This window comes from Allobosea lupini, from assembly GCF_900109525.1.
GTDB classification, from domain to species: domain Bacteria; phylum Pseudomonadota; class Alphaproteobacteria; order Rhizobiales; family Beijerinckiaceae; genus Allobosea; species Allobosea lupini.
The window spans coordinates 1-52,813 of record NZ_FOAN01000011.1 but is presented as its reverse complement, the minus strand read 5'-3'; the positions used below and the strand labels follow the sequence as shown (position 1 = coordinate 52,813).

Genomic DNA, 52,813 nt, shown 5'->3' with positions numbered 1-52,813 from the left:
TTCTTCGCCATCGTCATCGGCGTGCCGCTCGGCTTCTTCGCCGCGCTCAGGCCGGGAAGCTGGGTCGACATGCTCTCCATGGTCTTCGCCGTCTCCGGACTGTCGCTGCCGATGTTCTGGCTCGGCCTGCTCCTGATGTATTTCTTCGCGCTGACGCTGAACTGGTTCCCGAGCTTCGGCTATGGCGACGGCGATCCCCGCTACATCGTGCTGCCGGCGATCGCGCTCGGCGTCTCGCCGCTCGCCCTGCTCGCGCGCACGACCCGCGCTGCGGTGCTCGAGATCATGCATGCCGACTTCGTCCGCACCGCCCGGGCCAAGGGCGCGAACGCCTATCGCGTCATGCGCTGGCATGTCGCCCGCAACGCGCTCGTCATCGTCCTGACCACGCTCGGCCTGCAGTTCGGCTCGGTGCTCGGCCAGGCCGTCGTCGTCGAGAAGCTCTTCGCCTGGCCGGGGCTCGGCTCGCTGCTGGTCGACAGCGTAACCTGGCGCGATATCCCGGCCGTACAGGGCTGCATCCTGACGATCGTGCTCTTCTTCCTCGTCGTGAACATCGCCGTCGACGTGCTCTGCGCCGTCGTCGATCCGCGCATCAAGTACAGCTAGGCTTCCCGATGAAGTTCCGTGCCAACCTCTGGATCGGCGCCACCTGCTTCGCGCTCGTTGTGGCAGGCGGCGTCTTCGCGCCCTGGCTCGCCCATACCGACCCGGTGATGGACGCCAATCTGATGAACGCCGAGGTGCCGCCCGGCTCCGAATTCTGGTTCGGCACCGACGCGCAGGGCCGCGACATCTACAGCCGCGTGCTGCATGGCGCCCGCATCTCGCTGACGGTCGGCATCGTCTCGCAACTGATCAACACCTGCATCGGCGTCGCGCTCGGCCTTTCCGCCGCCTATTGGGGCGGCTGGTGGGACGATTTCGTCAACGGCCTCACCAACATGATGCTGGCGATCCCCTCGCTGGTCTTCGCGCTGGCGATCATGGCGATCCTGCAGCCCGGCTTGACCAGCCTGCTGATCGCGCTCGGCCTGACCAACTGGTCCTTCACCTGCCGATTGACCAGGGCGGCGACGCTCTCGGTCAAGCAGCTCGGCTATATCGAGGCGGCGAGATCGCTGGGCTACGGCACCTTCCGGATCATGTTCACGCAGATCCTGCCGAACATCGCCGGCCCGATCATCGTGATCGGGACGCTCGGTATGGGCGGCGCCGTGCTGGCCGAAGCATCTCTCTCCTTCCTCGGCCTCGGCATCCGCCCGCCCTTCCCGAGCTGGGGCTCGATGCTGTCGGATGCGCGCGACCAGATCTCGACCGCACCCTGGATCTCGATCTTTCCCGGCCTTGCCATCTTCCTGACCGTGCTCGGCCTCAACCTGCTCGGCGACGGCCTGCGCGATATCCTCGATCCGCACTCGCAGACCCGCAAGGCCTGAACCTTCCTCTCGACGAAAGAGACCTGTACCTGTGACTGCCTCCGACCTCGACGACGGCCCGCTCGAAACCGTCAGCTTCATCGGCCTGAAGCCCGGCCCCAAGCTGATCGTGACCGGCGCCGTCCACGGCAACGAGCCCTGCGGACCGACCGCGATCCGCCGCGTCATCGAGGAGTGCCGGGCAGGCCAGATCAGGATCCTGCGCGGCGAGGTGACCTTCCTGCCCGTCACCAATCCCAAGGCTTTCCGCCTGAAGACCCGCGAGGGCGACCGCAACTTCAACCGCGACCTGCGCGAGCGGCCACTGGCCGGCGATTACGAGGACCGGATCGGCAATCCGGTCTGCGCCCTGCTGCGCCGGCACAACGCGCTGCTCGATATCCATTCCTTCCGGCAGGAGGGCGAGCCGTTCGTCTTCTTCGGCCCTGCGAACAATCGCGGCGCGCTCGAACCCTTCGCCCGCGCGGAAGAAGAGCTGGCGCTCGCCTCCTGCCTCGGCGTCCCGACCGCGATCCATGGCTGGCTCGACAACTACGCCCGCCTCCTCGACATCCGTGCCCGCCTGCCGGTGCCCAGGCTCAACGTCACCGAGGGCTATGGCACGACCGAGTTCATGCGCTTCGCGGGCGGCTATGCGGTGACGCTGGAATGCGGCACGCATGACGACCCTAAGGCAGCCGATATCGGCTACGCAGCAATCCGCAATACACTGGCGCAGTTGCAATTGGTCGAGGCGCCCCTGCCGAAGCCGGCGTTGCGCGATGTGATCGAGATGGTCGAGGTCCTGCTCTGCGAGACGGAGGGCGACCGTGCCGAGGCGGGCTGGCGCACCGGCGATGCCGTCGAGGCCGGCGCAATCCTCGCCCATCGCGCCGACGGCTCCAAGGTCACGGCGCCGCGCGACGGCTACATCATCTTCCCGAACACCGCGCCCAAGCTCGGCGAGGCGATCTGCCATTTCGGCATCGCCAGCCATCGCGCGATTGGACGCGCCTGACATAAGGCGAGAGTCAACGCCGGCCGGCGGCGACGAACCTGTCTCCATTCCAGACGAGCCGGCGCTGGCAGCCCATGTGGCCGGAGCGGCCGCAGGCGCTGCCGTGCAGGGACAGCACCAGCACGGACTTGCCGCCGGCTTGAGCGAGCGACCAGCCCTGGACATTGCTGCCATAGGCCTGGCGGTAGCCGCCCCCGCTCGACATCAGGATATCGAGCGTGCAGCCGGCCGAGCCGCAGAACGGATTGGTCGACATCCCGCCGACGCATGCGGACTCGCTATAGTCGAGCAGATAGTCGGGTTGGCCGTCGCCGTTGAAATCGGCCGTTCGCTGGAAGCCCGGCTTGAACGTCGCGCGCCCGCCGCAGGTCTCCCGGATTTCGGCGCGGACCTTGGCGATCTCGGCGGGAACCGATTGTTGCGCCAAGGCGCCGGCACCGAACTGAGCAGCAAAGGACAAACCCAAAGCAAGACTGCGCCACAAGTCCATCACCTCCCCCTCGGCAACACCGGCATGACGCTACGGCAAGGCACATCATGTTGCGTCCGGTCCGGATAAAAGCAACATGCCACGCGCATCGCTTCCGGAGTACCCATGCCCCGTCTCGTCTACGTTCTCAACGGCCCGAACCTGAACCTGCTCGGCAAGCGCCAGCCTCACATCTACGGCTCCGAGACCCTCGCCGATGTCGAGGATGCCTGCCGGGCGCTGGGCAAGGAACTCGACCTCGAGATCCGCTTCCACCAGTCGAACCGCGAATACGAGATCATCGACTGGATCCACGCGGCGCGCGAGCAGGCGACCGGCATCGTCATCAATCCCGGCGCCTTCACCCATACCTCGGTCGCGATCCTCGACGCGCTCAACACCTTCAATGGCACCGTGATCGAGTGCCATATCTCGAACGTGCACAAACGCGAGAGCTTCCGGCACCATTCCTACATGTCGCTGCGCGCCGACGGTGTCATCGCCGGCTTCGGCACGCAGGGCTATCTGCTGTCGCTGCGCAGGGTGGCGAAGCTCGCGGACGAGAAGACGGGCTGAGCCGACTGCGGCTCTCGCTCATCAATACGGCGCCGGCCGCACCGGCCGGCGCCAAGACCCGGGTTGGTCACATCAAGCGGGTGATCATGGCCGATCGGATCAAGCGATATCTGGCATTACCAGCGTAATCGATGCGGCATGCAAACCTCTTTTTAAAGTAAATAAAAACAAGACCAGAGCAACAACCCAGTTGCCCTGCCACGACAACTTGCGCATATCAGGCGAATGCTCTAATCGCACCTCGGCTGCAGCCGCTTGGCGCTGCAACGAGAACCCTGACGTGACCAAAGCAAATCTTCTTTTCGGTACCGCCTTGCTTGCCGGCTTGGTCAACCTCTCGGCAATCTCCGCCCTCGCGCAGACAGAGCCGCCGGCGACCGAGGAGCCGGCGCTGCGCGCGCCAGCCGTCCGCCCGGCTCCCGCGGCACGTCCTGCCCCTGCGGCGCGTCCGGCGACGGCGAATCCGCCCGCCCGTCCCGCGACCGCGCAGGCTCCGGCGACGCCGAGCGTGAGCCAGCCAGCCGCTGCGACGGCGCGACTGCCGAACGGCGCCTCGGCCGTCAACGAGGTCTATGGCGACTGGACCGTCGATTGCCGCATCAATGACGGCCAGAAGCTCTGCCTGCTGTCGCAATCGCAGGGCGACAGCCGCACCAACCAGCGTGTCTTCGCAATCGAGTTGCGCGCGCCGAAGGATGGCCGCGCCGAAGGCACGATCCTCATGCCCTTCGGGGTCAAGCTCGAAAACGGCGCCGTGCTCAAGCTCGACGAGAAGGATCTCGGCCAGGGCCTGCGCTTCTCGACCTGCGTCCCGGCCGGCTGCCTGCTGCCGATTTCCTTCCCGACCGTGGCGACCGACGCGATCAAGGGCGGCAAGACGCTGACCGCGGCGGCGCTCAACCTGTCCAGTAACGACGTGGTCTCGTTCAACATCGCGCTGAACGGCTTCGGCCCGGCCCTCGACCGGCTGGTGCAGTTGGCGAACTGAGGCTGCTATCTCGCCGAGCAGTTCATGAAGGCCATGTGTGCGCCCGTGCCGCGCTTCGCCGATTGCCAACGCTTGCGTCCCGGGCGCTGGGGATCGTCATAGACGTAGCCGCCATTATCGAGGGCGCAGGTGCAAGCGCGAGCGTCGCTCATGCTCCGGCATTCCGGCCGGATGCCACCGCCTTGCGCCGACGCAGGCCCCCACGAACCAAAAGCGATCAGCGCGGCACTGCCCAGCAGAACAACAAGACGCATAGAAAATCCCCCAAGCCGCAGCTCAGAGTTGCAGGGCCGGGGAGTGCACGTCCAGAGCCTGCGAGAGCCGCGCGCTGAGCGCGCGGCCTCGAAACCCGATCGATCCGCCGTGACCGCTCAGATCTTCGCCCGCGGATCGTGCTTGGCGAGGCGGCCGAGCAGATAGTCGACCTCGGCCTTGGCCGCGGCGGTCAGGCCGGGCCCCGGCTTGCGCTGCGCGTCATGGCTGAGGATGCCGCGCTTCATCATCACATATTTGCGCACGGCGAGGCCGACGCCCTGCTGCTGCTCATAGCGCAGCAGCGGCAGATGCGCGTCGAAGATGTCATGGGCCTCGTCGCGGCGGCCGGCCTTGCTGGCCTTGACGACGTCGATCAGCAGTTCCGGGAAGGCGTAGCCTGTATTGGCGCCGTCGGCGCCGCGCTCCATCTCGAAATCGAGGAAGAGCCCGCCATTGCCGGTGAGGATCGCGACGCGGCGCAGCGAGCCGTCGGCCTCGAACTTGCGCAGCGTCGAAATCTTCTCGAGGCCCGGCCAGTCCTCATGCTTCAGCATCACGCAGGACGGGTTGTCCTGGATGATCTTGCGGATCACCGCCGGCGTCATCACGACCGAGAGCGTCAGCGGATAGTCCTGGATGACGAAGGGGATGTCGGTGCCGATCGCCTCGACCGCCTGCGCGTAATAGCCGGTGATCTGGTCGTCGGTCCGCAGATTGGTCGGCGGAGCGATCATCACGCCGCCGGCGCCGAGATCCATGACCTGCCGCGCTAGGGAGCGCATCGCAGCGAAGCCTGGAGCGGAGACGCCGACGATGATCGGCTTGGCCCCCATCTTGGCGACGGCGCGCTTGACCAGCCCGATCGATTCCTCCGGCTCGAGCTTGGGCGCCTCGCCCATGATGCCGAGCACGGTGACGCCATCCGAGCCGATGCCGTGATAGAACTCGAACAGCCGGTCGGCCGAGGTCCAGTCGACGCTGCCGTCCGGATTGAACGGCGTCGGCGCGATCGGGAAGACGCCGGAGGCTTCGGGGGTCAGAGGCATGGCTCGATCCTAGCTATTGAAGACATTCAAGAAGCGGTCGTCCCGGGCGACCGAAGGGAGACCAGGGACCCATTCCGGAACCTTGATGGGTGAGGTTCAGGCATGGGTCCCGGCTCTGCGCGGCTTCGCCGCTTCGGCCGGGACGACCTGTCTCCTCTGGTATTCAAACAATCCGCGTCCGGACGGTGCCGACGCCGGCGATGACGCCTTCGAGCAGATCGCCCTTGACGACGGCCGCGACGCCTTCGGGCGTTCCGGTCATGATCAGGTCACCCGGCGCCAGCGTGACGAAGCCGGACAGATACGAGATCGTCTCCGGCACGTTCCAGATCATCTTGGCGAGATCGGAGCTCTGGCGCACCGTGCCGTTGACCTTGAGCTCGATCAGCCCCTTGTCGGGGTGACCGGCCTTGGCCGCCGGGACGAGTTCGCCGATCGGCGCCGAGAAATCGAAGCCCTTGCCCATGTCCCAGGGCTTGCCGGCCTTCTTGGCCGCGCCCTGCAGGTCGCGGCGGGTCATGTCGAAGCCGGCGGCATAGCCGAAGACGTGGGAGAGCGCATCGGCTTCGGCGATATCCTTGCCGCCCTTACCGATCGCGACGACGAGCTCCATCTCATGGTGCAGGTCGGCGGTCTTGGGCGGGTAGGGCATGTCGGCGCCGCCGGTCAGCACGGCATCGGACGGCTTGGTGAAGAAGAACGGCTCCTCGCGATCGGGATCGCCGCCCATCTCGCGGGTGTGCTCGGCATAATTGCGGCCGACGCAGAAGATGCGGCGCACCGGGAAGAGCCCGCCGCCGGCCACCGGGATGACGGCGACCTTCGGCTGATCGATGACATAGCTGGACATGGGCACGCCCCGTTCGAGAAATACGGCAGCGTTCATGCGGGAGCGCGCCCGCCGGGGCAAGTGCCGGGCATGCGATGGCGGGCCTGCGCTCCTCGCAATGACGCCTACGACGCCTTCGGCAGGTCGGGCACCTTGTAGGCTGTCGTCGCCTTGATCCGCTCCATGGCGAAGCGCGAGGTGACGTTCTTGAGCGGGATCGTTTCGATCAGCTTCTTGTAGAAGGTGTCGTAGGCGGCCATGTCGGCGACAACGACGCGCAGCATGTAATCGACGTCGCCGGCCATCCGGTAGAACTCGATCACCTCCGGCATCGCAGCGACGCTCTGGGCGAATTTCTCGAGCCAGGGGCCGGAATGGTCGGCCGTCTCGATCTGCACGAAGACGGTGAGCCCGAGCCCGATCTTTTCGGGCGCGACCAGCGCCACGCGCTTGATGATCACACCGGTCTGCTCAAGGCGCTGGATGCGCTTCCAGCAGGGGGTTTGCGACAGCCCGACCCGATCGGCGAGCTCCGCGATCGAGATATTGGAGTCGGCCTGCAGCACAGTCAGAATCTTGCGGTCGATGGCGTCCATCTCTCGATCCATGGTGGGAGAGAAAAAACTCATTGCCAGATTGTGACAATGGAGAATTTTCTTCTTTTTGAGGGGCGATACTTGTCTTTAGATAGAAAATCCTTTTATCAGACGTCAATAGGCTAGATATCACACACCGTCTGGGGAATTAAATCATGGACCGCCGCCAGTTCCTGCTCGTCGGCTCGTCACTCGCCGCAACGCTGCCCTTCGGCGGCGCTTTCGCCCAGGAAACGGTTCCAGCCCGCATCGGCTACATCCCGATCATCGGCACCGCGCCGATCTTCGTCGCCAATGGCGAGGGCTGGCTGAAGCAGGCCGGCATCACGCCGACGTTCACCGTATTCGAATCCGGCCCGAACATGATCCAGGCGCTCGCCTCGGGCACGATCGATTTCTACGTCGCTGGTGTCGCCCCGCTCGCCGTCGCCCGCTCGCGCGGCGTCGACATCCGCGTCGTCGCCTCGACTGCGACCGGCGAGAACGTCTTCGTCGCCGCCCCGGCCCTGGCGAAGTTCTTCACGACCGGCACGAGCGCAGCCGCCGCCTTCAAGGCGCACAAGGCCACGACCGGCAAGCCGGCACGCCTCGCCACCCAGCCCGCCGGCTCGGTGCCCAACACCGTGCTGCAATACTGGCTCTGGGAGGTCGCCAAGGCCGACAAGGGCGATGTCGAGATCGTGCCGATGGGCATCGACGCGACGCAGCAGGCCGTGCTCGCCGGCGCCGTCGAGGGCGCAATCGTGCGCGAGCCGGCCCTGACCATCGTCCAGACCCGCAACCCCGGCATCAAGCTGATCGCCGGCGGCGAAGACGTGTTCCCCGGCCAGCCCGGCACGGTCGTCGCCGTCTCCGGCGCCTTCGCCGCCAAGAACGGCGCCGCCGTGCAGGGGCTGGTCTCCGGCCTGGTCAAGGCGGCCGACATCCTGATCAAGACCCCGGCCAAGGCCGCGCCCCATGTCGGCGCCGCGCTCGGAAAGGGCATCGTCGACCCCGCTTTGATCGAGAAGGCACTGGTCTCGCCAGCGACCCGCTTCGAGATCGACCCGCGCAAGATCATCGAGCCCGCCCGCGCGATGCAGGCCTATCAGGTCAAGCTCGGCTCGCTCGAGAAGGAACTTCCGTTCGACGGCCTGTTCGAGACGCAGTATTACGAGCGCGCCATCAAGGGCTGACGGGGCTATCGATTTGCGTTCACTGCGGGCTCCGGCCCTTGCCCTGACGGGCCTCGTCGCCTTCCTGCTGCTCTGGGAGGCGATCCCTTATTTCGGCATCGTCAATCCGGCCTTCCTGCCGGGCCCGAGCGCCCTGCCGAGCGCCTTCCTGCGCGAGGTCAAGTCCGGCGCCTGGCTCTCGGCGATCATGGGCTCGCTCGGCCATTACTTCATCGGCCTGTTCACCGGCGCAGGGCTTGGCATCGCGCTCGGCGTCTTCACCGGCATGTCCAAGATCGCCGAGGAGACGACCGCCTGGGTGGTTCGCGTGCTGCGGCCGATCCCCGGCCTTGCCTGGGTGCCGTTCGCGATCATCTGGTTCGGCGTCAACCCGCAGGCGGCGGTATTCATCATCGCGATCGGCGTGTTCTGGATCGTCTTCTTCGCGGCGCAGGGCGCGATCCGCGGCGTCGACCGCGACCTGATCGAGGTCGCCGACGCTTTCGGCTTCCGCTCGCCGCTTCAGCGCCTCAGCAAGATCCTGCTGCCGGCGGCATTGCCCGGCATCCTGATCGGCGTGCGCACCGCGCTCGGCCAGGCCTGGATGGCGGTGGTCGCCGCGGAGATCTTCGGCGTCGCCGGCGTCGGCCAGCGCATGATGCAGGCCTCCAGCCTGCTCGCGACCGATATCGTGGTGATCTACATGCTGACCATGGCAGCGCTTTACGGCCTGCTCGACACATTGTTCGTCGCCTTCCAGGGATGGGTGCTGCGTTGGAAAGCGTGATCGACATCAAGGAGCTGTCGCTCACCTTCACCCGCGACGGCGAGGCGACGCAGGTGCTGCGCAAGCTCAACCTCTCTGTGGCCCCAGGCGAGTTCCTCGCCATCGTCGGCCCCTCCGGCGTCGGCAAGTCGACGTTGCTGCGCGTCATCGCCGGCCTCGCCAGGCCGAGCGGCGGCGAGGTCGTGATCAATGCGAAGGACAATACCCGCCGCCCGGTGGCGCTGGTCTTCCAGGATTCGCGGCTGCTGCCCTGGCGTAAGGTGATCGCCAATGTCGGCTTCGGCTTGGAAGGGCAGGCGCCCCGGGCAGAACGTCTCGCCAAGGCGCAGCAGACGCTCGACCTCGTCGGCCTCGGCCATCTCGCCCAGCGCTGGCCGCACCAGCTCTCCGGCGGCCAGCGCCAGCGCGTCTCGCTGGCGCGCGCGCTCGCGGTCGAACCCGAGATCCTACTGATGGACGAACCCTTCTCGGCACTCGACGCGCTGACGCGCGAGACCCTGCAGGACGAGCTGATCGAGGTCCGCCGCCGCACCGGCAAGACGGTGCTGTTCGTCACCCACGACATCGACGAAGCCGCCTATCTCGCCGACCGGGTCGTAGTGCTCTCCGGCGCGCCCGGCCAGATCATTGCCGAGCACAAGATCGTGGCCGCCCATCCGCGCCGGCGCGGGGCGGAAGCGGAAGCGCAGATCGTGCGGGCGGTGCGCGTCGATCTCGGCGCGGATATCGTGAGTGACGGGGCTGCGATCTGAACTGCCGGACGCGGCGCTCGCGCGAATTCACGCCGGACTTGTTACTCACAACCGCCCGAGGCATCCGGCTACCGTTCTCCCATCGCACCAGACGAGAGGAGAACGTCATGACCAACCGCGATTACACCCTCAGCTTCACCGTCGCCCAGTCACCGGACACCGTCTTCGCCGCCATCGCCAATGTGCGCGGCTGGTGGTCGCAGGAAATCAGCGGCGGCACCGAGCATGTCGGCGACATCTTCGCCTACCGCTACCAGGACCTGCATCGCTGCAGGATCGCGATCACGGAGGCGGCGCCCGGCAAGAGAATCGTCTGGCATGTGCTCGACAACTATTTCAGCTTCACCCGGGACGAGACCGAGTGGAAGGGCACGGACATCGTCTTCGACATCAGCGACAAGGACGGCGTCACCGAAGTCACCTTCACCCATCGCGGGCTGGTGCCGAGCTATGAATGCTTCGAGGCCTGCTCGCAGGGCTGGCGCATGTATGTCGAAGGCAGCCTGCGCGACCTGATCATGACCGGCAAGGGCCGCCCCAATGTCGGCGAGGCGATGACCGAGAGCGAGCGCATTCTCGCCGCCTGAGCGCATCCGCCATGGGATGGAGGGGCGCCGAACTCGCGCTTTGGCGCTCCCTACGCAGAAAGTTCGTTCGCCTTTACGAACGCGGGCGACGGTGATATTCCCTTCGTCCGTTATATCGAACAATACGGACGAGATATCATGGCGAACGACGCGACCGGCGCGCCTCCACTGCACCCCGAAACCCAGCTCGTCCATGCCGGCACGCTGCGTTCGCAGTTCGGCGAGACCTCGGAAGCGCTGTTCCTGACGCAGGGCCATGTCTACGACAGCGCCGAGCAGGCCGAAGGCCGCTTCCTCAACACCGACCCCGGCTTCCAGTACGGGCGCCTCTCCAACCCGACCGTCGCCATGCTGGAGCAGCGCATGGCTGCCTTCGAGGGCGCCGAGGCCTGCCGCGCTACCGCGACCGGGATGGCGGCCGTCACCGCGGCGGTGATGGCCCCGGTGCGGGCCGGTGACCACGTCGTCGCGGCACGCGCGCTGTTCGGCTCCTGTCGCTACGTCATCGAGGACCACCTGCCGCGCTATGGTGTCGAATCGACGCTGGTCGACGGCACCGACATTGCCGCCTGGCGCGCTGCGATCAGGCCGAACACCAAGCTGCTCTTCCTGGAGAGCCCGGCCAATCCGACGCTGGAGGTGATCGACATCGCCGCCGTCGCCGCGATCGCCAAGGAGGCCGGCGTCATCCTCGTGGTCGACAATGTCTTTGCAACGCCACTCTTCCAGCGCCCGCTCGAACTCGGCGCCGATCTCGTCGTCTATTCCGCCACCAAGCACATCGACGGCCAAGGCCGCTGCCTCGGCGGCCTTATCCTCGGCTCGAAGGCGCTGATCGAGGCCGATATTCAGACCTATCTACGCCAGACCGGCCCGGCCATGTCGCCCTTCAACGGTTGGGTGATGCTGAAATCGCTGGAGACGCTGCCCCTGCGCATTCGCCAGCAGGCACAGAACGCGACTGCGGTCGCGACCTGGCTCAAGGGCCGCAAGGACCTGCCGCATGTCGCCTTCATCGGCGATCCCGACCATCCCCAGGCCGACATCATCGCCAGGCAGATGACCGGCCCCTCGACGCTGATCGCCTTCGAGGTTACGGGCGGCAAGGACGCGGCCTACCGCTTCCTCAACCGGCTCAGGCTGATCCGCATCTCCAACAATCTCGGTGACGCCAAGAGCCTGATCGTCCATCCGGCGACGACGACGCATCAGCGTTTCACGGCGGAGGTGCGCGCCAGCATGGGCGTCGGCGACGGTCTGGTCCGCCTTTCGATCGGGCTGGAACATGCAGACGACCTCATCGCCGATCTCAAGCAGGCGCTCGACGGCTGATTCGAACCAGTGTCGCGGCCGCGCGTTGGACCTTCGGCAACAACCGAGGTTCAACCCATGATCCGCAAGCCCGCCTGCACGAAGACCGCCTGCACGACCGCGCTTCTCGCCCTGCTCGCCGCGCCGGCGTTCGCTCAGAACGCTGCGCCGGCCTCGCCGGCACCCGTCGAAAAGCCGTCCTCGCCGGAGCTCGTCGCCTGCAAGGCGACTGCGATGGCGGCACTGACGGCGCGCGAGCCCGAGATCAAGGACATCTATATCGACGAGGATGGGCTGACGATCGCGGTGTCCGAGACCAAGGTCGAGGATACGCCGATCAAGCGCATCATCATGGGCGAGGCCTATCTGAAGACCGACAAATCCGACAAGCCGCGCCGCTTCCTCTGCCTGGTCGGCGAGAAGGGCAAGGTGCTGCTGACCTTCTTCACGCAGCGATAGGCAACGCCTCAGCCGCCATCGACGATCTGCGTGGTCGGCCGGTCGCGGCCGTCGGCCAGCTCTTCGTGCCATTCGCCCTTGGCATCCTGGTAGACGATGCCGTCAGTGACACCAGGCCTCTTCTGGCGGGCAGCGGCTTTGTTCGCCGCCTTCAGCGCGGCGTCATGCGAGCGGAAGGTTTCCGAAAGAGCGTCGCCGACCTTGTAGGCCCAGCCGCCATCGTGCTGGACGATCTCGTACTTCACCATGACCATGAGCGTCCTCCATGGCTCACTGATCGAACCAATGGCGTGCGCCCCCGGTTCCACCGACGGCGAGGATAGCCCTGCCTCGCCCGCGGCGAAAGAGTGTCTCGACGTTCAGTCGCCGTTGCCGGTATCGGCGGCGCGCAGCCCGTCCAGCACCGGCATCGAGGTGATGTGGTAGCCGGCATCGATATGGTGGATGTCGCCGGTGACGCCCGCTGACAGGTCAGAGAGATAATACAGAGCCGAGCCGCCGATCTCGTCCAGCGTCACCGATTTGCGCAGGGGCGAGTTGGCGCGCTGCCAGGAATACATGGCGCGCGCGTCCGAAATACCGGCGCCGGCCAGCGTGCGCACCGGCCCGGGCGAGAGCGCATTCACGCGGATGCCTTTCGGCCCGTAATCGGCAGCGAGGTAGCGCATGCTGGCTTCGAGCGCCGCCTTGGCGACGCCCATGACATTGTAGTTCGGCATCACGCGGGTCGAGCCGCCATAGGTCAGCGTGATCATGCTGCCGCCTTGCGGCATGCGCTCGGCCGCGCGCTTCGCCGCTTCAGTGAACGAGAAACAGGAGATCACCATGGTGCGCGAGAAATTCTCGCGGGTGGTGTCGGCATAGAGCCCCTTGAGCTCGTTCTTGTCGGAGAAGCCGATGGCGTGGATCAGGAAATCGAGCGTGTTGCGCTCGGGATCGCCACCCCAGGCCTCGTCGATTGCGGCGAAGGCGGCATCGACCGTCGTGACGTCCTCGACATCGCAGGGAATCACCAGTGTCGAGCCGATGCTCTCGGCCAGCGGCTTGACGCGCTTGCCGAGCGCCTCGCCCTGATAGGTGAAGGCCATTTCGGCGCCATGCGCATGCAAGGTCCGGGCGATGCCCCAGGCGATCGAATTCTGGTTGGCGACGCCCATGACGAGGCCGCGCTTGTTGTGCATCAGGGGGAGCATGGGGGTCACTATTCGTGTTTACGGGCCGGAGCGGGCGGAGGGCAGATCTGTTTGGCTGAAATCCTGCCCCTTGAACAGGATGCGAGCATCATGAACGGCCGCGCAGGCATAGGCAAAACAATCGCCCATGTTGAGCGCCGCCGGATGACGCCCTTTGCCGAAACGGTCGAAAACGGATACCGCGACGTGACCCTGCCCCTCATCGATCGGTGCGACGGCAATCGACATCCGGCTCAAGGTGAGATGAACCTCGTCCCTGGCGATAGCCGCAGGAATGGCATTGACTCGCGCGATCGCGAGCGATGCCTCATAGATCGCCAAGGGCGAGGTTATGGCGGACTCGCCCTCATCGAGGGTACTTGCGAGATCGGCCGCGTCCGGCTCACCCAGGATCATGGCAACGATCGCCGAGGCGTCGACATAGATCATTCGTCGCCCGACAGCCAATCGTAGAACGCCTTGTCGGCCTTCAAACCTGTCTTCGGATAGGCGGCGACGCGCTCTTGGATGTCCCGGATACGCTCGATCATCGGCCGTTTGTCTTCTTCGAGCTTGGCAAGCTCGCTTTCGACGGCGCCTCGCACGGCCTCGGTCATGCTCACGCCCTTGCGGGCCGCGAGCTGCCGCACGGCCTTGTCCGTTCTCGGATCGCGGATGTGGAAAGCCATCGGATGCTCCGTCTAGACGAGGCATATAGTCGTCTAGACGACCGCTGTCACCTCAGAGGTGCTTCTTCACGGCCGCCGCCGTGTCCTTCGAGCTCGCCAGCGGCACGATCTCGAAGCGGGCGAGATCGCCCCAGGCCAGCACCCATTCCTGCAGCTTGGTGACGTCGTCGCACTGCATCACCTGGAAACACCGGGCAAAATCCGCCGAGATCCAGCTGTCGATATAGGTCAGGCCTTCGGGCATCATCCGGCCATGCTCATGGAAGCGGGCGTAGATCTCCTTCACGCGCGCCTGGTCGAAATGCTCGATCACCATGAAGAGCATGGCCCGCTCCTCAGGCTTCCAGACGCTTCATCACGATCGTCGCGTTGGTGCCGCCGAAGCCGAAGGAGTTGGAGAGCACGCAGCCGAGGCCGGCATTGTCGATGCGCTTGCGCACGATCGGCATGTCGGCAAAGGCCGGGTCGAGCTCCTCGATATGGGCGCTCTCGCAGATGAAGTCGTTGTTGAGCATCAGCAGCGAATAGATCGCCTCCTGCACGCCGGTGGCGCCCAGCGAATGGCCGGTCAGCGACTTCGTCGCCGAGATCGGCGGGCTCTTCTCGCCGGCGCCGAAGACCTCGCGGATCGCCTCGATCTCCTTGGCGTCGCCGACCGGGGTCGAGGTTCCGTGCGGGTTGATGTAGTCGATCTTGGCCTTCACGCCGTCGAGCGCCATGCGCATGCAGCGCACCGCGCCCTCGCCGGACGGAGCGACCATGTCGTAGCCATCCGAGGACGCGCCGTAGCCGACGATCTCGCCATAGATGCGGGCGCCACGGGCCTTGGCGTGCTCGAGCTCCTCCAGCACGACGACGCCGGCGCCGCCGGCGATGACGAAACCGTCGCGGCGGGCGTCATAGGCGCGCGAGGCGACCGCGGGCGTCTCGTTGAAGTCGGACGACATCGCGCCCATGCCGTCGAACAGCACGGAGAGCGTCCAGTCTAGCTCCTCGCAGCCGCCGGCGAAGATCACGTCCTGCTTGCCCCACTGGATCAGCTCATAGGCGTTGCCGATGCAGTGGTTCGAGGTCGCGCAGGCCGAGGAGATCGAATAGTTGACGCCCTTGATCTTGAACCACGTCGCCAGCGTCGCCGAGGCTGTCGAAGACATGCCCTTGGGCACGGCGAAGGGACCGACCTTCTTGGACGAGCCGCTCTCGCGCGCCTTGTCGTAGGCGTCGATCAGCGCGCGGGTCGAGGGGCCGCCCGAGCCCATGATGATGCCGGTGCGCTCATGGCTGATTTCTTTGTCTTCCAGGCCGGCATCGCGGATGGCCTGCTCCATCGCGACCTGGTTCCAGGCCGAGCCGCCGCCATGGAAACGCATGGCGCGGCGGTCGAGCACGGTCGCAGGATCGAGCGTGGGCGCGCCGGCGACGCGGCTGCGGAAGCCGTGCTCGGCGAAATCCTGAGCATAGGAGATGCCGGACTTGGCCTCGCGCAGCGAGGCCAGCACTTCCTGCGTATTGTTGCCGATGGACGAGACGATGCCCATCCCGGTGACCACAACGCGTCTCATGCTGCTTCTCCGGCTCTTTGGTGACGGGCCGGGAGGCCAACCCCGGACCTATGATAGATCGACACCCGCGCAAATGGACCGCGCGGACAGCGAAGGCAAGGCGCGACGATCGCCTTTATGATTCCGAGCGGGATTTCAGCGAAAACCGGTGCCCACTTTTCGCATCCCGCTCGGGTTTATTTTGCTTAGGCTGCTTCCGGCTTGAACAGGCCGACGCGCATATCGGTCGTCGTATAGATGCGCTTCCCGTCGGCCTCGAGCCAGCCATCGGCGATGCCGAGGACGAGCTTGGACTTGAAGACGCGCTTGAAATCGACGCCGTAGACGACGTGCTTGACCGAGGGCAGAACCTGGTCGGCGAACTTGACCTCGCCGACGCCGAGCGCGCGGCCGCGGCCCGGCAGGCCGAGCCAGCCGAGGAAGAAGCCGGTGAGCTGCCAGAGCGCATCGAGGCCGAGGCAGCCCGGCATCACCGGATCGCCCTTGAAATGGCAGTCGAAGAACCAGAGGTCCGGCCGGACGTCGAGCTCGGCGCGCACCATGCCCTTGCCATGCGGGCCGCCGGTCTCGCTGATCTCTGCGATACGGTCGAACATCAGCATCGGCGGCAGCGGCAGCTGCGCATTGCCCGGCCCGAAGAGTTCGCCGCGCCCGCAAGCGAGGATCTCCTCGTAGCTGAATGACGATTGCCGCTCCATATCCGACTTCACTCCATTCAGGCCGCCCGCTATCCGGTGGCCAACTCCCGATGCAACGTGCCTAACACGGTGGCGCTGCGGAACGAAAGGGTCGGGGCGGCCTACCGTGGAAGATCGCAGCCCGTTTCCTGCCAAGGCACCGAGCCAAAGCCGGCCGGCGGCACCGCGATGCTTGCAGCTGGACAACCAAGGCCTTACATCGAATCTAAACGATGGCGTCCCGATCATGGGGACGGGTTTCACGGAGACGACGCGCGGCATGGACGGCCTGACGCAGGACCAGGGCTACGGAACGGACGCGCGGCAGGGCTGCCCCTTCCACGATGTGCGCCAGAAGCTGCGCCGGGTGGGCCTGCGGCCGACGCGACAGCGGGTCTCGCTGGGCTGGCTGCTCTTCGCCAAGGGCGACCGGCACATCAGCGCCGAGATGCTCTACGAGGAGGCGATGAAGGCGCGCGTGCCGGTCTCGCTTGCGACGGTCTACAATACGCTGCATCAATTCACGCAGGCTGGCCTGCTGCGCGAGCTCGCGATCGACGGCGCCAAGACCTTCTTCGACACCGACAACAGCGACCATCACCATTTCGTCGTCGATGGTGAGGACAAGGTCATCGACATCCCGGCCTCGGCGGTCGACGTCGCCGAATTGCCGCCTCCTCCCGATGGCTACGAGATCAGCCGGGTCGACGTCGTCGTCAGGCTGCGCAAGGTCGCCGGCTGAGGCTTCCGCGCGGCGACTGGACTACTGCACGGTCTCGTTGGGATAGACGCCCCAGAGCCGGTCCTGCTTCATATAGCCGGACATCTTGCTCACCGTGACGCGGCACCAGCCATTCTGGCAGGACTGGACATTGGCGATGACGCCGGGCTCGAGAGTCGCCACCACCGGCGCGCTGTCGCTGGTCGTCTCGCGCAGCGAGAAGGTTTCGCCCTTGTTCTTCGACCAGGGTGAGACCAGCACGGTGCGCCGTCCCGAGAGCAGGCTGTGCAGCACCCAGCCCTCGGTGCCGTCGGCATCGCGCACGCGGCGCCATGTCTCGAATTCGGCGGTGATCTCGACCGGCAAGCCGGCGCGCTGGAACACCCAGCTGGTGCGGTGCTCCTTCGAGGGCCCCTCGCGCAGATTGACGCGGTCCGACTTCAGGCTGACATAGCGCGGCAGCGGCAGGCCGGAGACCGGGCCGTTGGCGACCTCCTGAGCCAAGCTTGGCATCGCCGGCAGGGCCAGGCCCGCCGCAACCACAAGGCCGAGCGCTACGCGCATCGTCTGAACCGTCATCCCACCCACTCCTCGCCTGTCCCGCTTCCGGCGCATTAGCGCCAAAGGGTCAGGTTGTGTTCCGCCGCAACGCTGCTAGAGAACGAAACGGCCGCCGACCGTCGAAACGGCCCGACTCAATTCCTGATGCGCCTCGGTTAATGGGGGGTTGAGGCGGAATGGCGACGCTGCGGCCACTGGTCGCGCCCGGCCGGGCGCAGCGCCGGCAGTATCGGAGCCTGAGGGGCATCAAGGAGCCGCCATGACGAAGAAAAAGCCCCTGGTCGTGGTTACGCGCAAGCTTCCGGCCGTGGTCGAGACGCGCATGCGTGAGCTCTTCGACGCCAGGCTCAATCTCGACGACACGCCAATGAGCCAGGCAGCGTTGGTCGAGGCGATGAAGACCGCCGACGTGCTGGTCCCGACCGTGACCGACAAGATCGACGCCGGGCTGATCGCCCAGGCCGGCGAGCAATTGCGCCTGATCGCCAATTTCGGCAACGGCGTCGACAATATCGACGTCGCCAGCGCGGTGCAGCGTGGCATCACCGTGACCAACACGCCGGGCGTGCTGACCGACGACACTGCCGACATGACGATGGCGCTGATCCTCGCCGTCGCCCGGCGCATCGCCGAGGGCGCCCGCATCATCACCGACGACGAATGGGCCGGCTGGTCGCCGAACTGGATGCTGGGCCGCCGCATCACCGGCAAGCGCCTCGGCATCGTCGGCATGGGCCGGATCGGCCAGGCGCTGGCCAGGCGCGCCGCTGCCTTCGGCCTGTCGATCCATTACCACAACCGCCGCCGGCTCGACTCGCGCATCGAGGAAGCGCTCGACGCGACCTATTGGGATTCTCTCGACCAGATGCTGGCGCGCATGGACGTCGTCTCGGTCAACTGCCCGCACACGCCGGCGACCTATCACCTGCTCTCGGCCCGCCGGCTCAAGCTGATGAAGCCCGACGCCATCCTGGTGAATACGGCTCGCGGCGAGATCGTCGACGAATCCGCCCTGTCACGCATGCTGGAAGCCGGCGAACTCGCCGGCGCCGGGCTCGACGTGTTCGAGCACGAGCCGGCGGTCAATCCGCGCCTGCTCAAGCTCGCCCGCCAGCACCGCGTCGTGGTTTTGCCCCATATGGGCTCGGCCACACATGAGGGCCGCGCCGACATGGGCGAGAAGGTCATCGTCAACATCAAGACCTTCATGGACGGGCACAAGCCGCCGGATCGCGTCCTGCCCAGCATGCTCTGAGCCCTGGCAGCGCCTCTCGTCATGTGAGGCGCTCCGAGCCGCATCGGCACGCGCCTAAACGCGTGGCCGGCAAGCTGGTGCTGCTGCCCTGACGGGGCTCAGCTGGCGCGGGCGGTGGCGAACTGGCCGGCCTTGCGGAAGCGCCAGAGATAGCCGGGCACCTCGGCCTCGGCCGAGACCGGCGTGATGCCGAGCCCCTGCAACGTCCGGCCTTCCTTCTCGGCCGTCGCGGAGACGACATTGTCGCTCTCGAGCAACTTGACCTGGTCGCGCGTCAGGATGAGCTCGTTCGGCAAGATGCCGAGCGTCAGCATGTCGGCGAGCTCGAGGATCTGGCCCTGCAGACGGGCGAGGCCGAAGGGGACCGGCACGATCAGGCGCTTGCGGCCGGTGACCTCGCAGACATAGTCGACCAGCTCGCGCAAAGTCTTCACCTCGGGACCGCCGAGCTCGTAGGCCTTGCCGGCCTCGGCCTTGCCGTCGATGGCGCGCGCGATCGCTTCGGCCACGTCGCCGACGAAGACCGGCTGGAACTTCGTCTGCGCACCGGCGAGCGGCAGCACCGGCAGCATGCGCACCAGCGAGGCGAAGCGGTTGAAGAAGGTGTCCTCCGGCCCGAACATCACCGAGGGACGCAGCACGATCGCCTGCTTGACCAGGGCCTGGACCGCAGCCTCGCCTTCGGCCTTGCTGCGGGCATAGACGGACGTCGACTCTGCGTCGGCTCCGAGCGCGGAGACCTGGACCAGGCGCTCGACGCCGAAATGTGCGCATGCCTGCGCCACGCCGCGCGCGCCTTGCGCCTGTACCGAGGCGAAGTTCTGCCGGCCCTTCTCGCGCAGGATGCCGACGAGGTTGATCACTGCATCGGCGCCGTTGACGGCGGCCGCGACCGAATCGGGATAGCGCAGATTGGCCTGGACCGCGGTGACCTGGCCGACGCTGCCGAGCGGCTGCAGGAAGCCGGCGAGGTCCGGGCGGCGCACGGCGGCGCGCACACGATAGCCGCGCCGCGCCAGCGCCCGCACGACATGCCGCCCGAGGAAGCCCGAGCCGCCGAAGACCGTGACGAGTTGCGAAGCGGGAGGCAGGACCGTCATGATGACGCGAAGCTCCGTTTGGAAGCGCTGAAAACTGGCTCTATTGTGCCTGTCCTAGTGCATAGCAGCGCGGCTGTGAAGGCGGTGAGACGCCGCCCGCAGCGCGACCGATACACTATTGTCAAAAAGCCGGCTTGGGCCGTTGACAGGCGCGTTCGGCCCCCGTAAACGAACCGCCGTTGCCCAGGTGGCGGAATTGGTAGACGCACCAGCTTCAGGTGCTGGCGCTCGCAAGGGCGTGGAGGTTCGAGTCCTCTCCTGGGCACCATTTTTTCAAGGGTTCTACCAAGCCCTTGAGGCCGAAGGTTTTTCCTTCCGCATTGGAAATGACCTGTCGCCCGGCCTGTGTAGACGGGCGGGATAGAACCGTCGTGAGAATGCCGCGCCCTGCGAGGCGGGCAGGCAGCACCTTCTCAGCTTTGCGTGCGCGCTCCCTGTGAGCTCCAAAGGCGTCTGGAAAAGAGCACCCGAAAGGCCGCAACACGGCTCCTGGTCTCGCCGCGCACGCCTTCCACGATGATTCGGATCCTCTCCGGCCCCCAGGATCCGCAGCGCGCTTTCGCCCAGACGGAACGTTGCGCGATGCGCGCTACCGGCTCGATATCGATCTTGCTACGACGATCGCAGCGCAATGGCAGCATTGTCGATCGGAGGTCGCTTGAGCATCCGTCGCCATCTCGGGTCCTGGGACTATGTCATCGTCGGCGCGGGTTCGGCGGGCTGCGTGCTCGCCAACCGCCTCAGCACCGATCCCCGCAAGCGCGTGCTGCTGCTCGAGGCCGGCGGTTCCGACAATTACCACTGGATCCATATCCCGGTCGGCTATCTCTACTGCATGGGCAATCCCAGAACCGACTGGGGTTACAGCACGGCACAGGAGAAGGGTCTCAACGGGCGTGTCCTCGCCTATCCGCGCGGCAAGGTCCTCGGCGGCTGCTCGTCGATCAACGGCATGATCTACATGCGCGGCCAGGCGGCCGACTATGACGGCTGGCGCCAGCTCGGCAATCCCGGCTGGGGTTGGGACGAGGTTCTGCCGCTGTTCCGCAAATCCGAGCGGCATCACAATCTGACCGGACCGTTCCATGGCCAGGAGGGCGAGCTGCGGGTCGAGCGCCAACGCCTGTCCTGGCCGATCCTCGATGCCGTCCGCGAGGCCGCCGAGGAGATCGGCGTGCCGAAGATCGACGATTTCAATGCCGGCGACAATTTCGGCTCGGCCTATTTCGAGGTGAACCAGAAGGCCGGGTTCCGCTTCAACGCGGTGCGCGCCTTCCTGAGTCCGGTGCGCAATCGCAGCAATCTGACGGTGCTGACGCAGGCGCAGGCCGAGCGCATCGTCTTCTCCGGCAAACGCGCGAGCGGTCTCGAGCTGCGCCTGAAGGGGGAGCCCGTCCAGATCGACGCCGCCGGCGAGCTGATCCTCTCGGCCGGCGCGATCGGCACGCCGCAATTGCTGCAGCTCTCCGGCGTCGGGCCGGGAGCGCTGCTGTCGCAGCACGGCATCGCCGTCCAGCACGAGCTGCCCGGCGTCGGCGAGAACCTGCAGGACCATCTCCAGATCCGTACGGTCTTCAGGATCACCGGCGCGAGGACGCTGAACGAGCGGCAGGCGAGCCTGTTCGGCAAGGCCGGCATCGCGCTCGAATATGCACTGCGTCGCTCCGGGCCGATGGCGATGGCGCCGAGCCAGCTCGGCATCTTCATGCGTTCGGACGAGCGTTTCGCCACGCCCAACATCGAATTCCATGTCCAGCCGCTCTCATTGGAGCGCTTCGGCCAGCCGCTCGATGCCTTTCCGGCGATCACGGTCTCGGTCTGCAATCTCAGGCCGGATTCGCGCGGCCATGTCCGGATCGTCTCGGCAGATCCCTTCGCGCATCCGACCATTGCGCCGAATTATCTCTCGGCCGACAGTGATCGTGAGGTCGCCGCCGCTTCGATCACCGCGGCGCGGCGCCTGATGGCGACCAGGCGAATGCAGGCATTCAAGCCGGAAGAGCTCAAGCCCGGCATCGCCGTTCAGGAGCCCGCCGAACTGGCGCAGGCAGCAGGCGACATCGCCACCACCATCTTCCACCCGGTTGGAACCGCGAAAATGGGCGTCGACGCGATGGCGGTGGTCGATCCTGAGCTGCGCGTGCACGGTCTCGAAGGCCTGCGCGTCGTCGACGCCTCGATCATGCCGACGATCGTCTCGGGCAACACCCACGCACCGGCCGTAATGATCGCCGAGAAGGCGGCGCAGCTCATGACAGCGAGCCAGCCCGGCAAAAGTGCGTAGCCGTTTTGCGTGGATACGAAAGACAGAGCCTTGAGGGCGAACCTGCATTCGCCGGAAATGCTCTAGACCCCTGCCTTATCGCAATGCCTGCGAACGCGCGATCGCCTCCATCGCCGGCAAAGGCAAGCCTGGTCGCAGCCGCTACCGCCCGGCGCCAATTCCGTCGAGCAGGGTCGTGACGGCCAGTGCCGCGACCTGGTCGCTGCTGGCGCCGCTGGCGCGCATCCATTCCGGCACGCGGTTCAGCCCACCGAGGAAATACGGCACCAGCAGGTGCAGGTCGATGCCGGCATCGACCTCGCCACTGGCGACGCCGCCGGCGAAGAGATCGAGCCAGAGCCGGGTATAGGTTTCGCGCATCTTGCGGCTGCGCCGTTTGATGACCGGCGGCAGATGCTCGTAGACGTGCATGTGCTGCTGGTCCTTGCCGACCAGGCTTGCCACATGCACCCCGACCGCTGCCGAGAGCCGGCCCGCGAACGGCGCATCGGCCGGCAGGCTGCGGAGCGCCTCCGCGACCCGGGCATGGAGCGTTTCGATGCCCTGGTTGAGGATCTCCTCGACGATCTCGTCCTTCGACTTGAAGTGGTAGTAGAGGCTCCCGGCCTTCATATCGACCAGCGCCGCCACCGCCCGCATCGTGCAGGCAGCGTAGCCCTTGCGGACGATGATCTCGGCAGCGGCGGCGACGATCTCGCCGCGCATCGGGCTTGGCTTCGTCACCTGCGCTGTCGCGGTCCCTGCCGGCCTTCTTGCGCTGCGTACTCTCATGCCCTGCCTCGCGCGCCCTCGGCTCTCGCGCGGCCGCATTCCGGCCGAATGCCCGTTCCGCGACGGGACGCAGGCTTTCGTCACTATCGCCCCTCGGGGCACCGATCAAGGCGACCCGTCAAACGTTCGTTTCGGGCTCACGCGCGCCACCGGCGCCGATCTTCTTTCCGTTGTTCGCCGGGATCACCCCGGCACGGCGCATCCCCGTCCCAGGCCGATCAGGCTTCTCGCTACGGCGGAGTTCAGTGCCGGCTGCCTCCCCTCAGAACAGGAAGTAGCGCTGCGTCATCGGGAGGGAGGTCGCGGGCTCGCAGGTGATCAGCTCACCATCGACGCGCACCTGGTAGTTCTGCGGATCGACCTCGATCTTGGGCGTCAGCGCATTGTGGATCATGTCCTTCTTGCGGACGCCGCGCGTGCCCTTCACCGCCACCAGCTGCTTCTTCAGGCCGAGCTTGTCGCCGATCCCGTCGTCGAGCGCCGCCTGCGAGACGAAGGTGACCCCGGTCTTGCCGCGGGCGCGCCCGAGCACGCCGTACATCGGCCGGTAATGGACCGGCTGCGGCGTCGAGATCGAGGCGTTCGGATCGCCCATCGGCGCGGTGGCGATCATGCCGCCGACCAGCACCAGCGACGGCTTGATGCCGAAGAAGGCCGGCTTCCACAGCACGAGGTCGGCGCGCTTGCCGGTCTCGACCGAGCCGATCTCATGGGCGAAGCCATGGGTGATCGCCGGGTTGATCGTATATTTGGCGACATAGCGCTTGCAGCGGAAATTGTCGTTGCGCGCGCTGTCCTCCGGCAGCGGCCCGCGCTGGACCTTCATCTTGTGCGCAGTCTGCCAGCAGCGCAGCGTCGTCTCGCCGATGCGTCCCATCGCTTGCGAATCCGAGGACATCATCGAGAAGGCGCCGAGATCGTGCAGGATGTCCTCCGCCGCGATCGTCTCCTTGCGGATGCGCGATTCGGCGAAGGCGACGTCCTCGGGGATCTCAGGGCTGAGGTGGTGGCACACCATAAGCATGTCGAGATGCTCGTCGATGGTGTTGATCGTGTAGGGCCGGGTCGGGTTGGTCGAAGAGGGCAGGATGTTCTCCTGACCGGCCGCCGTGATGATGTCCGGCGCATGGCCGCCCCCCGCCCCTTCCGTATGGAAGGAATGGATCGCGCGGCCTTTCGTCGCCGCGAAGGTGTCACCGACGAAGCCGCTCTCGTTCAACGTATCGGAATGCAGCCCGACCTGAACGTCCATCTCGTCGGCGACGGAAAGACAATTGTCGATCGCCGCCGGAGTCGTGCCCCAGTCCTCGTGCAGCTTGAGGCCGATGACGCCCGCCCGGACCTGCTCGCGCAACGGCTCGGGCAGGCTTGCATTGCCCTTGCCGAGCAGGCCGACATTGAGCGGCAGGTCGTCGATCGCCTCGAGCATCCGGTGGATGTACCAGGGTCCCGGCGTCACCGTGGTGGCGAGCGTGCCGACAGAGGGTCCCGTGCCACCGCCGACGAGTGTGGTCGTGCCGCTGGTAAGCGCCATCTCCGCCTGCTGCGGACAGATGAAATGGATATGGGCGTCGACGCCGCCAGCGGTCAGGATCTTGCCCTCGCCGGCGATGACGTCGGTGCCGGGGCCGATGACGATGTCGACGCCGGGCTGGATGTCGGGATTGCCGGCCTTGCCGATCGCGGCGATGCGCCCATCCTTGATGCCGACATCGGCCTTCACGATGCCCCAATGGTCGAGGATCACCGCATTGGTGATGACGAGGTCGGGCACCTCGGCGGCATTGCGCTGGCTCTGGCCCATGCCGTCGCGGATGACCTTGCCGCCGCCGAAAGTGACTTCCTCGCCATAGATCGTGTGATCAGTCTCGATCTCGATCACGAGCTCGGTGTCGGCGAGGCGGATCCGGTCGCCCTTGGTCGGGCCGTAGAGCGAGGCGTAATTCTCGCGGGTGATGCGCACCATCTCAGGCCTCCAGTCTGCCCATGATCCTGGCGTTGAAGCCGTAGACCACCCTGTCGCCGTCCAGCGCCACCAGCGTGACCGTGCGCGATTGTCCCGGCTCGAAACGGACCGCTGTCCCCGCCGGAATGTCGAGCCGGAAGCCCCTGGCCGTCTCGCGCTCGAACTGCAGCGCCGCGTTGGTCTCGTAGAAATGATAGTGCGAACCGACCTGGATCGGCCGGTCGCCGGAATTGGCGACCTCGATCGATCGCCGCTCGCGGCCGGCATTGAGTTCGATCGTGCCGTCCTCGATGAAGAACTCGCCCGGGATCATCGCGCCGCCTCACGGAATCGGGTTGTGGACGGTGACCAGCTTGGTCCCGTCCGGGAAGGTCGCTTCGACCTGCACGTCGTGGATCATCTCCGGAACGCCGTCCATGACGTCCTCGCGCGTCAGCAGCGTCGCGCCATAGGACATCAGCTCCGCCACGGTACGCCCGTCGCGCGCGCCTTCCAGGATCGCCGCCGAGATATAGGCGACGGCCTCCGGATAGTTCAGCTTGACGCCGCGTGCCTTGCGCCGTTCCGCCAGCAGCGCCGCGGTAAAGAGCAGAAGCTTGTCCTTCTCGCGCGGAAGCAGCTCCATCGCCTTCCCCCATCCTCGCAGTCGATCGTTTCAGGTGGCCCAGATGCGCGGCGCCTCGGCCATCTTGCCCTGCCCCAGGCTCCGAAGCACGTTCCATGCCCGCACGAACAAGGCCTTGCCCTCAGCGACCCGTGGCCCGAGATAGCGGCAAACCACGGCCTCTTCGAGCTGGCTGACGCAGAAGACGCCGTCTCCCGCCGCGCCAATCGCGGCCCGCACCTGCTCCGCCGCATTCTCGGCGACCGTGCCGGCATAGACCATCGTTCCCCAGCTCGGCTGGCGGGCCAGGGAAAAGGCAGCCTCCAGCAAAGGCGAGCCGCCCTGCAGCTCCAGGCGCTCGAACCAGATCGGCCGGCCATCTCGCACGATCTCGATGCGCTGGCTAAGGCGCCCCGTCTCGAAACGCTCGCCGGCCGCCGGGCGCCCAACGCACAGGAAGTCCCAGCCGACATAGGTGGCGTCGGCGGCAAGCGACACCTTCGTCTCGATCCGCGCATCGGCCCCGTCGAAGACGATGGTTTCCTGCGGCAGGTATTCGCAGACCCCGCCGGCCCCGATCGCGACATCGACCGATTGCATGCTGGCGCTGTGTTCGCTGCGATAGAATTTCGTCGCGCCCGGGGTCGTCAGCAGCGCGCGCGCTCCGGCGTCGAGATGGAAGCGCAGATCGAGGCGGTCGCCGCCCGCGACCCCGCCCGGCGGGTGCAGCAGGTAGACATGGCAGGTCCCGTCCTTCTCCGGGTGGAACGGCCGCTGCACGACGAGCGGGCCGAAATGCCGGCGGCGGACGAGGCGGGTCTTGCCGGCATTCAGCGCGAACCACAGCTCGAGCTCGGCAGGCCACGCGCTCGGTTGCGCCGCATACTGGGCGCGAGCCGGCGAAGCCACGGTCGAATGGGCCGGTTCGGAGGATCGAGTAGGCACGATTGCGTTCATGGACCGCGCTTCAGCCGGCGTAAGCCGCCTCATGCTTCAACCGAGAGCAATTTAGAGCCTGTATTATCATCGTTCGCTCATTATTTGAGCAATTTCGGCAATTGATCCTCGATCGAGCGTTGACGAATGTCCGGATCGAAGCTGTTCTGCAACCGGATACTGACGCCTCGCCTCGCTTTGGGATAGTTTTCGGACTTTGATCCCTGCTCGGGCAGGACCGCGTCGAAAACGGGGTTCAGCATGTTGAAAGCCATAGCCATCCGGCGCGCGGTTGATGCGGCCGCGCAAGGTGAGCCCGTGCTTGGTCGCGCGGTCCTCGAGCACGACGCCCGGCATCTGCGCCGGCGCATGATCGAAACCATCGATGGCGACAAGGTTCTGGTCGATCTGCCCGAAACCGTCGTGCTGTCCGCCGGAGACGCCCTGGCGATCGAGGGCGGCGGCCTGGTCGAGATCGCCGCCGCCGACGAGCCGCTCTATGCGATCAAGGCCCGCGATCCGCTGCATCTTGCCGAACTCGCCTGGCACATCGGCAACCGCCATCTCGCCGCGGCGATCGCGGCGGACCGCATCCTGATCCTGCGCGACCACGTCATCAAGGCCATGCTCCAGGGGCTCGGCGCTGAGGTCGAGGACATCGTCGCGCCCTTCGATCCGGTGCGCGGCGCCTATTCCGGCCACGGCCACAGTCACGCACATGACCATGGACACGATCACGGCCACAGCCATGACCACGCCCACTCGCATGATCACGGGCACCACCATCACGATCACGGGCATTCCCATCGTCATGGGCATTCCCATGGCGACGGGAAGCACGATCACCGTCATGGCTGAATCCCGCGCGGGAAGCCTGTAGGCTGTCGGCCATATCCATTGCTCGAGGCTCTGCGCTCATGATCTCGAAGAACGGCCCCCTCCGCATCGGCATCGGCGGCCCCGTCGGCTCGGGCAAAACGATGCTCACGGAGAAACTGTGCAAGGCGATGCGGGAGGACTACTCGATCGCCGTCGTCACCAACGACATCTACACCAAGGAAGACGCCATGGTGCTGGTGCGCCGGCAGGCGCTGCCCGAGGAGCGCATCGTCGGCGTCGAGACCGGCGGCTGCCCGCATACGGCGATCCGTGAGGATGCTTCGATCAACCTGCAGGCCATCGCCGAGATCAACCGGCGGATCCCGGACCTCGACATCGTCTTCATCGAATCCGGCGGCGACAACCTGGCGGCGACCTTCTCGCCCGACCTCGCCGACCTCACGCTCTATGTGATCTCGGTGTGTCAGGGCGAAGACATCCCCCGCAAGGGCGGGCCTGGCATCACCCGATCCGACTTCCTCGTGATCAACAAGAGCGACCTCGCGCCTTATGTGAACGCCGATCTCGACGTGATGCAGACGGATGCGGCCCGGATGCGCGGCAAGCGCCCCTTCGGCTTCACCGATCTCTCGCGCGGCAAGGGCCTCGACACGATCGTCGATTTCATCGTGGCGCATGGCGGCTTGCGGACGCCGCACGCCAGCGAGGCCAGCACGGCCGGGGCCTGAGAGATGGACGGCGCCCCAACCTCCGGCGGCGACCGGGATGCGCTCCCGCTGCATCTGCTGCGCCTGGTGAGCCAGGGCCTGCCGGTCGGCGGCTTCTCCTATTCGCGCGGGCTCGAAGCGGCCGTCCACGCCTGCTGGGTCTCAGACGAGGCGAGCGCGCGCGACTGGATCCTCGGCACGCTCAGGGCCAATGTCGCGCAGCTCGACGGCGCGCTGTTCTGGCGCATGGCGACGGCGCTGGAGAATGGCGACCAGGAGCGCTTCCTGATGGCCAATGCCTGGCTCGGAGCCGGGCGCGAAAGCCGGGAATTCCAGCGCGAGGACAAGCGGCAGGGCGAGGCGCTGCTGCGGCTGCTCGCCGATCTCGACGTCCCCGCCGCCCGGCATCATGCCGGCGACGCGCTGACCTACGCCGCCGCCTTCGCCCTGGCCGGCCAGCATTGGCGTATCGCCCCGGAAGCGGCCCTGAAGGGATTTCTCTGGGTCTATGTCGAGGGGCAAGTGACTGCTGCGATCAAGCTGGTACCGCTCGGGCATACCGCCGGCCAGCGCCTGCTCATCGAGGCCGCCACCGCCATCGGCGAAGCCGCGGCCCGGGCCCGCGCGCTTCGCGACGACGAGGTCGGCAACCTCGCCCCCGCGCTGGCGATGGCGAGCGCCTGGCACGAGACGCAGTACAGCCGCCTGTTTCAGTCCTGAAGGCGGAGGGCCGGCGCCTATCGCAGCGGCGGGGCGTAGAGCACGCCGCCCATGTTCCAGAGCTGATTGAGCCCGCGCGGGATGCCGAGCTTCGAGCCGGTGCCAAGATTGCGTTCGTAGATCTCGGCATAGTTCCCGCCCGCCTTGACGGCGCGGACCGCCCAGTCGGCCTCGACGCCGAGCGCCTTGCCGAAGCCGCCCTCCGCCCCGGTGAAGCGACGCACGTCGGGCTTCTGCGACTTGAGGGCATCGTCGAGATTGGCAGCGGAGACGCCGAGTTCCTCGGCATTGACCAGCGCGAAGTTCACCCATTTCACCACCGTGAACCAGGGGAAGTCGTCGCTGCGCACCACCGGCCCGAGCGGTTCCTTCGAGATCACGTCCGGCAGCACGATCGCCTCTGCCGGCTTGGCCAGCCTGAGCCGCTCGCCATGCAGCGCCGACTGGTCGCGGGTCAGGACGTCGCACTGCCCGCCCTCGAAGGCGGCGAAGGCCTCGGCAGCACTCGGATGGACCTTCTCCTCATAGGTCATCGAGTTGGCCTTGAAGAAATCGGCGAGGTTGAGCTGCGTCGTGGTGCCGGCCTCGACGCAGATCTTCGCCTTGTCGAGCGACAGGGCTGAATCGACCTTGAGCGCGCGCTTCGCCAGGAATCCCTGGCCGTCGTGATAGGTGATGCCGGCGAATGCCAGCCCGAGCTCGGCCTCGCGCCCGAGCGTCCAGGTCGAGTTGCGCGCCAGGAGGTCGACCGTGCCGGCCTTCAGCGCATCGAAGCGCTGGCTCGCCGACAGCGGGGTGAAGGCGACCTTGCCGGCATCGCCGAGCACGACCGCCGCGACGGCGCGACAGAAATCGACGTCGAAGCCACGCCAGGAACCCTGGGCATCCTTCTCCGAAAAGCCGACCACCCCTTCGCTGACGCCGCATTGCAGCGTGCCGCGCTGCTTCACGGTGTCGAGCGTGCCGGCAACAGCAGGAAGTGCGAAGCCGACAAGGGCGGCGAGGCAAAGACCGCTGCGGGCAAGCCAGGAGGCGTTCGACCAGGAGACCTTCGACATGTCTGTCCGTTCCTTCTGCAGGTCGGCGGAAGCGGCGGGGTCGGTCATAGCGTTGCCTTGTGGCGGATGACGACCTTGGTACCGAGCGGCACGCGCTCGTAGAGGTCGGCGATGTCGCCATTGGCGAGCCGGAAGCAGCCAGACGAGATCGCCTGGCCGATCGTCTCCGGCTGGTTGGTGCCGTGGATGCGGAAGACGGTCGAGCCGAGATAGAGCGCGCGCGATCCCATCGGATTGCCTGGACCGCCGGCCATGAAGCGCGGCAGATAGGGCTGGCGCTGCAGCATCTCCGGCGGCGGGCGCCAGTCCGGCCATTCCGCCTTGCGGCTGACCTGGACCTGGCCTGACCAGGTGAAGCCCTCGCGGCCGACGCCGATGCCGTAGCGCAGGGCCCGGCCATTGCCCTGCACCACATAGAGGAAGCGCTCGGCCGAATGGATCACCACGGTGCCGGGCGCCTCGTTCGAGCGGAACAGCACCATCTGGCGGGCATAGGGGCCCTCGGTGATGCTGACCTCCTCGGTCGAGACGCGGCCGGGCTCGTCGCCGATGTCCATCGTCTCCTGCAGCGCCGCCGGCGGGCGTGGCTGCGCCGCCGCGACGCCCGGCAGGGTAAGAACCGGCGCCAGCCCCAGTCCGGAGACGATCAGGCCATGCAGGGCGGCGCGAATGATCTCTCTCATCTTATCGCCTCCGTTCAGCCGCAGCGGCTGTAGATGAAGGTGCCGTAGCGGGCATGCACATCGGGATCGACGAAGCGCGCCACGAATTCCTTCGGCTTCACCGACAGCAGCTCGCGGTCCTGCGGATCGCCGGCCGGCGCCTCGAAGCCGAGATAGGTCTTGCCGCCCGCTCCGGCCTTCAGCCTGAGCTCATAGAGCTTGGGATCGTCGGCAGCGTGCATCATCACGCCGTCGCCCGGGCCCTGCGCAATGACATAGGGCTGCTTGCACTGTGCCCGCGCCTCGGCTTCCGTGCGCTTGCGGTCCTTTTCCGTATGAAAGGAGGCGACACCCCAGCGCCCGACCAGGGCATCGCGCGAGATCCCGGCCGGAGCCGGCGCGCTCGCCGCACTGCCCGAGGACGGCGACGACAATCCCTCGCCGCCACCGCAGCCAGCCAAAAGGAGCGGCAACGCGATGCCGCATGCCACGGCGCCCGCGGATCGCCGCATCGTATCTCGAGCATGTCCGAGTTCGATCGTCATCGTTCCTCCCCCTCCTTGCAGCACGATGGGCCATGCCGCGCTGCCGTCTCGGCCCCCTTATGCTCGTCCGGTCCCGGACGACCGCGGAGCCTGGACTATCGGGACGCCCGGCAAGCACTGCATCGATCATCCAGCCGTCCCGAAAGCGACCCGGGAAACGCATGAGAACCGCAAAGGCTGCCGCGATCAACCCATCCGCCAGCAACCGAATGAACCGCGACGATCGGCTGCCGGGCGCCAGCTCCAGCGAAGCGATAGGGCAACGCATGAAGACGGTCTGGCGACATCACGCAGACATCGTCAACTGGCCCAACTTGATAGTGCCTAACTGGACGTTCTGTCCGGGCCAGCTCCATGCTTCCATCACAACTGGACCAGCCGCATGTGTAGCCGATGACGCTCTACCTATGCCGATTTGAGACCGCCCCCAGCGGCCCCGACAGGACTTGGAATCGTTGACGGCCGCAGACATCGACCAGCCCGACCGGAACGACGAGCGCGCTGACGACGCGTCTCTCTCCGCCGCGGATATCGAGCGCTTCGGCAGCGATCCTGCCGGCACGTTCCGAGCGAATCTCGCCGGCGTCGAGGAGCGCATCGCCCGAGCCTGCGCGCGCGCCGGGCGGGACCGCGCCTCGGTTCGATTGCTGCCGATCACCAAGACCGTGCCGGCGCAGGTCCTGCGCTGCGCCTTCGCGGCGGGGATCACCGCCTTCGGCGAAAACAAGATCCAGGAGGCGATGGGCAAGCGCGAGGCGCTGGGTGATCTTGCCATCGACTGGAGCATCGTCGGCCATCTCCAGAGCAACAAGGTCAAGTACCTCACCCGCTTCGCCCGGGAGTTCCATGCGCTCGACAGCCTGAAGCTCGCCGAACTGCTCGACCGGCAGCTCGGGCGCGAGGGTCGCAGCCTCGACGTCTACGTGCAGGTCAACACCTCCGACGAGGACAGCAAATTCGGCCTGCATCCGGATGCGCTGCTGCCCTTCGTCGACCGGCTCGGGCAATTCCCGCGGCTGAAGCCACGCGGCCTGATGACGCTCGCGCTGTTCAGCTCCGACATGGCGCGGGTCCGCCCCTGCTTTGCCTTGCTACGCCGCCTGCGAAACGACGCGCTCTCGCGCCATCCCGGCCTGACCGGCCTGTCCATGGGCATGACCGGCGATTTCGAGGAAGCGATCGAAGAAGGGGCGACCGTGGTCCGGGTCGGCCAGGCAATCTTCGGCAAGCGCCCCACGCCGGACGGGCATTACTGGCCGGGCTTCGCGAAGCCCGGCTGACCTGTCGCATGAATCCCGGCCGCTAAGTACGGCGGGCTTCCCGCCAGGACGACCAGGCAGAGCCGCTTATTTCAACACGGCCCGCCCCTCGACCTTGGCCTCGACCGTGCCGAGGCGGCGGATATAGACCATCACCTCATTGGCCATCAGTTTGCCGTCGGTCAGGCCGATCAGCGTCTTGCCACGGCCGAGCGCGGTGTAGCCGTCACCGCCCGTCAGCATGAAGTTGTTGGTGGCGACGGTGTATTTGCCGGCCGGATCGATCTCCTTGCCGTCGACCTTCACCGAGGTGACGCGCGAGCCCTGCGGCTGCTTGAGATCGGCCTCGAAGGTGAGACCGGACACCACCGGGAAGCGGCCGGAGCCCTGCGGCGCATCGCGCAGGCCGTTCTCGATCGCGTCCTTCACATCCTTGCCGGTGATCTCGACCATCGACGTCGCGTTGCCGAAGGGCAGTTCGCTCAGGACGTCGCGCCGCGTCAGCTTGTGGCCGGCAGGATACTGCTTGTTGGCCCGGATGCCGCCGGCATTGGTGATGGCAAGCTGCGCGCCGGTCGCGGCCCTGATCGCGTCGGCGATCAGATTGCCGATCGCGGTCTCCTGCGTGCGGATCACGCCGGTGCGCGAATCGAGCGGGACGCCCAGCGTCGCGATCTCGATGTCGAGCTCCTTCGACAGCTCGGTCTCATAGCCCTTGACGATGGCGGCGACCTCGGGATCGGGCGTCGCGGCGCGGCTGTCGTTGACGCGGAAGGTCGGCGTCCACTCGACCTTGCGATTGGCGCCCTCGCCACTTGCCTTGGCGGCGATGTCGATCGCGGTGACGTAATTGCCCTCCTCATTCGACTCGACCATCACCACCTTGCCGTCATAGGCGATGGCGAGGTCGTGGTCGTGGCCGGTCAGCAGGATGTCGACCACGCGCGAGCGCACGATCTCGTAGTCCATCGCCCGGTCGGCATGCACCACCGCGACGAGGATGTCGGCGCCCTCTCCCTTGAGCTTGCGCGCCTCGCGCCGCAGCGCCTCCATGGTCGAGGAGAATTTCAGGTCGCCGGGATTGGAGAGCTGCGGCGTCGGGTCGAAGGTCGTGCCGATGACGCCGACCTTGATGCCGCCGAGCTCGAAGATCTGGGAATCCTTGTGGCCCGGCAGCGGGTTGCCGGCCGCGTCGCGCAGATTGGCCGCGAAGGTCGGATAGGTCTGGGCGGCAGCGAGCTTGAGATAGTTCTCCTTGCCGAAATCGAATTCGTGATTGCCGGGCACGAAGACGTCGATGCCCATCTTGTTCTGCATCGCGACGATATGGGCGCCCTGGTCGAAACCCGACATCAGCGAGGGCGAGTAGCAGTCGCCGGCATGGCAGAACAGCACGGGCACGCCGCGCGCACGCTCGGCCTTGGCGATGCCTGCAGCGCGGGCGAAGCCGCCTTTGCCCTTGTCGTCGCTCATCTTGTAGATGTCGTTGACGAGCAGCAGCGTGAAGCTCGCCGGTGGCGTCTGCGCCTTCGCCACGGGCGCGGTCGCGGCAAGGGCTGCTGGAGCGCCGAGGACGCGGAAGGCGTGGCGGCGGGTCATCTTGGTCATCGGCGCGAACCCCTGCGGTTTTGATTTGGTCGAAGACTAGCAAGAGCCCAGCCGCCTTGCGAGACCCCTGCTCACGCAGTGTCGCACCCCGTAAGGCCCGACTGGACGAAAACCGTAACTCGTCTAAATCACAGCCGAACGAAAGCGGATGCGATGAACCTCGAGCCGAGCTTGCCTCCCGACCACGTCAGCATCAGAAGCGGCCGCATCGGCGTGCTTCTGATGAACCTCGGCACGCCCGAGGGCACCACCTACAAGCCGATGCGAGCCTATCTCAAGGAGTTCCTCTCCGACCGCCGCGTCATCGAGGAACCGCGCTGGAAATGGTGGCCGATCCTCAACCTGATCATCCTGTCGACGCGGCCCAGCCGCAAGGGCAAGGACTACGCGACGATCTGGAACAATGAGCGCGACGAGGGGCCGCTCAAGACGATCACCCGCTCGCAGACGGAGAAGCTCGCCGAGCGGCTGGCGGGCGCTGCCGATGGCCGCATCACCGTCGACTGGGCGATGCGCTACGGCCTGCCGGATGTGAAGAGCCGCCTGAAGGCGCTGCTCGCGCAGGGCTGCGACCGCATCCTGCTGGTGCCGCTCTATCCGCAATATGCCGCGCCGACCTCGGCGACAGCCTGCGACCAGGCCTTCCGCGCGCTGATGGAGATGCGCTGGCAGCCGACGGTGCGGGTCGCCCATCCCTACTACGCCGACCCGGTCTATATCGACGCGCTCGCCACCTCGATCCGCGCCTCGCTCGGCAAGCTTTCCTTCGAGCCGGAGGTGATCCTCTGCTCGCTGCACGGCATGCCCAAGGAGTACCTGCTCAAGGGCGACCCCTATTATTGCCAGTGCGCCGTCACCGCCCGGCTGCTGCGCGACAAGCTCGGCCTCAGCGCGGAGCGCTTCCGCCTGACCTTCCAGTCGCGCTTCGGACCGGACGAATGGCTGCAGCCCTATACCGACGAGACCGTGAAGGCGCTGGCGCAGGGCGGCACCAAGTCGCTCGCCATCGTCGCGCCCGGCTTCTCGGCCGATTGTCTGGAGACGCTGGAAGAGCTCGACGGCGAGAACCGCGAGATCTTCCTGCACAATGGCGGCAAGGAGTTCGCCTATCTGCCCTGCCTAAACGATTCCGAGGAGGGCATGCAGGTGATCGAGGCGGTGGTGCGCCGGGAGCTGATGGGCTGGGTGTGAGCTAGGACGCTACCCCACCACGAAGCGCGTCACGCTCTCCACCACCTGCCTGGCCTGCAGGATGCGCCGGTGTCCCAGCCCGCTCGTCTCCTGCAAGGTGACGAACGGCCCGGCCGCCGCCAGCGCCTGCGCATGATGGAAGTCCAGTTCCCGGTCCTGCCGGTCATGGATCACCAGGGTCGGCAGGCCGATCGCCTCCAGCTGCCCGCAGCCCTCGAAAGCCTCGACCGGATTGCCGGCGACGCTGTGGATGCGGCGCTCCAGCGCCGCCTGGCCGCGGCGGCCAAGCCCGATCGTCGCGCCGAAATTGCGGGTGATCGTGGTGACGGAGGATGGCGCCGCGACCAGCGCGAGCCGATTCGACTTGACCCGCGGCTGGCCCGGCACGCTGCGGGCCAACCCCGCCAGGGCGATCGCCCCGCCGAAGGAATGCGCCACGATCGCATGCACTGGCGCAAAGACACGCGCCACCGCGGCGAGCGCGCCGACCCCGAGCGGGATGTTGAGCTCGGCCCCGGTCGAGGTGCCATGCGCCGGCATGTCGAAGGCGACGACGCGGAAGCCCTGCGCCAGCAAGGGCTGAACGAAAGCGGTCATGAACGCCGCCTCGCTGTTCCAGCCATGCAGCAGGATCACTGTCGGCGCCGGACCATCGCCATCTTGCAAGCGGGGCTCAGGTTCGAACAGATAGGTGCTGACCGTCCCGCACGGGTAGGATACCGCCTGCCGGATCGCCAGCGCGAGCCTACCGCGGGCGGCGATGATTGCCTTGCCGGTCCGGCTCTGTGGGCCGGGCGGGCGCGGCGGGGTACAGAAGAGCTTGAAGGCGGCGCGCCCGGCCGTATGCGGAGCAATGAAACTGCCGATGCGGACGAGAGGACGAATGACGCGGAGCGCTGTGCCGGGCATGATCGGAAACCTTGTTCGTTCAGCCTTGAACTATTATGTTCAGCGATGAACAAAATGCAAGAGCCAATTTCCGCACCGGCAACTGAGCCGAGTAGCACCGTGAAGTCGGGGCTTCCCTGGGACCTGCCGCGTTTCAAGAACTGGCTCGCGGTCGCGCGCATGCACCAGCTCTGGAAAAAGGTCTTCTCCGAGGCGCTGGCGCCGCTCGGCATCCAGCTGGCGCATTACGATGTGCTCGCCAACGTCTTCCGTACCCCCGGTCTGACCCAGCAGCAGCTTGCCGAGAAGCTTCTGGTCGGCCGCAGCGCCATGAGCATGCTCCTGCCCGAGCTCGAGCGGCGCGGCCTGATCGAGCGCCGCAATGACGAGGCCGACCGGCGCGTGCGCCGGCTCTGGCTGACCGGGGATGGCGAGGTCCTGACGCGCAAGGCGCTGGCGATCCACGCCGCCCGGATCGAGGCGATGATGGGCGTGCTCAGCGACGAGGAATGCAATGCCGTCGGCACGATGATGTGGCGGGTCGTCGGCTACCTCGAAGGCAAGCCGCCGCGCGAGCCGTCATCAGATGCTCGCAAAGGCACGCTTGAACCGAAGTCCCCGATTGCGCCGGAGAGCTGAGATGAATCCCACTGGCTTCGACATCGTCGTCGTCGCACTGGTCGCGCTGGTCATCCTGACCATCGCGCTCGGGGTCCGCACCATCCCGCAGGGCTTCAATTATACGGTCGAGCGCTTCGGCCGCTATTCGCGCACGCTGGGGGCCGGCCTCGGGCTGATCATCCCCTATATCGAGCGCATCGGCCACAAGGTGAATGTGATGGAGCAGGTGCTCGACATTCCCTCGCAGGAAGCCATCACCAAGGACAATGCCGGCGTGCGCATCGACGCCGCCGCCTTCTACCAGGTGCTCGATGCCGCCAAGGCCTGCTACGAGGTCTCCCATCTCGGCCAGGCGCTGATGGTCTTGACGATGACCAATATCCGCACCGTGGTCGGCTCGATGGACCTCGACCAGCTGCTCTCGCATCGCGACGAGATCAATGAGCGGCTGCTGCGGGTGATGGACGCCGCCGCCTCGCCCTGGGGCGTCAAGGTCACCCGCATCGAGATCAGGGACATCCTGCCGCCAGCCGATATCGCCGGCGCGATGAACCGTCAGATGAAGGCCGAGCGCGAGAAGCGCGCCGCCGTGCTCGAGGCCGAGGGGCTGCGCCAGGCCGAGATCCTCAAGGCGGAAGGGCAGAAGCAATCGCAGATCCTCGCGGCCGAGGGCCGCAAGGAAGCGGCCTTCCGCGACGCCGAGGCGCGCGAGCGCTCGGCCCAGGCCGAGGCAGCCGCGACCGCCATGGTCAGCGAGGCGATCAGCAGGGGCGACATCCAGGCCGCCAACTTCCTGATCGCCGAGCGCTATACCGAGGCGCTGAAGGCGATCGCGAGCGCTCATAACAGCAAGGTGGTGATCGTCCCGATCGAGGCCGCAGCGCTTGCGGGCACCGTCGGCGGCATTGCCCAGCTGACCAGGGCCGTGTTCGGCGAGGATGCGGCGGCGAAGCGGCGCGCCGGCTCCGTCCCGGCGGCGGGCCGCACGGAGGGCTGACATGCTCGACTGGTTTGCCTCCTTCGGCGGCTGGGGCTGGATCGTGCTCGGGCTCGTCCTGGTCGGTGGCGAGATGCTGGCGCCCGGCGTCTTCCTGCTCTGGCTCGGGCTCGCCGCACTGTTGACCGGCGCCGTCGTCGGGCTGACCGGGCTCGCCTGGCAGGGCGCCTGGCTGGTCTTCGCAGGCCTCGCCGTCGCCTCCGTCGTCATCGGTCGCGTCGTCACGCGCCACCGCAGCGACGAGCCCGACACCGCGAGCGGCCTGAACGATCGCGGCCGCCAGCTGATCGGCAAGGTCTTCAGGCTGGAGGCTACGATGACCGGCGGCGAAGGCCGCATCCGCATCGGCGATTCCTCCTGGCGCGTCACCGGCCCCGAGCTTCTCGCCGGCACCGAGATCCGCGTCGTGCGGGTCGATGGCGCGACGCTCGTCGTCGAGAAGGCCTGAGCGCCGACCTGCAGCGGCCATTCGCCTGACACGGGATTAAGCCCGGATTCATGCTGAATCGAGGGTTCACCATGCTGCTGAACCCTCGATTCACCGGGAGCCCGTCCAAATCCGCCTCCAAAGCGTCAGGACACGCAAGGAGGAGGCCATGGCGGGCCGGCACGGACCAATCGATTTCATCATCGCGGCGGCGCTTTCGCTGCTGATGCTGCTCATGGTGCGTCCCGCCCAGGCGCGCGAGGTCGTCGACTTCCCCGATTATCGCTACCAGCCCGGCACGATCCTGATCCGCACCGCCGAGCGCAAGCTCTACTACATCGCCGCGCCCGGCCAGGCGCTGCGCTACACCATCGCCGTCGGCAAGGCCGGCAAGCAGTGGCGCGGCGTCAAATATGTCGAGGAGCTCCAGGTCGATCCGGCCTGGAGCCCGCCGGCCGAGGTCAAGCGCGACAATCCGCGCCTGCCCGACGTGATCCCTGGCGGCGCCTCCAACAATCCGATGGGCGCACGCGTCATCGGCCTCGGCCCCGGAGGCCAATACGCCATCCACGGCACCAACAACCCGCGCTCGGTCGGCACTGCCGCCTCCTATGGCTGCTTCCGCATGCACAACAGCGACGTCATCGATCTCTACGCCCGGGTCCGCATGGGGACGCCCGTCATCGTGATGCCCTGACAGCCGATACGCGGCAAAGTCCCTCGCACCTAGAGCAATTCCGCAATTCTTCGAATCGCAGAATTGCTCTAAGTCTTTCTCTTGTCGCATTTTCTTCACGCGAACCGGCGTCCACTTCGCTCGAAAATGCTCTAGAGTGCGACTGGCGACAGCAACGGTCGGCCGGCGAAGAATGCCTCCAGATTGGCGAGCAGCAGCTCCTGCTGCGCGACCTGGGCCGATTCCGCGTTCGCGGCGATATGCGGCGTCAGCACGACGTTCTCGAGCGCTTTGAGCCGATCCGGAATCGCGGGCTCGTGCTCGTAGACGTCGAGCGCGGCTCCCGCGATCGTTCCGCTTTCCAGCGCCTCGATCAGTGCGGCTTCGTCGACCGCGATGCCTCGCGATATGTTCACGAGATGACCGTCCGGACCGAGAGCACGCAGGATCCGCGCATCGATCGCGTGCCGGGTCTCGCCGCTCGCGCGGACCGAGACCATCAGGATATCGGCCCACTCCGCCAGCTCGAGCAGGCTGGCGTGGTACTGATAGGGCAGTTCCGGCCGCGGCGAACGGTTATGATAGCCGATCGTCATGTCGAAGGCGGCAGCGCGCACCGCAATGCGCTGGCCGATGGCACCCAGCCCGAAAATGCCCAGCTTGCGACCGGCCAGGCCCGGCACCGTCGCCATGCGCTCGATCGCGTTGCCCTGCCAGCGGCCAGCCCGCGCGAAGCGTTCGGCGGCTCCGATCTGCCGGGCGCTCGCCAGCATCAGTCCCATCGCAAATTCGGCAACGCTCGTCGCATTGGCGTCGGCGGCATTGCTGACCATTATGCCGCGCGCCCTCGCAGCGGCCCGCTCTACGCCTTCATTGCCCGTGCCATAACAAGCGATGAGGCCGAGATTGGGCAGGGCCTCGATCAGGGCCGCGTCGGTTTTCCAGGTTCCGACTGTCAGGAGCGCGCGCGCTGCCTCCGCTCCGGCTGGCAATGCCGCCGGCCGGGGATGGCTCATCGGCCCGAGCACCTCGTACCGTTCCTGCAAGCGCGCCACCAGGCGAGCCGGCATGCGCGGGGCCATCAGGATCGTCGGCTTCATGGCTGAAAGGTCCTCGGGGCGATTGCTGCATCGCAGCACTTGCCGCCCCCTGCTTCAACAACCCCTGGCGCCGGTCGGCCATCTCGCAGATGCAATACGAAAACACCGGGCAATCGACGGGATTTTCCTGAACCCCTGCTCTCGCCTGCGACAAAAAAGCCGGATATCGTTTTCCGTGGCGGTTAACGCTGCGTGCAGCGCGCCTACGAACCGATATGTCTAGAGAGGGGTACCCGATGGATCATCTCGCCGACGTCAAGAAGTTCGCCAAGAAGCCTGTCAACGAGGCCGCCTTCGCCGGCATGAGCAAGGCCTATGCATTGGTGATGAGCAAGCCCGACACCCGCTATGTCGCCTGCTCCGACCCCGCCGAACTCGAACGCGTCCGCGAGAATTTCCTGAAGAAGAAGCTTGGCTTGAAGAGTGCCGACCTCGACGCCACCGTCAAGGCGACCTGCGATCACATGAAGGCCGACAAGACCAAGTCGCGCCTGACCTTCTACTATCTGCTGGCCGAACATTACGGCAAGCTCGACGCCTTCGTGAAGAAATAGGTCTGACAGCCTGGCCTGACCTGATGGCGCCCCTTCGGGCGCCATTCGCATTTTCAGAGCCCCCCGCGAAAACGGCGCAGAGCACCGCAAGGCCGGAACATCAACGCTCCGCCCTTGGGGGTTTCGATGTTCACGCTGTCCCGCTCCGTCCTCTCCGGCCACGCCCAGACGCTCTTCACCGTCGCCGAAGCCGCCTTCGCCTCGATGATCGTCTTCGGTGCAGGCCTCGCCTTCGGCGCCACGATCGGTTTCTTTTGAGGCGGCCATGCCGACCGCCGCCGCCTCAGCCACCCGCCCGCATTTCAAGATCGGGCGCGACCGCGAGGGTCACTGGATCGCGGTCGAGACCCATGGCCGCGGCGGCGGCTATTTCCGCAGCCGGGACGACGCCCTCCACTATGCCCGCGCCGAAGCGGGCGCCGATGCCGTGAGCTTCAGCGCTCGGCCCCTCGCCCTGCGCCTGTCGTAAGCGCGCTCAGCGATAGAGATCGACCCGCGTCAGCGGCAGCCCGGACGGGCCCTTGCGCCGCTTCGAGACCAGCGTCTGGTTGATCAGCGCCCCGCCACGCTCGAAGGCGAGCGAGCAGCCGGCGAGATAGATCAGCCACATCCGCGTCCGCTCCGGCCCGATTTCCGCTTCGGCTGCCGCCTTGTTCGCATTCAGCCGCTCGAACCAGAGCCGCGTCGTGCGCTGGTAATGCTCGCGCCAGCCCTCGACATCATGGACCTCGAAGCCATAACGCTCGAGATTGGCGATCGACATGCCCAGATGATCGAGCTCGCCGCCCGGGAAGATATAGCGGACCAGGGCCCGGTATTCGGCCGGCATCTTGTTGAAGGCCTTCTCCGTCTTCTTGGCCCGCCGTGAGATCGTATGGTGCAGATACAGGCCGCGGGGCTTGAGCAGCCGGTTCACCGCCTGGAAATAGGTCGGGTGGTTGCGGATGCCGACATGCTCGAACATGCCGATCGATGAGATCTTGTCGAACTCCCCCTCCATCTGGGTGAAGTCCTTGAGATGGAGCGTGACTTTGTCCTCCAGGCCAAGCGCCTCGACCTTTTCGCGCGCCAGCTTGAGCTGCTCCTCGGCCAGCGTCACGCCATGCGCCTCGACGCCATAGTGCTGGGCGGCATAACAGACCAGCGCACCCCAGCCGCAGCCGATGTCGAGCAGCTTGTCGCCCGGCTTCAGGCGCAGCTTGCGGCAGATCATCTCGAGCTTGTCGGTCTGCGCCCGCTCGAGATCGTCATGATCCTCGGTGAAATAGGCGCAGGTGTAGACCATGCGCTCGTCGAGAAAGAGCCGGTAGAATGCGTTCGAGACGTCGTAATGATGAGCGATATTGGCCTTGTTGGTCGCCGGCTTGCCGTCACGGGCGATCTCGTCGCCCTTGATGTGCTGAACCGCCTGCGGCGCCTGGCCCGGCGCGAACAGGAAGTGCCTGACGACGTCGAACGCCGCCATCTTGGAGATGCCGCGTGCCAGCCGGCCGACCTTGCCGTCGGGCCTTGCCGCGGCGAGATCGAAGATCGTGCCGTTCTCGATCGCGATCCGGTCGGAGACGTGCAGATGCAGCAAAGTATCGAGCTTCGGCTTGCGCAGCAGCGCCGCGACGACGCCGGCATCGCGGATCGCGATCATCAGCCCATCCGCAGGCCAGTCAGCCGGCACGCGAGAGCCATCCCAGAGCGAGAAACCGAGCTTCAGCCCCAGCTTCTGGTACGCCTCGGTCAGGAGCCGCCGCAGCGCCTCGATTCTCTTGCCGTCGCCGCTCATGCCTTGCCTGTTCCGACAGATATGCGCCGCCCTCTTAGCGCGGTTTTTGCCCGACCGGAATTCGCGCCGTCAGAACAGCTTTGCCCTTCTGCAATCAGCGGCGGCTTGTCGAAACGGCACAACACGCAAAAGGTGCAAGGAACCAGCTAAGCAACTATTCTTCATTTCTTAACCATACTTTGCTCTGATTCCAGAGTGGCCAAAGGGCGCCGCGCATCGTGGTTGGGGGATCACATCATGTCGTCAGGGGATCAGCTCGACAGGCGGCTGGACTTCATGCAGCTTGACCGCGAGGCGCGCGGGCGCATCGCCGGGATGGAAAAGAGCATCCTCGGCGCCCTGCCCGGCGCGCTCGATGCCTTCTACACCCAGGTTTCCGCGTTCCCCGAGACCAAGGCCTTCTTCAGCAATGCCGCCCATATGGAGGGCGCGAAGAACCGCCAGATCTCGCACTGGAACCGCATAGCCAAGGGCCAGTTCGACCAGGACTATGTCCGCGCGGTCACGACTGTCGGCGAGATCCACGCCAAGATCGGGCTGGAGCCGCGCTGGTATATCGGCGGTTACGCCCTGCTGCTCGAGAACCTGCTCGCCAAGGTGCTGGATGAGCGCTGGCCGAAGAGCCGTTTCGGCGGCCAGCTCCCCGGCGCGGCCGAGCGCGGCGCCGAGATCGGCGCCATCGTCAAGGCGGCCCTGCTCGACATGGACTATGCCATCTCGGTGTATCTCGAAGCCTCCGAGGCCGCCCGGCTGAAGATCGAGGCCGAGGCCCGTGCCGTCGAGGAAGCCAAGGCGAAGGAGCGCGACAAGGCGATCGGCTATGTCGGCAACGGCATGGCGGCGCTCGCTCGCGGCGACCTGACTCATCGCATGGCCGACGACATGCCGGCCGAATACGCCAGCATCCGCGACCATTTCAACGACGCCATGGCCAAGCTCGGCGAGATGGTCGCGAGCATCAAGACGAGTTCCTCTGCCATCGCCGCCTCCTCGCAGGAGATCAACAGCGGTGCCAACGACCTGTCCTCGCGCACCGAGCAGCAGGCCTCCGCCTTGCAGCAGACCGCGGCGACCACCGAAGAGCTCACCGCCTCGGTCAAGAGCTCGGCGCAGTCGTCGCGGCAATCGGTGACGCTCGCCGACAACGCTTCGGCCGTGGCCCGCACCGGCGGCGAGATCGTCAAGGACGCGATCGAGGCGATGGCGCGGATCGAGGGCGCCTCCAAGAAGATCTCCGAGATCACCAGCGTGATCGACGGCATCGCCTTCCAGACCAATCTGCTCGCGCTCAACGCCGCGGTCGAGGCTGCGCGCGCCGGCGATGCCGGACGTGGCTTTGCCGTCGTCGCCGCCGAGGTGCGTGCCCTCGCCCAACGCTCGGCCGAGGCCGCCAAGGACATCACCGGCCTGATCGGCTCCTCCGACACCGAGGTCGTCGAGGGCGTGCGCCTGGTCCGGCAGGCCGGCGAGACTCTGGAGAAGATCGTGGAGGCCTCGATGCAGGTCTCGGCCACGGTCAACGAGATCGCCGCCGCCGCCGGAGAACAGGCCAACGGCATCGACGAGATGGCGCGCACCGTCAGCCATATGGACGAGATGACCCAGAGCAACGCCGCTTTGGCCGAGGAGAGCGCGGCGTCGGCGCGTGCCTTGCTCGATCAGATCGAACGCCTGAACCGCCTCGTCAGCACCTTCCGCACCACGGAAGGTCAGGACACGACCGCGCCAGCGCGGCGAGCGCGGGCAGCCTGATCCGCCTTCACGCGGAAGGTTCGGCGTTCAACGCTACCTGGTCATCCTGGACTGAGCGAAGCGAAGATCCGGGATGACTCACGAAATATGTCTCTCCCGAGCACGTCAGAAATCGCTGGCGATGCCCTTCACTTCCCAGTCGTCATAGCGGACCGGCTCGAGCCCGCCGCGGCCGTCGACTTCCTTCTGCTGGCCGAGCTCGGCCGCCCTCGCATCGATCGCGGCACGGCGCGCCTGCGCCTCCGAGAGAGCCCGCTGCGCCGCCGGCGACAATACCTTCGCGGGAGCGTTGGTCTCGACCTCATCCGTTTTCGTCTGCGCGCTCATCATCGGTCATTCTCTTGCAGGATCGGCATCGCGCCCACCACATAGGGACGAAACCGCATTCCGGCGAGCCTGTCCAATGCCGGACGACGACGCAAGAAGGGGCTTCTGCATGAACTATGTCCGCACCGGCATGCTGATGGCGGCGCTCACCGCGCTGTTCGGCGTGGTCGGCTATCTGCTCGCCGGCGCCGGCGGCATGCTGATCGCGCTCGGCATCGCGGTCGCGACCAACCTGTTCAGCTATTGGAACTCGGACAAGCTGGCGCTGTCCGCCTACAACGCCCAGCAGGTCGATGAGCGTAGCGCGCCCGAACTTTACGGCATGGTCCGCGACCTCGCCCAGCGCGCCAACATGCCGATGCCGCGCGTCTACATCATCCAGGAAGACCAGCCGAACGCCTTCGCCACCGGCCGCAATCCGCAGAACGCCGCAGTCGCCGCGACCACCGGTATCATCCGCACGCTGAGCTATGACGAGCTCGCGGGCGTGATGGCGCACGAGCTTGCCCACATCAAGAACCACGACACGCTGACCATGACGATCAGCGCCACGATGGCCGGCGCGATCTCGTCCCTTGCCTCCTTCGGCATGTTCTTCGGCTCGCGCGACAATCGCCCCAACGCCATCGTCCAGATCGCGCTGATGATCCTCGCCCCGCTGGCGGCGACCATCGTCCAGATGGCGATCTCGCGCTCGCGCGAATACGAAGCCGACCGGATCGGCGGCGAGATCTGCGGCAATCCCGTGGCGCTCGCCGACGCGCTGGCCAAGATCGCCGGCGGCGTTGCCCACATCCCGAACGAGACGGCCGAGGCGAAGCCTGCTACGGCGCACATGTTCATCATCAACCCGCTCTCAGGCCGCGGCATGGATTCATTGTTCTCGACCCACCCCGACACCGGCAACCGTATCGCCGCACTGATGGAGCAGGCGCGCGCCATGGGTGTCGGCGCGAGCCGTGGCGGCTTCACGAGTGGCGCGAGCCGGAACCCCTTCGCCGGCGGCCGCGAGCCCGGGCCCTGGGGCTGAGATGGCAGCTCCTCACGAAAACCGCGCGCCGGCTGACGACGCCCCCGGCCTCGCTGCGCGCCGCCTTGCCACAACGCTGATCGACGAGGTGCTGCGCGCCGGCACCGCGCTCGATGAAACCTTCGAGCGGATGGCGCAGGCGGCAGGGCTGGAGCCCGCCGATGCCGGGTTGGCGCGCGCGATCGCGACAGTCGCCTTCCGCCGTCTCGGCACGATCCGCCAGGTGGTCGGCGCCCGCCTCGAACGCGGCAGCCCGCGCAAATCCGGCCCGTTCGAGCCGATCATGGTCGCCGCTGCCGCGCAGTTGCTTTTCCTCGACGTGCCCGACCATGCGGCGGTCGACCTCGCCATCCGTCAACTGCACGAGGACGCCCGCTCCTCTCGCTACGCCTCGCTCGGCAATGCCGTGCTGCGGCGGCTGGCGCGCGAGCGCGAAGCAATCCTCGCCGAGCTCGATCCGCTGACCGATACGCCCGACTGGCTGCGCGAGAGCTGGACGCAGACCTACGGCCCCGACATCGCCAAGGCGATCGCCGCGGCCCATGCCGAGGAGCCGCCGCTCGATCTGACCGTCAAATCCGATCCGGCCGGCTGGGCCGCCAGGCTCGACGGCATCGTCCTGCCGACCGGCTCGGTGCGCCTGCGCGGGCGCGAGACGGTCACCGGCCTGCCAGGCTTCACTGAGGGCGAATGGTGGGTGCAGGATGCCGCCGCCGCTCTTCCCGCCCGGCTCCTTAATGTCCAGCCAGGCGAGCGCATCGCCGATCTCTGCGCCGCGCCCGGCGGCAAGACCGTGCAGCTCGCACAATCGGGCGCAGAAGTCGTTGCCGTCGATCGCTCCGGCCCGCGCCTGCGCCGGCTCAAGGCCAATCTCGACCGCCTTGGGCTCAGCGCCGAGGTCGTCACCGCCGATGTCGCGACCTTCGAGGCCGAGCCCTTCGACGGCGTCCTGCTCGACGCACCCTGCAGCGCGACCGGCACGATCCGCCGTCATCCCGACGTCGCCTGGGCCAAGCAGCCCGAGGATGTCGCCAAGCTCGCCGCCTTGCAGGCGCGCCTGCTCGACCAGGCAGCGCGGCTCACCAAGCCGGGCGGGCGCCTGATCTACTGCACCTGCTCATTGGAACGCACGGAAGGCGAGGCGCAGATCGAGACATTCCTGGCGCGAAACGACGGCTTTGCCCGCGATCCGATCAAGCCCGAGGAAATCGGCGGCCAGGCCGAAGCGCTGACGGCGCTGGGCGAATTGCGCACGCTGCCGCACCAGCTTGCCGGCGAAACGCCACGCCTTTCAGGATGGGCGGGATTTTACGCGTGTCGCCTGATAAGATCATGACTCGATCGGGGATTCGCCTTCGCAGGGAGGCGGCGGGACGGCGAGGCAGCAGATTTCATTGAACGGCTGGTCGGAGCGCGGAGGCCTGGCACGGGCAGCCATCGGCAGGGCGGCGCGGCGCACGCGCGGCCAGGTCGTCGGCGCCAAGCGCGCGCTCTGGCCGTTCGGCCGCCTGCGCGCCAGCCGCCTGCTCTTCGCCCCGCACGACCTGCGCACCGCCGACCCGACCACGGCGAGCGAGATCTATGCCGGCTACTTCGCGCTCGCCGGCCGCACCGTGAACTGCCATGGCGAATCGCCTTTCCTGGTCGCAGCCCCAAGCGAAGCCTGGTCCGAGGCGCTGAGCGGCTTCGTCTGGCTGCGTCACTTACGGGCCGCCGACACCGCGATCGCCCGCGCCAACGCCCGTGCCCTCGTCGACGAGTTCATCGCCCGCCGGCATGATCGCGACGAGGTCGCCCGCCGCCCGGCTGTGATCGCCCGCCGGCTGATGTCCTTCCTGTCGCATTCGCCGCTCCTGCTCGAAGGCGCCGACCACGCCTTCTACGAGCGCTTCATCCGCCATGTCGCGCAAACGGCAGAGCGCCTCCAGCTGGCGCTCGCCGGCGCCGTCGAAGGCGCGCCGCGGCTGCAATGCCTGATCGCGATCTGCTTCGCCGCTATCTGCCTCGACGGCCAGGAGCGGCGCCTGCGTCGCTACGAGATCGCGCTCTCCGACGAACTGGAACAGCAGATCCTGCCGGATGGCGGCCATCTCAGCCGCAATCCCCGCATCCTCATCGACCTCCTGCTCGATCTCCTGCCGCTGCGCGAGACCTTCACCGCGCGCGGGCTCGAACCGCCCCGCGCCGTCATCATGGGGATCGACCGGATGATGCCGCATCTCAAGCTGTTCCGGCATGGCGATGGCGCGCTTGCTCTGTTCAATGGCATGAACGCGACGCCGCCTGATCTGATGGCGACGCTCGCCGCCTATGACGACGTCCGCGCCCGGCCGATCGAGCACGCCGCCTATTCCGGCTATGACCGGCTCAGCGCCGGCACCAGCATCGTCGTGGTCGAGGCCGGGCCGCCCCCACGCGGTGCCAACTCGATCGAGGCCCATGCCGGCTGCCTCTCCTTCGAATTGTCGACGGGCTCGCAGCGCATCGTGGTGAATTGCGGCGGCAGCCGCTTCGGCACGCCCGAGCTCAAACTCGCCGCCCGCGCCACCGCCGCCCATTCGACCGTGACGCTGAACGACCGCTCCAGCGCCGTCTTCGGCCTGGTGCTTGGCGAGCGGCGGATTATCGCCGGCCCGGCCGATGTCCGCGTCGCCCGCCAGGACGGCGAGGATGGGCATGAATGGGTCGGCAGCCATGATGGCTATCGGCGCGCCTTCGGCACCGTCCACACCCGCCGCCTGCTGCTGTCCCGCAATGGCAGCGAACTCGTCGGCGAGGACGGCTTGAGCCCGCCCACCGCGCTGGCGAGCCTGCCGGCTGCCGCGCGCTTCCATCTGCACCCCAACGTCAAGCCTAGCCTGATCCGCGACGGCGAGGGCGCGTTGCTCGCGCTGCCTTCCGGCGAAATCTGGGCCTTCGAGGCCTCCGGCCTCAGGGTCGCGCTGGAAGAAAGCATCTTCTTCGCTGCCGCCGATGGCCGCCACAAGACCACGCAGCTCGTCGTCGAGTTCGACGCCGTGGCGACGCCGCAGCTCATCTGGCGCTTCGCCCGTCTCGGCACGCCGGCGCAGCGCAGGACCAAAGCCGAAGAGGCACGGCAGGAACAGGCCGAAGCCGAGCCTGACCTGCCGCTCTGACCTCGCCGCAAGGCAAGGCTGCGGCGTCTTGTGCTTTGCAGCAAAGCCCGGGCGTGATAGGGCGCGCGCGAGTATTCCGCGCCTCGCGCTCATCAACCCGGACCTGATCTTCCCATGCCGAACGAACTCCGCCGCGTCGAACGCGCGCTGCTTTCCGTTTCCGACAAGACCGGGCTGATCGATTTCGCCCGCGCCCTCTCGCGCCTGGGCATTGCCCTGGTTTCGACCGGCGGCACTGCCAAGGCGATCGCCGAGGCCGGCCTTGCCGTCACCGACGTCTCGGATCTGACCGGTTTCCCCGAGATGATGGACGGGCGCGTCAAGACGCTGCATCCCAAGGTCCATGGCGGCCTGCTGGCCATCCGCTCGCATCCGGAGCATCAGGCCTCGATGATCGGTCACGGCATCGCGCCGATCGACCTGCTCGTCGTCAATCTCTATCCGTTCGAGGCGACGGTTGCCGCGGGCAAGCCGTATGACGACTGCATCGAGAACATCGATATCGGCGGCCCCGCCATGATCCGCGCAGCCGCCAAGAACCACAACGACGTCGCCGTAGTGGTCGAGGCCTCCGATTATGCGGCCGTGCTGGCCGACCTCGAGACGCACAAGGGCGCGACCACGCTGACCTTGCGCCGCAAGCTGGCGCAGAAGGCCTATTCGCGCACCGCCGCGTATGACGCCGCGATCTCGAACTGGTTCGCCAATGAGCTCGGCGACACCTCGCCGGCCTTCCGGGCGCTGGGCGGCAGCCTCGCCGAGACGATGCGCTATGGCGAGAACCCGCATCAATGGGCCGCGTTCTATCGTACGCCCGAGCAGCGTCCGGGCGTCGCCACCGCCCGTCAGGTCCAGGGCAAGCAGCTCTCCTACAACAACATCAACGACACCGACGCCGCCTTCGAATGTGTCGCCGAGTTCGACCCCGACCGCACCGCCGCCTGCGTCATCGTCAAGCACGCCAATCCCTGCGGCGTCGCCGAGGGCGGCTCGCTGCTCGAAGCCTATGAGCGGGCCCTCGCCTGCGATCCCGTCTCGGCCTTTGGCGGCATCGTCGCGCTGAACCGCAAGCTCGACGTTGAAGCTGCGAAGAAGATCGTCGAGATCTTCACCGAGGTCATCATCGCCCCCGACGCCGACGAGGAGGCGATCGCGCTCGTCGCCGCCAAGAAGAACCTGCGCCTGCTCCTGACCGGCGGCCTGCCGGATGTCCGCAAGGCGGGTCTTTCCCTGCGGACCGTCGCCGGCGGCTTCCTCGCCCAGGCACGCGACAATGCCGTGGTCGACGACATGGAGCTGAAGGTCATGACCAAGCGCCAGCCGAGCGAGGCCGAGCTCGCCGATCTGCGCTTCGCCTTCCGCGTCGCCAAGCACGTCAAGTCGAATGCGATCGTCTATGCCAAGGGCCTGGCCACGGTCGGCGTCGGCGCCGGCCAGATGAGCCGCGTCGATTCCTCGCGCATCGCCGCCTGGAAGGCCGGCGAAGCCGCCAAGGCGGCGGGCGCGCCCGAGAGCCTGGCCAAGGGCGCCGTCGTCGCCTCCGACGCCTTCTTCCCCTTCGCCGACGGCCTGCTGGCCGCGGCGGAGGCCGGCGCCACCGCGGTGATCCAGCCCGGCGGCTCGATGCGCGACGACGAGGTGATCAAGGCGGCCGACGAGGCCGGCCTCGCCATGGTCTTCACCGGCCATCGCCATTTCCGGCACTGAAGACCGCGAGGGGAAGTCGGCATGCACACCGTCAAGGTCATCGCCGCCGGCTTCGCTTTGCTCGGCGTCCTGCTCCTGATCGCGCCGCGGCTGAACACGGGCGGGCGGCATCCGATCGTCTTCGCGATGAAGCTGTTCATCCCGCTCTGGTTCGCCGTCTCGGTGATCAATCTGATCGTCGGCATCACCCGGGCCGGCTACAGCTTCCTGCAGGAAGCGCCGATCCTGCTCGTCGTCTTCGGCGTGCCGGCCTTGGTAGCTTCCCTGATCTGGTGGCGATTTGGAAGGAAAGTCGCGTGAGCCTTGAATCCGTCCGCGCCTTTTTTGCGCAGCATGCTCCCGATATCGAAGTCGAGCTCACCGAGGGCAGCAGCGCGACCGTTCAGCTCGCTGCCGAAGCCTTCGGCGTCGAGCCGGCCCGTATCGCCAAGACGCTGTCACTGCGCTTGGGTGAGCGCGTCGTCCTGCTCGTCGCTCGCGGCGACGCCCGGCTCGACAACCGGAAAGCCAAGACCGCGTTCGGCTTCAAGCCGCGCATGCTCGCGGCAGAGGAAGTCTCCGACATCACCGGTCATCCGGTCGGCGGCGTCTGCCCGTTCGGCCTGGCGGAGCCACTACCGATCTATTGCGACGTCTCGCTTAAGGCGTTTGACATCGTCTTGCCGGCCGCCGGCTCGACTCGCAGCATGGTCCGCATCGCTCCCGAGCGGATGGCAGCGCTCACCGGCGCAGAATGGGTCGATGTCTGCCAGGAGCCGGCGGCCCAGCACGCCGCGGAGTAGGCCTCAGCCGCGCACGCGCTCGATCAGCGCCATCGCCGCGGCGGGATTGCGGACCTTGTCGCCGCTGATGACATAGAGAAACACGTCGCGTGGCGCCGTCTCCGCCGCCGGCGCGACCAGTTCCAGATCATCCGGCGCGCCACCCTTGGCCCAGTCCGTGGCCCGGCCGGCCCAGGCGTCGAGCTCTTTCGCCGGATAGCCCTGCGCCTCCGCCTCGCTGGTCCCCATGATCCGCGCATAGACGAAAGGCGCCGTCACATCGGCAATCTGGGGGAAATCGGAATCGCCCGAAATGATCGCCGCGACGCCGTGTTCCCGTAGTAGCGCGACGAAATCGGGCGAGCGGAAACTGGGATGGCGCACCTCGACGGCATGGCGCAGCCTGATGCCATCGACCTCCTTCGGCAGCAGCTTCAGAAAGGCCTCGAAATCGACGGGGTCGAAGGCCTTGGTCGCCATGAACTGCCAGTTGATCGGGCCGAGCTTCTCCTTGAGCTCGCTGAGTCCGGAGGTCACGAACTTCTCGACGGACGGCCCGGCTTCGGCCAGAACCCGGCGATTGGTGCAGAAGCGCGAGCCCTTCAGCGCGAAGACGAAGCCATCGGGCGTCTCCGCCCGCCATTTGGCGAAGCTCTCCGGCTTCTGCGAACCGTAATAGGTGCCGTTGACCTCGATCGAGGTCAGCTTGCTCGCGGCATATTCGAGCTCGCGCTTCTGCGAGAGATTCTCCGGATAGAAGGTCCCACGCCAGGGTTCGAACACCCAGCCGCCAATGCCGATATGGATCTGTCCGGCTGTTTTGGGGGCCATGGTTCGCATCCTCGACCGTGTCGTTCGCTCTGAAGCGAAGAGTAGTACGCAGCTGCCCCTGTCGATAGGCGGCAGCATGATGATGCTCGCCCTGCAGCGAGCGTAAACCCAATGGCGACCCTGCCCGTTCGATTCGTGGCAGGACCTCTCTGATTGCAGCTATTGACTGCATCATGGGCATAGATGCACGCTGAAGGAGCAAGATCGAGGGACGCCGATGGATCGCGACTGGCGGGCGGAATTCAAGCGTATCGTTGGCGATCGAATGCGGCGTCTTCGGCTTGCCTCGCGATTGAAGCGGGCCGAGGTCGCAAAGGCCCTACATATCAGCGAGGAGCAGTATGTCGGCTACGAGCGCGGCCTGAGCCATGCCAGTTCGCAACTCCTGATGCAGTTCTCGAGCCTTCTTGGCACATCGCCGCGAGAGCTTGGCAGAGGGATGGCTGCATTGGTCGCGTCGGTGGGCCTCTCGGATGTCGAGCAGAGGCGCTATCGAACTGAACCGGCGGCTGCGTCGCGTTTGAGAGTGAACAAGGCGACGGAGAAGATCACGGATCAGGGCACACTGAGCACTCTGGTCTGTCTCACCGAATTTTTCGCCGAACTCGATGGCCAGGAAACCTAGATTGCCGCGAGAATCGCGGTCTCCTCGCACGGCAAAAGAGCCGCGAGCGACCGCCTTCCGTGTCTCCGTTGCTTCCCCAGAACGACGAAAACCCCGTCGGATTTGCGACGGGGTTTTTGGTAGATTTGGTTGCGGGGGCCAGATTTGAACTGACGACCTTCAGGTTATGAGCCTGACGAGCTACCGGGCTGCTCCACCCCGCGGTAAGGTTTTTTTAAACGGCAACGCGGCGCTGGGTGCTTTTGGGCACCTGGCGCCGCGCGCTGTCACGTCATGTGATGAGGGATATCCTTGACAGGCCCGGCAACGACCTACTCTCCCGGGTCTTGAGACACAGTACCATCAGCGCTGAGGAGTTTAACGGCCGAGTTCGGGATGGGATCGGGTTCTGGCTCCTCGCTCAAGCCACCGGGCCGGCGAAGGATATGGCAAGCATATGGTCTTTTGTGTTGTCGCGTTTTGTGTTGGTG

The 52,813-nt window shown here is 66.5% G+C and carries 61 protein-coding genes, 2 tRNA genes and 1 rRNA gene (1 of these 64 cut by a window edge); 35 read left to right on the top strand and 29 right to left on the bottom strand.

Translation table 11 applies throughout. The annotated features are described in order from the left end of the window. The 3 genes in view from BMZ21_RS25620 to BMZ21_RS25610 are tightly spaced (at most 31 nt apart) and all read left to right on the top strand, a layout consistent with a single transcriptional unit that may run on beyond the window. Positions 1-609: the 3' portion of an ABC transporter permease gene (locus tag BMZ21_RS25620; protein WP_091841507.1), read on the top strand. Its footprint begins 327 nt before the window's first position; only the last 609 of its 936 coding nucleotides appear in the window; its start codon lies beyond the left edge, outside the window; its stop codon occupies positions 607-609. An 8-nt stretch (positions 610-617) separates the two neighbouring features. After that, a complete protein-coding gene (locus BMZ21_RS25615; RefSeq protein WP_091841505.1) occupies positions 618-1,439 on the top strand; it encodes an ABC transporter permease in 822 nt (273 codons plus the stop codon). 31 nt (positions 1,440-1,470) lie between these two features. Beyond that, on the top strand, positions 1,471-2,436 hold the full coding sequence (locus BMZ21_RS25610) for a succinylglutamate desuccinylase/aspartoacylase family protein (RefSeq protein WP_167561752.1): 966 nt from the start codon (positions 1,471-1,473) through the stop codon (positions 2,434-2,436). Positions 2,437-2,449: 13 nt separating this feature from the next. Here the strand turns inward: BMZ21_RS25610 and BMZ21_RS25605 are convergent, their stop codons facing one another. Further along, positions 2,450-2,863, bottom strand: a complete 414-nt coding sequence (locus BMZ21_RS25605) for a hypothetical protein (RefSeq protein ID WP_143079807.1) — start codon at positions 2,861-2,863, stop codon at positions 2,450-2,452. 168 nt (positions 2,864-3,031) lie between these two features. Here BMZ21_RS25605 and aroQ point away from each other — a divergent pair, with 168 nt between their 5' ends. Further along, on the top strand, positions 3,032-3,481 hold the full coding sequence (aroQ, locus tag BMZ21_RS25600; protein ID WP_091841497.1) for a type II 3-dehydroquinate dehydratase: 450 nt from the start codon (positions 3,032-3,034) through the stop codon (positions 3,479-3,481). Between the two features lie 280 nt (positions 3,482-3,761). Further along, positions 3,762-4,469 carry an invasion associated locus B family protein gene (locus BMZ21_RS25595; protein WP_244544005.1) on the top strand — a complete coding sequence of 236 codons (708 nt, stop codon included), beginning with the start codon at positions 3,762-3,764 and terminating at the stop codon, positions 4,467-4,469. Positions 4,470-4,840: 371 nt separating this feature from the next. On the opposite strand, the gene BMZ21_RS25590 is transcribed toward BMZ21_RS25595, so the two are convergent. The 3 genes from BMZ21_RS25590 to BMZ21_RS25580 form a co-directional block, all read right to left on the bottom strand. Next, positions 4,841-5,770 carry a dihydrodipicolinate synthase family protein gene (locus tag BMZ21_RS25590; protein ID WP_091841495.1) on the bottom strand — a complete coding sequence of 310 codons (930 nt, stop codon included), beginning with the start codon at positions 5,768-5,770 and terminating at the stop codon, positions 4,841-4,843. Between the two features lie 163 nt (positions 5,771-5,933). Further along, complete coding sequence (locus BMZ21_RS25585; RefSeq protein ID WP_091841492.1) at positions 5,934-6,620, bottom strand: fumarylacetoacetate hydrolase family protein; 687 nt, start codon at positions 6,618-6,620, stop codon at positions 5,934-5,936. A 104-nt stretch (positions 6,621-6,724) separates the two neighbouring features. After that, positions 6,725-7,228 (bottom strand): Lrp/AsnC family transcriptional regulator, encoded by a 504-nt coding sequence (locus tag BMZ21_RS25580; protein WP_091841490.1) that lies wholly within the window; start codon positions 7,226-7,228, stop codon positions 6,725-6,727. Between the two features lie 122 nt (positions 7,229-7,350). On the opposite strand from BMZ21_RS25580, the gene BMZ21_RS25575 reads away from it, so the two are divergent. The 6 genes from BMZ21_RS25575 (at position 7,351) to BMZ21_RS25550 (ending at position 12,245) form a co-directional block, all read left to right on the top strand. Then, entirely contained in the window at positions 7,351-8,370 is a 1,020-nt protein-coding gene (locus tag BMZ21_RS25575; protein WP_091841487.1) for an ABC transporter substrate-binding protein, read from the top strand. 13 nt (positions 8,371-8,383) lie between these two features. Then, entirely contained in the window at positions 8,384-9,136 is a 753-nt protein-coding gene (locus BMZ21_RS25570; RefSeq protein WP_091841484.1) for an ABC transporter permease, read from the top strand. Then, positions 9,112-9,888, top strand: a complete 777-nt coding sequence (locus BMZ21_RS25565; RefSeq protein ID WP_091841481.1) for an ABC transporter ATP-binding protein — start codon at positions 9,112-9,114, stop codon at positions 9,886-9,888. Before BMZ21_RS25570 ends, BMZ21_RS25565 begins: the two co-directional genes overlap by 25 nt. 107 nt (positions 9,889-9,995) lie before the next feature. Further along, positions 9,996-10,475 carry an SRPBCC family protein gene (locus BMZ21_RS25560; protein WP_091841477.1) on the top strand — a complete coding sequence of 160 codons (480 nt, stop codon included), beginning with the start codon at positions 9,996-9,998 and terminating at the stop codon, positions 10,473-10,475. A 138-nt stretch (positions 10,476-10,613) separates the two neighbouring features. Beyond that, positions 10,614-11,807, top strand: coding sequence for an O-succinylhomoserine sulfhydrylase (gene metZ / locus BMZ21_RS25555; RefSeq protein ID WP_091841474.1), 1,194 nt, complete (start codon positions 10,614-10,616; stop codon positions 11,805-11,807). A gap of 57 nt (positions 11,808-11,864) precedes the next feature. Further along, a complete protein-coding gene (locus BMZ21_RS25550; protein ID WP_091841470.1) occupies positions 11,865-12,245 on the top strand; it encodes a hypothetical protein in 381 nt (126 codons plus the stop codon). A gap of 8 nt (positions 12,246-12,253) precedes the next feature. Here BMZ21_RS25550 and BMZ21_RS25545 read toward each other — a convergent pair whose 3' ends face one another. From BMZ21_RS25545 to fabA, 7 genes are all read right to left on the bottom strand, one after another. Beyond that, a complete protein-coding gene (locus BMZ21_RS25545; protein WP_091841467.1) occupies positions 12,254-12,499 on the bottom strand; it encodes a DUF2188 domain-containing protein in 246 nt (81 codons plus the stop codon). A 105-nt stretch (positions 12,500-12,604) separates the two neighbouring features. Then, the gene (gene fabI / locus BMZ21_RS25540) at positions 12,605-13,438 is read right to left on the bottom strand and encodes an enoyl-ACP reductase FabI (RefSeq protein WP_091841464.1); all 834 of its coding nucleotides are present in this window, start codon (positions 13,436-13,438) and stop codon (positions 12,605-12,607) included. 18 nt (positions 13,439-13,456) lie between these two features. Continuing rightward, entirely contained in the window at positions 13,457-13,867 is a 411-nt protein-coding gene (locus tag BMZ21_RS25535) for a type II toxin-antitoxin system VapC family toxin (protein ID WP_091841462.1), read from the bottom strand. Next, the gene (locus BMZ21_RS25530; protein ID WP_091841460.1) at positions 13,864-14,106 is read right to left on the bottom strand and encodes a type II toxin-antitoxin system VapB family antitoxin; all 243 of its coding nucleotides are present in this window, start codon (positions 14,104-14,106) and stop codon (positions 13,864-13,866) included. The genes BMZ21_RS25535 and BMZ21_RS25530 overlap by 4 nt, the downstream gene beginning before the upstream one ends. A 52-nt stretch (positions 14,107-14,158) precedes the next feature. Continuing rightward, positions 14,159-14,431 (bottom strand): DUF3303 domain-containing protein, encoded by a 273-nt coding sequence (locus BMZ21_RS25525; protein ID WP_091841457.1) that lies wholly within the window; start codon positions 14,429-14,431, stop codon positions 14,159-14,161. Between the two features lie 10 nt (positions 14,432-14,441). Continuing rightward, a complete protein-coding gene (gene fabB, locus BMZ21_RS25520) occupies positions 14,442-15,668 on the bottom strand; it encodes a beta-ketoacyl-ACP synthase I (RefSeq protein ID WP_091841454.1) in 1,227 nt (408 codons plus the stop codon). 185 nt (positions 15,669-15,853) lie between these two features. Next, entirely contained in the window at positions 15,854-16,366 is a 513-nt protein-coding gene (gene fabA / locus BMZ21_RS25515; RefSeq protein ID WP_091841451.1) for a 3-hydroxyacyl-[acyl-carrier-protein] dehydratase FabA, read from the bottom strand. Between the two features lie 259 nt (positions 16,367-16,625). Between fabA and irrA the strand changes: the two genes are divergently transcribed. Continuing rightward, positions 16,626-17,087: an iron response transcriptional regulator IrrA gene (gene irrA, locus BMZ21_RS25510; protein ID WP_199777491.1), complete on the top strand. Its 462-nt coding sequence runs from the start codon at positions 16,626-16,628 to the stop codon at positions 17,085-17,087. 21 nt (positions 17,088-17,108) lie between these two features. Here irrA and BMZ21_RS25505 read toward each other — a convergent pair whose 3' ends face one another. Further along, complete coding sequence (locus BMZ21_RS25505; RefSeq protein ID WP_091841445.1) at positions 17,109-17,645, bottom strand: SH3 domain-containing protein; 537 nt, start codon at positions 17,643-17,645, stop codon at positions 17,109-17,111. Positions 17,646-17,886: 241 nt separating this feature from the next. Between BMZ21_RS25505 and BMZ21_RS25500 the strand changes: the two genes are divergently transcribed. Beyond that, a complete protein-coding gene (locus BMZ21_RS25500) occupies positions 17,887-18,882 on the top strand; it encodes a 2-hydroxyacid dehydrogenase (RefSeq protein ID WP_091841442.1) in 996 nt (331 codons plus the stop codon). 98 nt (positions 18,883-18,980) lie between these two features. Here BMZ21_RS25500 and BMZ21_RS25495 read toward each other — a convergent pair whose 3' ends face one another. After that, the gene (locus tag BMZ21_RS25495; RefSeq protein WP_091841439.1) at positions 18,981-19,982 is read right to left on the bottom strand and encodes a complex I NDUFA9 subunit family protein; all 1,002 of its coding nucleotides are present in this window, start codon (positions 19,980-19,982) and stop codon (positions 18,981-18,983) included. 181 nt (positions 19,983-20,163) lie between these two features. Here BMZ21_RS25495 and BMZ21_RS25490 point away from each other — a divergent pair. Together BMZ21_RS25490 and BMZ21_RS25485 are read left to right on the top strand one after the other, a co-directional pair. Next, positions 20,164-20,250: transfer RNA gene (locus tag BMZ21_RS25490), tRNA-Leu, on the top strand. A gap of 390 nt (positions 20,251-20,640) precedes the next feature. Next, positions 20,641-22,266, top strand: a complete 1,626-nt coding sequence (locus BMZ21_RS25485) for a GMC family oxidoreductase (protein WP_244544004.1) — start codon at positions 20,641-20,643, stop codon at positions 22,264-22,266. A 141-nt stretch (positions 22,267-22,407) separates the two neighbouring features. On the opposite strand, the gene BMZ21_RS25480 is transcribed toward BMZ21_RS25485, so the two are convergent. From BMZ21_RS25480 to BMZ21_RS25460, 5 genes are all read right to left on the bottom strand, one after another. Further along, positions 22,408-22,989: a TetR/AcrR family transcriptional regulator gene (locus tag BMZ21_RS25480; RefSeq protein ID WP_167561751.1), complete on the bottom strand. Its 582-nt coding sequence runs from the start codon at positions 22,987-22,989 to the stop codon at positions 22,408-22,410. Positions 22,990-23,299: 310 nt separating this feature from the next. Then, a complete protein-coding gene (ureC, locus tag BMZ21_RS25475; RefSeq protein ID WP_091841432.1) occupies positions 23,300-25,003 on the bottom strand; it encodes an urease subunit alpha in 1,704 nt (567 codons plus the stop codon). A gap of 1 nt (position 25,004) precedes the next feature. Next, on the bottom strand, positions 25,005-25,316 hold the full coding sequence (locus tag BMZ21_RS25470) for an urease subunit beta (RefSeq protein ID WP_091841429.1): 312 nt from the start codon (positions 25,314-25,316) through the stop codon (positions 25,005-25,007). A gap of 9 nt (positions 25,317-25,325) precedes the next feature. Beyond that, a complete protein-coding gene (gene ureA, locus BMZ21_RS25465) occupies positions 25,326-25,628 on the bottom strand; it encodes an urease subunit gamma (RefSeq protein WP_091841427.1) in 303 nt (100 codons plus the stop codon). A gap of 30 nt (positions 25,629-25,658) precedes the next feature. Next, positions 25,659-26,564, bottom strand: coding sequence for an urease accessory protein UreD (locus BMZ21_RS25460; RefSeq protein ID WP_091841425.1), 906 nt, complete (start codon positions 26,562-26,564; stop codon positions 25,659-25,661). A gap of 240 nt (positions 26,565-26,804) precedes the next feature. On the opposite strand from BMZ21_RS25460, the gene BMZ21_RS25455 reads away from it, so the two are divergent. From BMZ21_RS25455 to BMZ21_RS25445, 3 genes are read left to right on the top strand one after another with little or no spacing between them, the layout of a single operon-like run. Then, a complete protein-coding gene (locus tag BMZ21_RS25455) occupies positions 26,805-27,401 on the top strand; it encodes an urease accessory protein UreE (protein ID WP_091841422.1) in 597 nt (198 codons plus the stop codon). Positions 27,402-27,460: 59 nt separating this feature from the next. Next, entirely contained in the window at positions 27,461-28,111 is a 651-nt protein-coding gene (gene ureG, locus BMZ21_RS25450; protein WP_091841420.1) for an urease accessory protein UreG, read from the top strand. Positions 28,112-28,114: 3 nt separating this feature from the next. Continuing rightward, positions 28,115-28,810, top strand: coding sequence for an urease accessory protein UreF (locus tag BMZ21_RS25445; RefSeq protein WP_091841418.1), 696 nt, complete (start codon positions 28,115-28,117; stop codon positions 28,808-28,810). Positions 28,811-28,827: 17 nt separating this feature from the next. Here the strand turns inward: BMZ21_RS25445 and BMZ21_RS25440 are convergent, their stop codons facing one another. Genes BMZ21_RS25440 through BMZ21_RS25430 form a run of 3 tightly spaced genes read right to left on the bottom strand, consistent with a single transcriptional unit; the run spans position 28,828 to position 31,042 of the window. Continuing rightward, entirely contained in the window at positions 28,828-29,868 is a 1,041-nt protein-coding gene (locus BMZ21_RS25440) for an amino acid ABC transporter substrate-binding protein (protein WP_091841416.1), read from the bottom strand. Positions 29,869-29,912: 44 nt separating this feature from the next. Further along, on the bottom strand, positions 29,913-30,551 hold the full coding sequence (locus BMZ21_RS25435; protein ID WP_244544003.1) for a L,D-transpeptidase: 639 nt from the start codon (positions 30,549-30,551) through the stop codon (positions 29,913-29,915). A 14-nt stretch (positions 30,552-30,565) separates the two neighbouring features. Then, positions 30,566-31,042 carry a hypothetical protein gene (locus BMZ21_RS25430; RefSeq protein WP_091841772.1) on the bottom strand — a complete coding sequence of 159 codons (477 nt, stop codon included), beginning with the start codon at positions 31,040-31,042 and terminating at the stop codon, positions 30,566-30,568. Between the two features lie 503 nt (positions 31,043-31,545). Here BMZ21_RS25430 and BMZ21_RS25425 point away from each other — a divergent pair. Beyond that, the gene (locus tag BMZ21_RS25425; protein WP_091841769.1) at positions 31,546-32,355 is read left to right on the top strand and encodes a YggS family pyridoxal phosphate-dependent enzyme; all 810 of its coding nucleotides are present in this window, start codon (positions 31,546-31,548) and stop codon (positions 32,353-32,355) included. Positions 32,356-32,421: 66 nt separating this feature from the next. Here BMZ21_RS25425 and BMZ21_RS25420 read toward each other — a convergent pair whose 3' ends face one another. Further along, positions 32,422-33,942, bottom strand: a complete 1,521-nt coding sequence (locus BMZ21_RS25420; protein ID WP_091841414.1) for a bifunctional metallophosphatase/5'-nucleotidase — start codon at positions 33,940-33,942, stop codon at positions 32,422-32,424. Between the two features lie 153 nt (positions 33,943-34,095). Between BMZ21_RS25420 and hemH the strand changes: the two genes are divergently transcribed. Then, complete coding sequence (hemH, locus tag BMZ21_RS25415) at positions 34,096-35,133, top strand: ferrochelatase (RefSeq protein ID WP_091841412.1); 1,038 nt, start codon at positions 34,096-34,098, stop codon at positions 35,131-35,133. A 9-nt stretch (positions 35,134-35,142) separates the two neighbouring features. On the opposite strand, the gene BMZ21_RS25410 is transcribed toward hemH, so the two are convergent. Then, on the bottom strand, positions 35,143-36,042 hold the full coding sequence (locus BMZ21_RS25410) for an alpha/beta fold hydrolase (RefSeq protein ID WP_091841409.1): 900 nt from the start codon (positions 36,040-36,042) through the stop codon (positions 35,143-35,145). A gap of 54 nt (positions 36,043-36,096) precedes the next feature. On the opposite strand from BMZ21_RS25410, the gene BMZ21_RS25405 reads away from it, so the two are divergent. The 4 genes from BMZ21_RS25405 to BMZ21_RS25390 all read left to right on the top strand — a co-directional run bounded on the left by BMZ21_RS25405 (position 36,097) and on the right by BMZ21_RS25390 (position 38,763). Beyond that, a complete protein-coding gene (locus BMZ21_RS25405) occupies positions 36,097-36,660 on the top strand; it encodes a MarR family winged helix-turn-helix transcriptional regulator (protein WP_091841767.1) in 564 nt (187 codons plus the stop codon). Position 36,661: 1 nt separating this feature from the next. Beyond that, positions 36,662-37,639, top strand: a complete 978-nt coding sequence (locus tag BMZ21_RS25400) for an SPFH domain-containing protein (protein ID WP_091841406.1) — start codon at positions 36,662-36,664, stop codon at positions 37,637-37,639. A gap of 1 nt (position 37,640) precedes the next feature. Then, positions 37,641-38,087: an NfeD family protein gene (locus BMZ21_RS25395; RefSeq protein WP_091841404.1), complete on the top strand. Its 447-nt coding sequence runs from the start codon at positions 37,641-37,643 to the stop codon at positions 38,085-38,087. A gap of 148 nt (positions 38,088-38,235) precedes the next feature. Next, positions 38,236-38,763, top strand: a complete 528-nt coding sequence (locus BMZ21_RS25390; RefSeq protein WP_091841401.1) for a L,D-transpeptidase — start codon at positions 38,236-38,238, stop codon at positions 38,761-38,763. A gap of 131 nt (positions 38,764-38,894) precedes the next feature. On the opposite strand, the gene BMZ21_RS25385 is transcribed toward BMZ21_RS25390, so the two are convergent. Beyond that, the gene (locus BMZ21_RS25385) at positions 38,895-39,842 is read right to left on the bottom strand and encodes a 2-hydroxyacid dehydrogenase (RefSeq protein WP_091841398.1); all 948 of its coding nucleotides are present in this window, start codon (positions 39,840-39,842) and stop codon (positions 38,895-38,897) included. Between the two features lie 236 nt (positions 39,843-40,078). Between BMZ21_RS25385 and BMZ21_RS25380 the strand changes: the two genes are divergently transcribed. The 3 genes from BMZ21_RS25380 to BMZ21_RS25375 all read left to right on the top strand — a co-directional run bounded on the left by BMZ21_RS25380 (position 40,079) and on the right by BMZ21_RS25375 (position 40,865). Next, positions 40,079-40,396 carry a DUF2853 family protein gene (locus BMZ21_RS25380; protein ID WP_091841397.1) on the top strand — a complete coding sequence of 106 codons (318 nt, stop codon included), beginning with the start codon at positions 40,079-40,081 and terminating at the stop codon, positions 40,394-40,396. A gap of 126 nt (positions 40,397-40,522) precedes the next feature. Then, positions 40,523-40,654 carry a hypothetical protein gene (locus BMZ21_RS31030; RefSeq protein ID WP_280141492.1) on the top strand — a complete coding sequence of 44 codons (132 nt, stop codon included), beginning with the start codon at positions 40,523-40,525 and terminating at the stop codon, positions 40,652-40,654. Between the two features lie 7 nt (positions 40,655-40,661). Further along, the gene (locus BMZ21_RS25375) at positions 40,662-40,865 is read left to right on the top strand and encodes a hypothetical protein (protein WP_091841394.1); all 204 of its coding nucleotides are present in this window, start codon (positions 40,662-40,664) and stop codon (positions 40,863-40,865) included. A gap of 6 nt (positions 40,866-40,871) precedes the next feature. Here BMZ21_RS25375 and BMZ21_RS25370 read toward each other — a convergent pair whose 3' ends face one another. Continuing rightward, positions 40,872-42,173: a class I SAM-dependent methyltransferase gene (locus BMZ21_RS25370; RefSeq protein WP_091841392.1), complete on the bottom strand. Its 1,302-nt coding sequence runs from the start codon at positions 42,171-42,173 to the stop codon at positions 40,872-40,874. A 237-nt stretch (positions 42,174-42,410) separates the two neighbouring features. On the opposite strand from BMZ21_RS25370, the gene BMZ21_RS25365 reads away from it, so the two are divergent. Continuing rightward, positions 42,411-43,925: a globin-coupled sensor protein gene (locus tag BMZ21_RS25365; RefSeq protein WP_091841389.1), complete on the top strand. Its 1,515-nt coding sequence runs from the start codon at positions 42,411-42,413 to the stop codon at positions 43,923-43,925. A gap of 105 nt (positions 43,926-44,030) precedes the next feature. On the opposite strand, the gene BMZ21_RS25360 is transcribed toward BMZ21_RS25365, so the two are convergent. Continuing rightward, entirely contained in the window at positions 44,031-44,255 is a 225-nt protein-coding gene (locus BMZ21_RS25360) for a DUF1674 domain-containing protein (RefSeq protein ID WP_425285473.1), read from the bottom strand. A gap of 106 nt (positions 44,256-44,361) precedes the next feature. On the opposite strand from BMZ21_RS25360, the gene htpX reads away from it, so the two are divergent. The 6 genes from htpX (at position 44,362) to BMZ21_RS25330 (ending at position 50,908) form a co-directional block, all read left to right on the top strand. Further along, positions 44,362-45,282, top strand: coding sequence for a zinc metalloprotease HtpX (htpX, locus tag BMZ21_RS25355; RefSeq protein WP_091841762.1), 921 nt, complete (start codon positions 44,362-44,364; stop codon positions 45,280-45,282). Between the two features lies 1 nt (position 45,283). Then, complete coding sequence (locus BMZ21_RS25350) at positions 45,284-46,618, top strand: RsmB/NOP family class I SAM-dependent RNA methyltransferase (protein ID WP_091841386.1); 1,335 nt, start codon at positions 45,284-45,286, stop codon at positions 46,616-46,618. A gap of 58 nt (positions 46,619-46,676) precedes the next feature. Beyond that, positions 46,677-48,419: a heparinase II/III family protein gene (locus BMZ21_RS25345; RefSeq protein ID WP_091841383.1), complete on the top strand. Its 1,743-nt coding sequence runs from the start codon at positions 46,677-46,679 to the stop codon at positions 48,417-48,419. A 114-nt stretch (positions 48,420-48,533) separates the two neighbouring features. Next, positions 48,534-50,126 carry a bifunctional phosphoribosylaminoimidazolecarboxamide formyltransferase/IMP cyclohydrolase gene (purH, locus tag BMZ21_RS25340; RefSeq protein WP_091841380.1) on the top strand — a complete coding sequence of 531 codons (1,593 nt, stop codon included), beginning with the start codon at positions 48,534-48,536 and terminating at the stop codon, positions 50,124-50,126. 21 nt (positions 50,127-50,147) lie between these two features. Then, positions 50,148-50,426 (top strand): hypothetical protein, encoded by a 279-nt coding sequence (locus BMZ21_RS25335; protein ID WP_091841377.1) that lies wholly within the window; start codon positions 50,148-50,150, stop codon positions 50,424-50,426. Beyond that, complete coding sequence (locus BMZ21_RS25330) at positions 50,423-50,908, top strand: YbaK/EbsC family protein (protein ID WP_091841374.1); 486 nt, start codon at positions 50,423-50,425, stop codon at positions 50,906-50,908. The genes BMZ21_RS25335 and BMZ21_RS25330 overlap by 4 nt, the downstream gene beginning before the upstream one ends. A 3-nt stretch (positions 50,909-50,911) precedes the next feature. Here the strand turns inward: BMZ21_RS25330 and BMZ21_RS25325 are convergent, their stop codons facing one another. Continuing rightward, positions 50,912-51,718 carry a DUF72 domain-containing protein gene (locus BMZ21_RS25325; RefSeq protein ID WP_091841373.1) on the bottom strand — a complete coding sequence of 269 codons (807 nt, stop codon included), beginning with the start codon at positions 51,716-51,718 and terminating at the stop codon, positions 50,912-50,914. Positions 51,719-51,935: 217 nt separating this feature from the next. Between BMZ21_RS25325 and BMZ21_RS25320 the strand changes: the two genes are divergently transcribed. Next, positions 51,936-52,343 (top strand): helix-turn-helix domain-containing protein, encoded by a 408-nt coding sequence (locus BMZ21_RS25320; RefSeq protein ID WP_091841371.1) that lies wholly within the window; start codon positions 51,936-51,938, stop codon positions 52,341-52,343. Positions 52,344-52,469: 126 nt separating this feature from the next. On the opposite strand, the gene BMZ21_RS25315 is transcribed toward BMZ21_RS25320, so the two are convergent. Together BMZ21_RS25315 and rrf are read right to left on the bottom strand one after the other, a co-directional pair. Beyond that, a tRNA-Met gene (locus BMZ21_RS25315) sits at positions 52,470-52,546 on the bottom strand. A gap of 95 nt (positions 52,547-52,641) precedes the next feature. Further along, positions 52,642-52,756, bottom strand: a 5S ribosomal RNA gene (gene rrf / locus BMZ21_RS25310). Positions 52,757-52,813: the final 57 nt, after the last annotated feature.

What these genes read in the sequence shown, in the direction of transcription:
- BMZ21_RS25500 (WP_091841442.1), top strand. Translation starts at nt 17,887, where the DNA reads ATGACGAAGAAAAAGCCCCTGGTCGTGGTTACGCGCAAGCTTCCGGCC.
- hemH (WP_091841412.1), top strand. Translation starts at nt 34,096, where the DNA reads ATGAACCTCGAGCCGAGCTTGCCTCCCGACCACGTCAGCATCAGAAGC.
- htpX (WP_091841762.1), top strand. Translation starts at nt 44,362, where the DNA reads ATGAACTATGTCCGCACCGGCATGCTGATGGCGGCGCTCACCGCGCTG.
- fabA (WP_091841451.1), bottom strand. Translation starts at nt 16,366, where the DNA reads ATGGAGCGGCAATCGTCATTCAGCTACGAGGAGATCCTCGCTTGCGGG.
- BMZ21_RS25560 (WP_091841477.1), top strand. Translation starts at nt 9,996, where the DNA reads ATGACCAACCGCGATTACACCCTCAGCTTCACCGTCGCCCAGTCACCG.
- BMZ21_RS25380 (WP_091841397.1), top strand. Translation starts at nt 40,079, where the DNA reads ATGGATCATCTCGCCGACGTCAAGAAGTTCGCCAAGAAGCCTGTCAAC.
- BMZ21_RS25410 (WP_091841409.1), bottom strand. Translation starts at nt 36,042, where the DNA reads ATGCCCGGCACAGCGCTCCGCGTCATTCGTCCTCTCGTCCGCATCGGC.
- BMZ21_RS25400 (WP_091841406.1), top strand. Translation starts at nt 36,662, where the DNA reads ATGAATCCCACTGGCTTCGACATCGTCGTCGTCGCACTGGTCGCGCTG.
- BMZ21_RS25550 (WP_091841470.1), top strand. Translation starts at nt 11,865, where the DNA reads ATGATCCGCAAGCCCGCCTGCACGAAGACCGCCTGCACGACCGCGCTT.
- BMZ21_RS25505 (WP_091841445.1), bottom strand. Translation starts at nt 17,645, where the DNA reads ATGACGGTTCAGACGATGCGCGTAGCGCTCGGCCTTGTGGTTGCGGCG.
- BMZ21_RS25460 (WP_091841425.1), bottom strand. Translation starts at nt 26,564, where the DNA reads ATGAACGCAATCGTGCCTACTCGATCCTCCGAACCGGCCCATTCGACC.
- BMZ21_RS25385 (WP_091841398.1), bottom strand. Translation starts at nt 39,842, where the DNA reads ATGAAGCCGACGATCCTGATGGCCCCGCGCATGCCGGCTCGCCTGGTG.
- ureC (WP_091841432.1), bottom strand. Translation starts at nt 25,003, where the DNA reads ATGGTGCGCATCACCCGCGAGAATTACGCCTCGCTCTACGGCCCGACC.
- BMZ21_RS25335 (WP_091841377.1), top strand. Translation starts at nt 50,148, where the DNA reads ATGCACACCGTCAAGGTCATCGCCGCCGGCTTCGCTTTGCTCGGCGTC.
- BMZ21_RS25445 (WP_091841418.1), top strand. Translation starts at nt 28,115, where the DNA reads ATGGACGGCGCCCCAACCTCCGGCGGCGACCGGGATGCGCTCCCGCTG.
- purH (WP_091841380.1), top strand. Translation starts at nt 48,534, where the DNA reads ATGCCGAACGAACTCCGCCGCGTCGAACGCGCGCTGCTTTCCGTTTCC.
- BMZ21_RS25585 (WP_091841492.1), bottom strand. Translation starts at nt 6,620, where the DNA reads ATGTCCAGCTATGTCATCGATCAGCCGAAGGTCGCCGTCATCCCGGTG.
- fabB (WP_091841454.1), bottom strand. Translation starts at nt 15,668, where the DNA reads ATGAGACGCGTTGTGGTCACCGGGATGGGCATCGTCTCGTCCATCGGC.
- metZ (WP_091841474.1), top strand. Translation starts at nt 10,614, where the DNA reads ATGGCGAACGACGCGACCGGCGCGCCTCCACTGCACCCCGAAACCCAG.
- BMZ21_RS25565 (WP_091841481.1), top strand. Translation starts at nt 9,112, where the DNA reads ATGGGTGCTGCGTTGGAAAGCGTGATCGACATCAAGGAGCTGTCGCTC.
- BMZ21_RS25420 (WP_091841414.1), bottom strand. Translation starts at nt 33,942, where the DNA reads ATGACCAAGATGACCCGCCGCCACGCCTTCCGCGTCCTCGGCGCTCCA.
- BMZ21_RS25455 (WP_091841422.1), top strand. Translation starts at nt 26,805, where the DNA reads ATGTTGAAAGCCATAGCCATCCGGCGCGCGGTTGATGCGGCCGCGCAA.
- ureA (WP_091841427.1), bottom strand. Translation starts at nt 25,628, where the DNA reads ATGGAGCTGCTTCCGCGCGAGAAGGACAAGCTTCTGCTCTTTACCGCG.
- BMZ21_RS25495 (WP_091841439.1), bottom strand. Translation starts at nt 19,982, where the DNA reads ATGACGGTCCTGCCTCCCGCTTCGCAACTCGTCACGGTCTTCGGCGGC.
- fabI (WP_091841464.1), bottom strand. Translation starts at nt 13,438, where the DNA reads ATGCTCCCCCTGATGCACAACAAGCGCGGCCTCGTCATGGGCGTCGCC.
- BMZ21_RS25525 (WP_091841457.1), bottom strand. Translation starts at nt 14,431, where the DNA reads ATGCTCTTCATGGTGATCGAGCATTTCGACCAGGCGCGCGTGAAGGAG.
- BMZ21_RS25435 (WP_244544003.1), bottom strand. Translation starts at nt 30,551, where the DNA reads ATGAGAGAGATCATTCGCGCCGCCCTGCATGGCCTGATCGTCTCCGGA.
- BMZ21_RS25325 (WP_091841373.1), bottom strand. Translation starts at nt 51,718, where the DNA reads ATGGCCCCCAAAACAGCCGGACAGATCCATATCGGCATTGGCGGCTGG.
- BMZ21_RS25615 (WP_091841505.1), top strand. Translation starts at nt 618, where the DNA reads ATGAAGTTCCGTGCCAACCTCTGGATCGGCGCCACCTGCTTCGCGCTC.
- BMZ21_RS25320 (WP_091841371.1), top strand. Translation starts at nt 51,936, where the DNA reads ATGGATCGCGACTGGCGGGCGGAATTCAAGCGTATCGTTGGCGATCGA.
- BMZ21_RS25360 (WP_425285473.1), bottom strand. Translation starts at nt 44,255, where the DNA reads ATGATGAGCGCGCAGACGAAAACGGATGAGGTCGAGACCAACGCTCCC.
- irrA (WP_199777491.1), top strand. Translation starts at nt 16,626, where the DNA reads ATGGACGGCCTGACGCAGGACCAGGGCTACGGAACGGACGCGCGGCAG.
- ureG (WP_091841420.1), top strand. Translation starts at nt 27,461, where the DNA reads ATGATCTCGAAGAACGGCCCCCTCCGCATCGGCATCGGCGGCCCCGTC.
- BMZ21_RS25580 (WP_091841490.1), bottom strand. Translation starts at nt 7,228, where the DNA reads ATGAGTTTTTTCTCTCCCACCATGGATCGAGAGATGGACGCCATCGAC.
- BMZ21_RS25370 (WP_091841392.1), bottom strand. Translation starts at nt 42,173, where the DNA reads ATGAGCGGCGACGGCAAGAGAATCGAGGCGCTGCGGCGGCTCCTGACC.
- BMZ21_RS25350 (WP_091841386.1), top strand. Translation starts at nt 45,284, where the DNA reads ATGGCAGCTCCTCACGAAAACCGCGCGCCGGCTGACGACGCCCCCGGC.
- BMZ21_RS25365 (WP_091841389.1), top strand. Translation starts at nt 42,411, where the DNA reads ATGTCGTCAGGGGATCAGCTCGACAGGCGGCTGGACTTCATGCAGCTT.
- BMZ21_RS25430 (WP_091841772.1), bottom strand. Translation starts at nt 31,042, where the DNA reads ATGCGGCGATCCGCGGGCGCCGTGGCATGCGGCATCGCGTTGCCGCTC.
- BMZ21_RS25545 (WP_091841467.1), bottom strand. Translation starts at nt 12,499, where the DNA reads ATGGTCATGGTGAAGTACGAGATCGTCCAGCACGATGGCGGCTGGGCC.
- BMZ21_RS25535 (WP_091841462.1), bottom strand. Translation starts at nt 13,867, where the DNA reads ATGATCTATGTCGACGCCTCGGCGATCGTTGCCATGATCCTGGGTGAG.
- BMZ21_RS25405 (WP_091841767.1), top strand. Translation starts at nt 36,097, where the DNA reads ATGCAAGAGCCAATTTCCGCACCGGCAACTGAGCCGAGTAGCACCGTG.
- BMZ21_RS25470 (WP_091841429.1), bottom strand. Translation starts at nt 25,316, where the DNA reads ATGATCCCGGGCGAGTTCTTCATCGAGGACGGCACGATCGAACTCAAT.
- BMZ21_RS25530 (WP_091841460.1), bottom strand. Translation starts at nt 14,106, where the DNA reads ATGGCTTTCCACATCCGCGATCCGAGAACGGACAAGGCCGTGCGGCAG.
- BMZ21_RS25575 (WP_091841487.1), top strand. Translation starts at nt 7,351, where the DNA reads ATGGACCGCCGCCAGTTCCTGCTCGTCGGCTCGTCACTCGCCGCAACG.
- aroQ (WP_091841497.1), top strand. Translation starts at nt 3,032, where the DNA reads ATGCCCCGTCTCGTCTACGTTCTCAACGGCCCGAACCTGAACCTGCTC.
- BMZ21_RS25590 (WP_091841495.1), bottom strand. Translation starts at nt 5,770, where the DNA reads ATGCCTCTGACCCCCGAAGCCTCCGGCGTCTTCCCGATCGCGCCGACG.
- BMZ21_RS31030 (WP_280141492.1), top strand. Translation starts at nt 40,523, where the DNA reads ATGTTCACGCTGTCCCGCTCCGTCCTCTCCGGCCACGCCCAGACGCTC.
- BMZ21_RS25440 (WP_091841416.1), bottom strand. Translation starts at nt 29,868, where the DNA reads ATGTCGAAGGTCTCCTGGTCGAACGCCTCCTGGCTTGCCCGCAGCGGT.
- BMZ21_RS25395 (WP_091841404.1), top strand. Translation starts at nt 37,641, where the DNA reads ATGCTCGACTGGTTTGCCTCCTTCGGCGGCTGGGGCTGGATCGTGCTC.
- BMZ21_RS25390 (WP_091841401.1), top strand. Translation starts at nt 38,236, where the DNA reads ATGGCGGGCCGGCACGGACCAATCGATTTCATCATCGCGGCGGCGCTT.
- BMZ21_RS25375 (WP_091841394.1), top strand. Translation starts at nt 40,662, where the DNA reads ATGCCGACCGCCGCCGCCTCAGCCACCCGCCCGCATTTCAAGATCGGG.